Below are 55,519 nucleotides of genomic sequence, written 5' to 3' on the forward strand. Positions count from 1 at the left end.
CGGGGTCGGCTGTGGCGTCCTTTTGGCGGTCGATGCGCAAGGCGCATTGGAGGTGCGGGGCGATCCCGATCACCCGGCCAATTTCGGACGGCTCTGTTCCAAAGGCTCGGCTTTGGGCGAAACCGTCTCACTCGACGACCGCCTTTTGGCCCCACGCGTCCATGGCCAAGACACGGATTGGGACAGCGCGCTGGATTTGGTCGCAACGACTTTCAAAGACACCATCGCCAAACACGGGCCAGATTCGGTTGCCTTTTACGTCTCAGGCCAATTGTTGACCGAGGATTACTATGTCGCCAACAAGCTGATGAAAGGCTTTATCGGCTCCGCCAATATCGACACCAATTCGCGGCTCTGCATGGCCTCGACCGTGGCCGGGCACAAACGTGCCTTTGGCACCGACACGGTGCCGGGCACCTATGAGGATTTGGACGAGGCTGATGTGATCGTGCTCACCGGGTCGAACCTCGCGTGGTGCCATCCGGTGCTCTATCAACGCATCCTCGCCGCCCGCAAAGCGCGCCCGGACCAAAAACTCGTGGTCATCGACCCACGCCGCACCGCGTCCTGTGATCTGGCGGATTTGCATCTGCCGCTGGCGCTTGGCTCTGACGTGGCGCTGTTCAACGGGCTTTTGGCGGAGATCGAAAACCGTGGTTTGGTGGATCATGATTTTGCCAAACATGTCTCCGGGCTGGACGCGGCTTTGGTGAGCGCGCGCGCCGATGATCTCTCGGCCACCGGGCTTTCCGATGACGTTCTGGCCGAGTTCTTCGATCTCTGGTGCGGCACGAAAAAGGTCGTCACGATCTTTTCCCAAGGCGTCAATCAATCCTCCTCGGGCACCGATAAAGTCAATGCCATCACCAATTGTCACCTCGCCACCGGGCGAATTGGGCGCGCGGGGATGGGGCCGTTTTCCGTCACGGGCCAACCCAATGCCATGGGCGGGCGCGAGGTCGGCGGATTGGCCAATATGTTGGCCTGTCACCTTGATCTCGAGAACGCCGATCATCGCAATGCCGTCAAAGACTTTTGGTCCGCCCCCGCCATGCCTGAGGCTGCGGGGCTGAAAGCCGTTGAGATGTTCAAAGCGGTGGGCGAGGGCAAGATCAAGGCGCTCTGGATCATTCACACCAACCCCGCCGTCTCCATGCCCGATGCCGATAAAGTGCGCGATGCCATTGCCGGATGCGATTTCGTCGTCGTGTCCGACATCACCGCCGCCACCGACACCGCCCGTTTGGCGCATGTGCTTTTGCCCGCCACCGGATGGGGCGAAAAGGACGGCACGGTGACCAATTCCGACCGGATGATGTCGCGTCAACGCGCGGTCTTGCCCGCGCCGGGATTGGCCCGCCCCGATTGGGATCAACTGGCCGAGGTCGGGCGGCGCATGGGCTTCAACGCCGCGTTTGAATATGAAACCCCGGCGGAGATTTTCCGCGAATATGCGGCCCTTTCGGGCATAGCGGGCGGCTTTGGCCGCGATTTTGACATCTCCGGCCTCTCGGACCTCTCGAACACCGCTTATGCCGATCTCGCGCCGACCCGTTGGCCGGTTTCAAGTGACAAAAAGGGCGGTCGCTTTTTTGCCGATGGCGGGTTTTTCACCGCCGATGGCAAGGGGCGGATGCTGCCCGTGGCGTGGAAACCACCCGTTGCCAAAACGGAGAAACGCTATCCTTTCCGCCTGAACACCGGGCGCATTCGCGATCAGTGGCACACCATGACCCGCACCGCGCGTTCGCCGCGTTTGTCGGCGCATATGGCCGAACCTTTCGTGGAAATTCACCCAGAGGATGCGAGCGTAAATGGCATTGGTCCGACCGCATTGGTTGCGCTCAAAACCCCGAATGGCCGCGCCATTGTGCGCGCGATGATCACGGATCGGACTCCCAAAGGCGAGGTCTTTGTGCCGATGCACTGGAGCGGGGAAAATGCGCCCTCGGCGCGGATTGATGCTTTGGTGCCCTCCGTCACGGACCCGATTTCCGGCCAACCCGAAAGCAAAGCTGCGGTGGTCTCGGTCACGCCCTTTGCCGCCAAATGGTACGGCTTTGCCATCTCGCAAATGCCGATCAAACCGACGTGCGACTATTGGGCCTTGGCCAAAACCTATGCGGGCTACCGGGTCGAATTGGCCGGGACGACCCTCCCAAAAGACTGGGTCGAAGAGGCGCGCACGCTGTTTGGCCTGCCCGATGCCGATGTCCAGACCATGTTGGACCCGGCCAAAGGCACGGCGCGGGTGGCGTTTCATGTCAACGGTGCCTTGGTCGCAGCCCTGTTCATCTCGCGCACACCCGTTGCCGTCATGCGCGACTATTTGGCGGCACTGCCGGGCCAAGAGGTGCCGGGCGTGTTGGCGGGCAAGTCGCCTGCCAATCAACCGGACCCCGGCCCCGTGCTCTGCTCTTGTTTTAATGTCGGGATCAACACTATCTTGGCGGCAATCGAAACGCGCGGGTTGATGAGCGTGGAGGCGATTGGCGCGGCATTGGATGCGGGCACGAACTGTGGCTCTTGTCGCCCGGAAATCGCAGCGCTCATCGCCAAGGCCCAAACCAAAGAAGCCGCTGAGTGAACCCCGATGAGCATTTCTGAATTTGTCCGCATTCTGGGGCGTGGCCCTGGTCGGTCCCGATCCTTGACCTTTGACGAGGCGCAAGAGGCGCTTTTGCGGGTGTTGCGTGGCGAGGCCGCGCCTGAAAGCGTGGGTGCGATGCTGATGCTTATGCGGATGAAAGGCGAGGTGCCGGGCGAGATTGCGGGGTTCACCGCCGCCTTGCGCGCCGGGTTGACCGCCGTGCCGAGGCCGGATTTGGACTGGCCGTCCTATGCCGCCGGGCGTACGCGCGGCCTGCCGTGGTTTTTGCTTTCGGCGCGATTGGTGGCCTTGGGCGGGCATCAGGTTTTGATGCATGGTTGGAACGGGCTGGGCGAAAACGGCCATTTGATCCGCGAGGGCCTACCCTTTGCCGGGATCGAGAGTTGCGACAGTCCGCGTGCTGCGCGCGACACGATGGCGCGCGCAGGCATCGCCTATCTGCCGTTGGAAAATTTCTCGCCTGAGCTGTTGCGTCTGTTGCAATTGCGCGCCGATTTTGGCCTGCGGTCTTGCCTCAACACCGTGGCGCGGATGCTCAACCCCGGCGGTGCGCGCGCCTCGGTCCAAGGCGTGTTTCATCCGCCCTACCGCGAACTTCAGGCCGATGCCTCCGCCCTTTTGGGCCTGCCCGCGATGACGGTGATCAAAGGCGGCGGCGGCGAATTTGAACGCAACCCGTCAAAGGATATTCAGGCCTTTGGGTTGCGCAATGGTCAAAGCTGGGAGGCGCTTTTCCCGCCCGCCGGGGAAGAGGCGCGCCGGTTGAATGACGGCGAAACGGAGCTGTCGCGCCTGTCTGATCTGTGGCACGGGCGTCTGGATGATCCGTTTGCCGAGGCGATTGTCCTGTCCACCGCAGCGCTGGCGCTTGACACGCTGGGCGAGGCTGCGCCGGAGGAGACAGCGCAGAGGCTTTGGGCCAATCGCTTGGCGTAAACGCGGCGTGGGGCGGGACGCCCTGTCTTTACCTTAAATTCCCTCCGCTTTCACCATCTCCTTGCCTGATTTTCGCCGTTTTACGCCAGCACTGTGAGGGCATGACAGGCGATGGAGGCCCGGAACATGGACTATGCACTCGACTATGCACATAAGGCAAAAGAGGCGCTGACACAGTGGATGGCGAGATTGGATGCCGCTGATCAGGTGACGATGATGGCGATCGGTTTTGGCCTGATGATCTTTGCGGTCGCAGCCCTGATGATTCAACGTCACCGCGAGGCCAAAGCACAGCACCCGACCCGCAGCGCGCTGGTCGAGGAGAGCGCGCGCTATGTGATCCCCGGCGAACGCCACATCGCACCGGCGGGCAAGCAAAAGGGCGATGCGTTCCTGCGTCGGCTCGATCACATGGCCTAACAATACTATGGCCTAACATTCGAATTTTATTCAGATATTTTACACGAGCACGTTATGTATAAATTGGTTCTTCAGGCATTTTTATTTTCTGCCATGGCGATTGGATTCATTGTCTTTAAATCGGACGGGTTGCGCCACGCGGCGCAGACCGGGGACATGTCGCACCTGTCCTCAACCAGCGTGGCCGCCGCGTCTTATATGTCGTTGACCGACCAGCTTTCGGGCAAATCGGGCCATGCCACCGCAGGCCACGGTACATATGATGCCTATGGCAGCCCGAGCCAACCTTGGTACGCCAAATATGACCCGCGTCACCTGTGGCGCGAGCGCCCGAAACAGATCAAATTGAACCCCAAAACCATCCGCGCGCCACAAAGCGATGGGAAGACCCCCGACAGCCTTGCCGCGCAGCTTGCCAAAAAGGGATTGCGCGTTGAGGATGTGAGCGTGGTCAAATTGAACTGAACGCCCCCGTTCAAACCTGATTAAAAATCGACGTCAACATTGGGCAATTTCAGCTCTTTCATCAAGTCGCGAAGCTCCTGACGGGCGGCAACGTTGGAAATATTGAGCGCCGATTTCACGCCGATGTCTTTCAAATCCAAAAGCGTCAGACCGCGTGGGAACAGCTCGCGGTAAATCACCCGTTCGGAAAACCCCGGCGCGACACGGAACCCGATCCGCTTGGCCAGTTCTTCCATCGCGTCGCCGATCTTTTTCTTGTTGTGCATCTGTTGCGCACCCAAACGGTTGCGCAAGACCACCCATTCGATCGGTTTCAACCCGGCCTGCGCCCGCAATTGTCGCGCGTTCCACACCATTTCGGAATAGACCGAAGGGCCGAGAATTTTATTGGTGTCGGGATCGACCCGCGCCAAAAGGTCAAAGTCGATGAAACTGTCGTTCATCGGCGTGATCAACGTGTCGGCCAGCGAATGCGCCACCTGAGACAGGCGGGTATGCGAGCCGGGGCAGTCGATCAGGATGAAATCACAGGATTCCTCAAGCCCGGTCACCGCCATTGACAGGCGACGATCATAAATATTCTCGCCCTCGGCCAAATCCGTGGCCTCCACTTGAGGCAGGTCGCGATATTCGGGGGTCGGAAGATCAATCCCCTCGCGCACGCAATAGGACAGGCGGTTTTCCAAATAGCGGGCGAATGTTTTTTGGCGCAAATCCAGATCCAGCGCGCCCACGCGCAGGCCCAGACGGGACAAAGCCGTTGCCACATGCATGGACACGGTTGACTTCCCGGCCCCGCCCTTTTCGTTCCCGACGATGATAATATGCGCCACGTCCCGTATTCCCACTTCTCTCGGCGCGCTTGTTGGTCTGCGCGCTCATGTCGTTTGAATTCTTGTATGCCGTTGTTCGGGGCTTTTGTTCAAGTGCGATCAACACGCGGGCCGGGGCAACGTCAGGGCCGTTGCCGAAATGTGGCATTGCTGCGCGGGGGGCTCGATCCGGTTTGGCCGAAGCCCAGAGATGCACACAGGAGATGCACACAGGAGATGCACGCTGGACTGGAAGAGGTGGACTGGAAAAGGTTGACAGCGTGCTCTCAACGAAAAACGCCGCCCCATGGGACGGCGTTGATCATCATAAAGGGGGATTGGCTTAAAAGCCGAGGCCCGCATATTTGTTTTTGAACTTCGACACGCGACCGCCAGCATCCATAAGGCGCGAGCTGCCGCCGGTCCATGCCGGGTGCACGGTCGGGTCGATGTCGAGGGCAAGCTGGTCGCCTTCGTTGCCCCAGGTGGAGCGCATCTGAAGGATCGTGCCGTCGGTCATTTTGACGTCGATGAAGTGGTATTCGGGGTGTGTATCTTTTTTCATCGGTCAGGTCCTTACGCGTCTGCGCCGGAAAGCGGCTTGTAATTGGTGACTTCGGCGATACGTGCGGATTTACCACGACGATCACGGAGGTAGTACAGTTTGGCGCGACGCACACGGCCACGACGCACAACTTCGATCGACTCGATGTTGGTCGAGAACAGCGGGAACACACGTTCCACGCCTTCGCCAAAGGAGATTTTACGCACGGTGAAAGAGCCAGCGATGCCCTTGCCGTTTTTGCGGGAGATGCAGACACCTTCGTAGTTCTGCACGCGGGTGCGTGTGCCTTCGGTCACTTTGTAACCGACGCGGATGGTGTCACCGGCTTTAAAATCCGGGATGGTCTTGCCGAGGGCAGCAATCTGCTCGGCTTCCAGTTGGGCGATAAGGTTCATCGCTTTACTCCAATGATGCTCACGGTTTTGGCCCGTGAAGGTTTACGCGTCCTCAGAGCTCTGTGTCTTCTATCGGGTCCGCAGATGCGCCCGCCAGAGGTTCAGGTCGTCTTTGCTTTGGTCTTTTTCCGGGTCTCAGGCGATGTCGAAGAAAACATCAGACCAAAGAAAAAAGATCCGCGAACCGATTCCGGTCCCGGATGGGCGGTGTATAGGGCCACCCACCCATTCGATCAAGAGGGTTTGCCCCTTTATTTGTTGGATTTTTCGGCCTCATAGGCCGCCCACATGTCCGGCCGGCGTTCGCGGGTGATTTTTTCGGACATTTTCTGACGCCATTCGCTGATTTTGCCGTGGTGGCCGGACATCAAGACCTCGGGGATCGGCATCCCGCGCCACTCAGCGGGTTTGGTGAATTGCGGATGTTCCAAAAGCCCGTTGGAATGGCTTTCTTCCTCAATGCTCTCGGCATTGCCCAAAACGCCGGGCAAAAGCCGCACCGTGGCGTCGATCATCGCCTGCGCCGCAATCTCGCCGCCGGTGAGGACGAAATCGCCCAAAGATACCTCTTCGATGCCATAGTGGAACAGCACCCGATCATCAACGCCTTCAAAGCGGCCACAGATCATCGTGATCCCGCGCGCTTTGGACCAACGTTTCGCCGTCGCCTGATCAAAGCGTTTGCCGCGTGGCGACAGGTACACCAGCGGCCAGTCTTCGCGGTTGGGCGGTGTGCCGTTCATGGCAAAGTCAATCGCCCGGCCCATCACGTCAGGACGCAGCACCATCCCCGCACCGCCCCCCGCAGGGGTGTCATCGACATTGCGGTGCTTGCCCTCGCCAAACTCGCGCAGGTGGATTTGCTCCAATTGCCATGTGCCCTCTTGCAACGCTTTGCCGGTCAGGCTCTCGCCCAAGACACCCGGAAAGGCTTCGGGGAACAGCGTGATGATCTTTGCTTTCCACACGCCCATCAGGTCCGGCGTGTTGGTCATCAACTCGCGCGGCGCCACGGTGGGGCGCACGGCGAGGCGGCCATGGGATTTCATCGGCTTTGGGGCGGTGGGGTTGGATTCGTCGGACATACCGCCATATAGACGCGCCCAAGAGATGCGCCAAGGGCGAAAGGAAAAGTTAAAGCTGATCCGCTTTAGGTGCCGTTGGGTTTACAATCGCCTCGCGCACCATTTGATAGGCGGGGTTCTTTGATGTCCAACAGCGAAAAGAAATCAATGGCGCGGGCTGTGACCTTGGTCTTGGCGGCTTTAGGCGTTACCGCGATGGCCCGACAAACCGAGAACCGCGCACCATAGCGGTGTCAAAATCACGCGGTCTTGTAGGTCGGCTTCAACAGGCGGCGCAAGATGGCCGCATGTTGGAACGCGGCAGCAAGGTAGCCGCATGGCGAAACAAGGTGTTTTGGAGCGTCGTCGTGCCGGCTTTGTGAAACCCGGCGTGGATGAGAATCCGTCAGCTCACTCAAACAGCCCCTCCGGTGGGTCCGCGATGATCCGGCCAGACGCCAAATCCACCGTCGGCACAACCGCCATCGTAAACGGCATCAACACCGAGGCTTTCAACGCGGGGCCTGAGACTTCCAACAGATCGCCCGCACCGTGGTTGAGCACATTGCTCACCGTGCCCAACACCGCGCCGCCCGTATCCAGTACAGTCAGCCCGATCAAATCGGCGTGGTAATATTCGTCGTCGGGCAATGAGGGCAAAACGTCCCGCTCGGCATAAAGCACAACGCCTTTGAGCGCGTCGGCCTCTTCCTTGGTGGTCACACCTTCCAGATCGGCGGCAAAGCCGTTTTTGATCGCGCGGGTGAGGGTGAGGTTATAGGTGGTTTTGCCGTCTTCTGAGGTGAGGGGCGAGTAGTCGCCAATCGCCTCGGGGTCCGCGCAGAAACTTTTGATCCGCACTTCGCCATAAACGCCAAACGCGCCCGCAATGGCGCCAACGATGATTCTTGTATCCGTCATATCCAACTCTCGACTGGCCTTTCCGGCGCTTTAGATTAACGGTCCAGAATGTCCGGGCAAGGGTGACGTTTTTCCCACCCAAGGCGTTCCAGTTCCGGTTGTTCCGTGTCTTCTTCGGGATGCCCGATGCAAAGATAACCGATCAGGCTCCACGTGTCTGCCACCTCAAGGTCGCGGCAGAGCGCCTTGGGATCAAGGATCGACACCCAGCCCAATCCAATGCCCTCGGCACGCAGCATCAGCCAAAATTGCATGATCGCGGAGACCACGGAATAGCGCAGCATTTCGGGCATGGTCGCCACGCCCAAGCCTTTGCCCTCCGCCGTGGCCTCGTCACAAAATACTGCGATTTGCACGGGGGCTTCGCGCATCCCGGTCAGTTTCAACCCGGCATATTGTTTGGCGGTCTCGCCGCTATAGCCCGCCAAAGCCTCGGCATTGGCGGTCTCGAAATTCTCAAGCGCGGCTTTGCGCGCGGCCTCTGATGTCAGGCGCACAATCCGCCAAGGTTGCGACAACCCAACCGAGGGCGCCAAGGTGAACGCATCAAGGCATTTGGTCAAAGTCGCTTCGTCCACCGGATCGGTGCGAAACCGACGCACGTCCCGCCGCCACCGCAAGAGCGCATGCAGATCGTTTCGAAACGCCTGTGAAAACTGGCCGATATGAGATGTCGTCATCTGTCTGATCCTGTGTTGCAACCGGCCGCCTCATGCCGCGTGGGTCAGCATCAAAGGCAGGTTTTTCGTGTCAGAAAACCACCCAAAAGGGGAAACGCCGGGCCCACCAAACGGCAGGCCCGGCGCAGAACAGCAGAGGTCAGGTCAAAGGCCTGACCCCCCCCTATACCGATGCGGACAGGCCGCAGCGGTTCAGGGCTTATTCCTCAGCAGCAGCTTCGGCCGGAGCGGCAGCAGCTTCAGCGGCAGCAGCCACTTTTGCGGCTTTCTCTTCAGCGCGCTCAACGGCTTTTTTGCCCGGCTTGGCTTTGTTCGGGTTGGCGCGGACTTTTTTCTCAAGAACGCCAGCAGCTTCGAGCATACGTGCCAAACGGTCGGTCGGCTGTGCGCCTTGACCGAGCCAATATTTCACGCGATCGAGGTCCATTTTGACGCGATCTTCGGAGTCTTTCGGCAAGAGCGGGTTGTAGGTGCCCAGCTTTTCGATAAAGCGGCCATCACGCGGCATACGCGCGTCGGATGCAACGATGGAATAGTGCGGGCGTTTTTTGGAACCGCCGCGGGCGAGACGAATTTTCATAGCCATGGTGTAATCTCCTGATTGAGCTATTGAGCTGAGACGTGTTTGAAAACGCTCAGCAATCCTGGTGTTTTTCGTGGTGGTGAATGACTTCCTGAATGATGAATTTCAGGAATTCCTTTGCGAATTCCGGGTCAAGATCGGCACGTTTGGCCAAATCTTCGAGCCGGGCAATTTGTTTGGCCTCCCGATCGGGGTCAGAAGGCGGCAGGTCGTGTGCGGCTTTGAGTTTGCCGACAGCCTGTGTGTGTTTGAACCGCTCGCCCAGCGTATAGACGAGGATCGCGTCCAGCCGGTCGATGCTTTCGCGATGCTCTTTGAGGATTTCCTGAGCGAGGATCTCCTGAGCGCGGCTGATGTCATTGCTCATGCGTAGGCCTCCATACCGCCGTCTTGCAGGGCGTCCGGGGTGGGGTGACGATAGACAAGGCAGTCCTCGTCATCGGGTGTTTTGGCCGTGGTGTCCAAGGTTGCGCCCAGCCGTTCGGCCAGCGCAATCGAACGGACATTGCCCGCGTCGATATAGGACACCAACGTGTCGTGACCCAGTTCGACATAGGCATAGGCACGAGCCATTTCGGCGGCTTCAAAGGCGTAACCGTGGCCCTCAAACCCCTCCATCATGAACCAGCCCAGTTCGAGTTCCGGGAAATGCGGCGGTTTGTTGAGTGCAACCTGACCAACAAATGCCCCGTCTTTGAGCCGCTCAATGCCCCATGCGCCGTGCCCAAACAGGTCCCATTGCGCGATGTCACCACAGAACGCGAACCAAGCCTGACGGCGGGTCAGCGGCCCGTGCATAAACGTCGAGCGCTCGGACGCGAACATGTTGGCAAAGTGATCGAAATCATTTGCAACATGGCCGCGCAACCGCAGGCGCTGGGTGTCTATGGTGGGGGCGAGGGTCATGGTTATTTCTTTTTGCCGAGACCAGAGAGATTGGAGGGCAGGCCCATGCCGCCGCCCAGACCCGGAAGGCCGCCGGGAAGGCCGGACATGCCTTTGGGCAATGCGCCAGAGAGCGCCTTGGTGGCTTCGGCCATTTTGGCCGGGTCCATATCCTCAAGACCTTCGGGGCCGCCTTTGCCAAACATGCCTTTGACCGCTTGTTTGAGCATCCCGCCTTTGCCCATTTTGCCCATCTTTTTCATCATGTCCGCCATTTGGCGGTGCATTTTCAAAAGCTTGTTGAGCTCGGACACTTCAAGACCCGCGCCCTTGGCGATCCGCTTTTTGCGCGAGGCCTGAAGCAGCGCCGGGTTGGCGCGTTCTTTTTTGGTCATGGATTGCACGAGCGCGATTTGGCGGGTGATGACCTTGTCGTCAAAGCCCGCATCGCTGACCTGCTTGGCCATTTTGCCCATGCCCGGCATCATCCCCATGATGCCTTCCATGCCGCCCATTTTTTGCATCTGTTCAAGCTGCATCTTCAGGTCGTTCATGTTGAACTGACCCTTTTGAAAGCGCTTCATCATCCGCTGCGCTTGGTCGGCCTCAATGGTTTCCTGCGCCTTTTCGACCAGCGCAACAATGTCGCCCATGCCCAGGATGCGACCGGCCACGCGGTCCGGGTGGAATTCTTCGAGCGCGTCCATCTTTTCGCCCAAGCCGACGAATTTGATCGGCTTGCCGGTGACCGCGCGCATGGAGAGCGCCGCACCACCGCGCCCGTCGCCATCCATCCGGGTCAATACAACGCCGGTGATGCCGATGCGGCCATCAAAGTTTTCGGCGGTGTGGACCGCATCTTGACCGGTCAGGCCGTCAACCACCAAAAGCGTCTCACGCGGCGCGGTGATGGCTTTGACCTCTTCGACCTCAGTCATCAACGCATCGTCGATGGACAGACGGCCCGCCGTGTCGAGCATATAGACGTCATAGCCGCCCATCAGCGCCTGTTGTTTGGCGCGTTTGGCGATGTCGGCGGGCTTTTGTCCGGGCACGATGGGCAGCGTGTCGACGCCGATCTGATCGCCCAAGACCTTGAGCTGATCCATCGCCGCCGGGCGGTAGACGTCAAGCGAGGCCATCAACACGCGCTTGCCTTGTTTGTCTTTCAGGCGCTTGGCCAGTTTCGCGGTGGTTGTGGTTTTACCACCGCCTTGCAGACCGACCATCAAGATCGCGGCAGGCGGGTTGTCGACCTTCAACTGACCGATTTCTGCGCCGTCCCCGGCCAGAACGGCGATCAATTCGTCATGGACGATTTTGACCACTTGCTGACCCGGAGTCACAGATTTGGTCACCGCATGGCCGGTGGCCTTGGCTTCGACCGCTTTGACGAAATCACGCGCCACGGGAAGCGAGACATCGGCCTCAAGCAGCGCCACACGTACTTCGCGCAGCGCGGTTTTTACATCGTCTTCAGACAACGCACCCTGTTTGGTGAGCTTGTCGAAGACGCCAGAGAGGCGTTCGGACAGATTTTCAAACATGGGCCGTTCTCCTTTTTCGATCCGTTTTGGGATCAGGGGCCGTTAACGATATGCTCTATTTGGGGACAGAGCGGCGAATTGCAAAGCCCAAATGCGGTTCCGCCCCCGTGGGCGTATAACGCTGACGGGGGGCGATCCTGGCACTCGGCCTGAGGACCGGAAGATGCGACTTCCGGGGAATTTGATCCGGGCATTACGCGCCTGCGTATGGAGAGTCAAGACAATGAGGCGTCAGACCCGCGCAAAACGCGCTGGTCGATGGGCCAGATCACTCTAATATTTAATCTACGGCTCAGGGGAGAGACCAGATGAAGGACGCACAGATGACAGTCCGCGCACAAGAGGCCTGTGAAACCGGCGTGCTTTATGTGGCGGGCGGGGCGGATTATGTGGATTTGGCGATCCAATCGGCGCGCTCCTTACGGGCACAGGACCCCGATATTGCCATTGATCTGGTCACCGACCTGCCGGAAAACCTGCCGCGGGATCTGTTTGATCGGGTCACCGCCTGTTCCGACATGCACCCGCGTGAGAAACTGCGTGCCATGTCCGCCACCCGGTTTCAACGCACGCTCTATGTCGATTGCGATACGCTTTTTCTCGCCCCGCTGGGCGATCTCTTTGCGGTGCTGGATCGGTTTGAATGCGCGCTCACCCATGATGTGCGCCGGGATTGGGCCTTGATCCAACAGGGCCGAGACCACCACACCCCCTATGCTTTTCCGCAACACAATTCCGGGGTGTTTCTCTATCGCCGCTCCGAACCGATGTGGGCCTTTCTGGCCGAATGGGCGGATCGGTTTTTCGCCGATGATGCGATTGAGCGCGATCAGATCATTCTTAAGGACCTGTTATGGGAAAGCGATTTGCGCTTTTACGTTTTGCCGCCCGAATTCAACCTGCGCCGGGTGACGGTCTTGGATGCGTGGGAGCCGCTGGATGCCCGCCCGACCATTCTCCATTCGCATCGGTTTCAGGATCACATGCGTGCCAAGGACGGTCAGGCCGCAGAGCGCATTTCTACCCTGGAGACGCTTTTGGCGGTCGAACGGGTGGCCTTGGCGCAGGAATGGGATGCGGCGCTGCCTGAGCAGGCGCAGCGTTGGGCGCATTTGCGAAAATAAAGGAATGCCCTTGCAATTTTGAACGGACGGCGTGAGTGTGGCGGGAAGCGTTCCTTGCTGCACATGAGGTTGTTGATGTCTGTTGAAAACTGGGATGAATTTCGCACCGCCTTTCAGGTCGCCAAGATGGGCACCGTTTCAGGCGCAGCCCAGGCCCTTGGCGTGCACCATGCCACCGTGATCCGCCATATCGACTCTTTGGAATCGCGCCTTGGGGTCAAACTGTTCCAACGTCATGCGCGCGGGTACACCTCGACCGAGGCCGGGCTTGATCTGTTGAAAATTGCCCAGACCACCGACGATCAGTTTTCACAGCTCGTCTCACGCATCAAAGGCCGTGGTGAAAAGGTCGAGGGCGAATTGGTGATCACCTCCTTGCCCGGTGTCGCGCGGCTTATGGCGCCCGCGATTGCCGAGTTTCAGTACCAACACCAGGATCTCTATGTGCGCTATGTGATGGACGAACGTGTGCTGCGGCTGGAATATGGCGAGGCGCATGTTGCCATTCGTGCGGGCCTGCCGCCGCAGGAACCCGACAATGTGGTCCAGAAATTTTACAGCCAAGCCTTTGGCCTCTACACGCATGAGACCTACCTTGAACGCTATGGCCGGCCAGATGACGCCGATCTCACAACCAAGCTGCGCTTCGTCGCCTTGGACAACAAGACCTCGCGCGCGCCTTTCATGATCTGGATGAATGAGAATGTCGCCGATGATCGGGTGGTGTTTCGCACCTCTGATGGCGAAGCTCTGGCCGAGGCTGTCATAGCGGGGGCAGGGGCAGGGTTCATGCCAACATGGCGGGGCGAGCGGACGTCCGGGTTGGTACAACTGATGCCTCCCACGCCGGAGCTGGAGAGTCAGGGGTGGCTGGTGACCCATGTCGATCTGCATCGCACCGCCAAAGTGCAGGCTTTTCTAAAGTTTTTGAAAGCCTATGCGAAGGACATGGAAGATTTGCCCGAAAGATGCTCGGCGTGATGACAGCGCACGTCACGTCCCCTGTGCGCGTGCGGGCAATGGACGCGCACGCGCCGTTTCGGTAAGGGGCATGGGGCCAGTTGATCGCAACTGGTTTCACAGGGAGCCTCTCGTGCCAAACAAAGCCTCTGCCAATGACCGGCGCAACGGGCATCTTGCGATGCTCACCTTTTCTTTCCTCGTTGCCGGGTCCTTTTCGCTTGGGTCCATGGCCGCCAATGAAATCACCCCTCTTGCAATCAACGGGCTGCGTTTTGTGCTGGCGGCGCTGATCGTGGGTGTTTTGGCACTTGCGACTGGCGGCATCCCGCGTGCGTCTTTCAAACAGCCATGGCGCTACGCCATCCTCGGCGGGATTTTCGCGCTGTATTTCGTGATGATGTTTGTCGGATTGAAAACGGCCACGCCTGTCTCCGCCTCGGCCGTCTTTACCCTGACCCCGGTTTTGGCCGCGTTCTTCGGCTATCTCATCATGCGCCAAATCACCACGCGCCGCATCGCCATGGCATTGGCCATTGGGGCGGCGGGCGCGCTTTGGGTGATTTTTCGGGCGGATCTCAGCGCGCTTTTGGCGTTTCAGATTGGCAAAGGCGAGGCGCTATATCTTATCGGCGTTGTCGCCCATGCGATCTATACGCCCTTGGTGCCGCGTTTGCACCGGGGTGAGCGCACCTTTGTCTTTACCTTCTTTGTCCTTTCCGCCGCCTCCATCGTGATCCTCGCGTTCGGCTGGCGCGACATTCTGGCCACCGATTGGGCCGCGCTGCCTCCAATCGTCTGGATCACCATGGCTTATCTCGCCGTTGTGGCCACCACCATCACCGCCTCGCTTTTGGCCTTTGCCTCCGTGCGTTTGGCGGCGGCGAAAGTCATGGCTTATACCTATCTTGTGCCCTCATGGGTGATCATTTGGGAAATCCTGTTGGGCCATGGCGTGCCGCCGATCTTGGTGTTCGGTGGGATTGGCTTGACGATGTTGGCGCTCTATTTGTTGCTCAAACACGAGGCGTAAACCTTTGCCGTAGCGTGTCACTGTGGCGTTGAACGGCTGTGGCGGGAAGCGGGCCGCCGTGACCCAGAAAAAACAGGCCACAGTCGAGAGACAAGAGATGCTGCAAGGATGCGACGACGCGCATGGGCTCCTCTTCGAATGGCGGTGATTTCGGGTGGGCGCGGCAGGCGATGCCGCCAAGCAAAATCCCGGATGCTGCCAAATCCCCGGCGATGACGCGGCCGTCGTCCAAAAGGACCGACACGGACCCCGGCGTATGGCCGGGCGTGTGGAGCACCTGCGCCGCAATCCCAAACTCTGAGAGATCGAACACGTCCGTGGTCATGATCACATCGGGCGTCACGGTGTCAAAGGGCCGTTGGATCGCACCCGTCCTGTAAAACACCCGACCAAAGGGGCCGCTGGGTGTGAGCAGCGGCGGCTGGCCCTGACAATAGGGCAGCTCATCGTGATGCGCGAGCAGGGGCGCGGCGCTGCGCGTCTGCACACGGGCGGCGGAGCCGGCGTGATCAATGTGGGCATGGGTGAGAATGGTGAGGGTGAGATTTGACCAATCCAAGCCCCTTGCGTTCAAAGCCTTTTCGATCTTGCGTTCCGAATTGGGCAGGCCTGTGTCCACCAAAACGGCGCGATCTCCCCGGCTGATCAGAAAGGCATTGAGCATGCCAAAGGGCAGCATGGGGATGGTATCGACAAATGTTTGGGTCATGGCGCGTATCTCGGATAGGATCAGGATGCGATTGGTGATGACATCACCGTCAAAGGGTCGCAATTGGGCACTTTTTTGTAACCGGAGGACCGAGATGCAGCATGTGAGGCCGCCCCAAAACCGCCCGTGGACCGTCCCGGAGACAGGTGCCTGTCCTGTGGGGCAGACGCTGCGGCTGCTGGGCGGCAAGCACGGCCCAAGCGTGCTTCATTGTTTGCTGGGGGGAGAGATGCATTTCCTCGAACTCACCCGTGCCCTCGATGGCATCAGCCGAAAGGTTTTAAAGGCACAGTTGCGAGAGTTTGAAGACAATGGATTGGTTTTGCGGGTCGCTAAACAAGACGCCCGCCGACGGGTCGGCTATTCTTTGACCGACAAGGGCCGCGCGTTGGGCGAGATCGTGGGACAGCTTTACGACTGGAGCCAAGAATGGGCATAGTGGGCCTAGTCTTGCACCAGTTCCTGCGCCAAAAACCGTTCCAACCCATCCAGGTCCAGTTCCACAAACTGGCCAAACCCCTGCATCCACACAGAGGAGGCGCGGATGGCGCTCGGGTCGAGTTTGCACCATTTCACCCGCCCGCGCTTTTCTTGCACGATCAATCCGGCGCGGGTGAGAATGCCGAGATGTTTGGAAATCGCCGCCAGTGACATCTCGAACGGTTCGGCCACATCGGTCACCGCCATGTCATCCTCAAGCAACATCTCAAGGATCGCCCGACGGGTCGGATCAGACAGGGCGGCAAAAATGAGATCAAGATCATGCGACATGTGAAATGCGTTAGGGCCGCGCGACGCTTTGGTCAACCATTTGGTTGAATAACGAAAACGCGAGCGGCGAGCGCTAACAGCGGCAAAGGCATGGGGTGTCCCGTCTTTACCGTGATCTAAATACTTAATAAAAACAGTATCTTAATCCATTTCAAAATGGGGTATTCCCGTGTTGACTCTGAATGTCCCCCCGCATAGCTTGCCGCCAAGCAACCAAAGGGGCTTTTTGCCATGACCGACCCGCATGATCCCGAGCGCCTGCGCGCTTTGGAAGAGCGGATTGAAAAGGTGAAAGGGGCACTTGCTCCCAAAACCTCCCGCGGTGAAGAACACTTTTCTCAGGCCAATATGGCCTGGCGGATGGTGGTGGAATTGGTGGCCGGTCTCTTGATCGGCTTTGGTATAGGGTGGGGCTTGGATAAGCTCTTGGGCACAATGCCCTTGTTCCTCGTACTGTTCATAGGCTTCGGTCTTGCTGCGGGCGTCAAAACGATGATGCGAACCGCCAAGGAAATCGAAGCTGGGCAGGTGGCAGATGCCGCCAAGAATGATAACGCGGGTGATCCCGCACGTGATGAGAGGGATTGAACGTGGCAACTGAAGCGCATGGTTCCGAGAGCAGCTTGGCCTTCCACCCGATGGATCAGTTCAAGCCGGTGTCTCTGTTTGGCGACGGCACGATCCATTGGTACACCGTGACCAACGTCACGCTTTGGATGGCGATCACCGTTCTGGCGATCGTGCTCCTTTTGGTCGTCGGCTCGCGTGGCCGCGCCATGGTGCCCTCGAAAGGTCAGTCCATTGCCGAGCTGATGTACGGTTTCGTCTATAAGATGGTCGAAGATGTCGCCGGCAAAGACGCCATCCGCTACTTCCCTTACATCATGACGCTGTTCTCGTTCATCGTCTTCGCCAACATCCTCGGCCTTCTGCCGCTCTCCTTCACCACCACTTCGCATATTGCTGTGACCGGTGTTCTGGCCCTTCTGGTGTTCACCTTTGTCACTGTCTTGGGCTTCGTGAAAAACGGCTCCAAATTCCTCGCTTTGTTCTGGATCTCCTCCGCGCCGCTCGCTGTGCGCCCGCTTCTTGCGGTGATTGAGTTGATCTCCTACTTCGTGCGCCCCGTCAGCCACTCCATTCGTTTGGCGGGCAACATGATGGCTGGCCACGCCGTGATCAAAGTGTTCGCGGGCTTCGCCGCCATCGCCGCTATCTCGCCGGTTTCGATCCTTGCGATCACCGCGATGTACGGTCTCGAAATTCTCGTGGCCTTCATTCAGGCCTACGTGTTCACCATTCTGACCTGTGTCTATCTCAAGGACGCGCTTCACCCGGCTCACTAAGTCCGGTCAGGTTTAGAACTCGCTTTTTCAGCCAATTCCAACGTAAGGAGATACCCCCATGGAAGGCAATATCGCAGAACTCGGCAAATACATCGGTGTAGGCCTCACAGCAATCGGCATGGGTGGCGCAGCCATCGGTGTGGGTAACGTGGCTGGCAACTACCTGTCCGGCGCTCTTCGTAACCCGTCCGCCGCTGCGTCGCAGACGGCGACCCTCTTCATCGGCATGGCCTTTGCAGAAGCTCTGGGGATCTTCTCGTTCCTCGTCGCTCTTCTGCTGATGTTCGCCGTCTGATCGAACACTCTATCCTTACGGCAGGGTGGGTCGGTTTTCCGATCCACCCTCGCGTAAACTAGGGGTCTCTCCGGCATGGGTTCGGAGAATTAGGTCAGAGCCAGGAGGATAAGATGGCAACAGAGACGCACGGGGCAGAGTTGGCGACCGCTGAGGCAGGCATGCCGCAGCTCGACTTCGCGACATTCCCCAACCAAATTTTCTGGCTTCTGGTCACGCTTGTCGTGATCTATTTCGTGCTCTCGAAAATCGCCCTGCCGCGCATCTCTACGGTGCTTGCGGAACGGTCCGGCACGATCATGAATGATATTTCTGCCGCCGAAGAGCTCAAACTCAAGGCCAAAGAGGCAGAAGCAGCCTATAACGCGGCTCTCGCTGAGGCGAAGTCTGAAGCGCAACGGATCTCAAACGAGACTCGCGCTGCGATTCAGGCCGATCTCGACACAGCGCTGGCCAAAGCCGATGCACAGATTGCGGCCAAAGCGGCCGAATCTGAGAAAGCCATCAACGAAATCCGCGATGGTGCGATGGACAGTGTCAAAGCTGTGGCCAAAGACACCGCCAAAGAAATCGTCGCCGCCCTCGGCTCAACTGCGGATGCACGCACCATCACCGCCGCGGTCACCGCGCGTATGAAAGGGTAAGGATATGAAAAAACTTTCTCTTCTCATCGCTCTCGTCACCGCGACTCCGGCCTTGGCCGCATCCCAAAACCCGTTTTCGGGTGATTTCTGGACACTGACCAACACCAACCTGATCGTCCTTTTGGGCTTTTTGGTGTTTGTTGGCATTCTGATCTGGAAAAAGGTTCCGGCTCTGTTGGGCAAAATGCTTGACGACCGTGCGGCTGGTATCAAATCTGACCTCGACGAAGCCCGTGCGCTGCGCGACGAAGCGCAGTCGATCTTGGCCTCCTACGAGCGCAAGCAGCGCGAAGTGCAGAACCAAGCCGATGCCATCGTCGCTCAGGCGAAAAAAGACGCGGAAGCTGCCGCCGAGAAAGCGAAAGAGGACATCAAGACCTCGATCCAACGTCGTCTCGCCGCCGCTGAAGACCAGATTGCGGCAGCCGAAGCCGCGGCCATCCGCGACGTGCGCAACGCGGCCATCACGGTGGCCATTGGCGCGGCCTCTGACATCATCACCAAACAGATGACGGCAGCGGATGCCAACGCGTTGATCGAAACCTCGATCACCGAAGTGGGTGAAAAACTGCACTGATCTTTTCCTGACCTGACCCATCAGACCCCGATCAAAAAACCCCCGCCTTTGCGGGGGTTTTGTTTTGAGTATTTGGCTGCAATGAAACGGTTCAGCCCCGCGACTGTTCATGCTCAAACCTGAGCCGGGCAATGTCTTCGTTGCGCTCAAATTTTTGCTGATCGCTGAGCGCCGCTTCGACATAATCCAGATGCCGGATCACGGCGGCGCGGGCGGCGTCCGGGTCGCGCGCTTGCAACGCGTCATTGATGGCGCGGTGTTGATCCAACAGCAGGGCGCGGTTGGTGCGTTGTTTGAAGATCACCGAGCGGTTGTAAAACACGCCCTCACGCAGCAGATCAAACATTGACCGCATCATATGCAGCATGATGACATTGTGGCTGGCCTCAATGATCGAGAGGTGAAACTCCGCATCAAGCCGCGCCTCATCGGTTGGATTGCGCTTTGGATGCGCCGCTTCCATTTTTTTAAAGATCGCGTTGATGACGTTCAAATCGGTGTCTGAGGCAAAGCGGGTGGCGCGTTCGGCGGCCAAGCCCTCCATGTCACGGCGAAACGCGATATAGTCAAACACCGCCTCGTCATGGCTGCCAAAGAGTTTGACCAAGGCGGGGGAAAAGGCCGACCCCAAGACATCTGCGACAAACACGCCCGCGCCGGCTTTTGTGGTCAAAAGCCCCTTGGACGAGAGCTCTGCGAGGGCTTCGCGCACGGAGGGCCGCGACACGCCCAGACGCTCCGCCAAATCGCGTTCCGAGGGCAGGCGTTCGCCGGGGCGCAAAATGCCACGCAGGATCAACAATTCGATTTGCTTCATCACCGAATGCGCCAGTTTTTCGGCATTGATTTTTTGAAATGGCATGGGCCCCTCCATAAGAGTGATCAAATCATATGACCAGACGCGCAGAGGTGCCACGAAAACACGCATCTGTTGGCCGTGAAAAAGGCCGGGACTGAGCCCGGCCTTTCAAATCGTCCCCTTATGGCAAGGTCAGGTCATCGGCGTGATGACGATTTCGACGCGGCGGTTTTGCGCGCGGCCTTCCGGGGTGAGGTTGGTGGTCACAGGCGCATCTTCGCCGCGGCCATAGGCCTGAACCCGGCCCGGAGCCACACCATTGGCGGTCAGGATCGTCGCCACAGCAGAGGCGCGGCGGGTCGACAAGGCTTGGTTGTAGGTCGCAGAGCCGGTGTTGTCCGTGTGACCGATCACCTGAACCGTGGTGTTCGGATAATCCTGAAGGTTATAGGCCAGTTTGCTCAGGTCGCTTTGCAGCGAGGGCATCACAACGGAGCTATCGGTGGCAAACAGAATGTCCTGTGGCATGGTGACGATCAACTGCGAGCCGGTGTTGACGATTTTCACGTCATCATTGCCGAGGTCCTGACGCAAATCTGCGGCTTGTTTGTCCAATTGTTGACCGATGGCACCACCGATGGCCCCACCAATCACCGCACCGACGGCGGCTTTTGCCAATTTGTCGTCATTGGAGCTTGCGCCCAAAATGCCGCCAAGGGTCGCGCCGATAACGGCACCTTGGGTGGTTTTTTGATTGGAATCAGTGGCATAGGTGTCCATGCACGCAGTCAGGCCAAAACTGGCGATCAGCGGGATGGCAACGAAAAGAGGGGATTTCATATCGTATCCTCGTGTTAAAACTGCTCTGGCGCTGGTTTTACCGCTCTATTGCGCCAGAAACACGGTGGATTTTCGCGGAGCACGCAAGTGCGGCGGGTTTCTGCTCAGTCGGGAGGTGGAGTTGACTGTCGGCTTGCAGGCTTTCATAGGCCAAAAGCGCGCGTTTGACGGGTAAACCCCAGTGATAGCCGCCCAAAGCGCCGGTTTTGCGCAAAACGCGGTGGCAGGGGATCAGCCAGCTCACCGGGTTGCGCCCGACGGCGGTGCCGACCGCACGCACGGCTTTGGGCGCACCAATGGCCGCAGCAATGTCGGAATAGGTGGTGACCTGACCCGAAGGGATCGACAAAAGCGCCTCCCAGACTTTGATCTGAAACGGCGCGCCGATGAGGTGCAGTTTCAGATCGCCGCCGCCGATGGCTGCGGTGATGTAGGGGCGCACGGCTTCGGTGTCCTCGATGTAGGTGGCGGCGGGCCAACGCCCGGAGAGGTCGGCAAAGGCCGCCTCTCGCGTGGTCTCAGACGTAAATGCGAGGGCGCAGAGGCCACGTTCGGTGGACATGGCCAAGGCTTCGCCAAAGGGTGTGGCGAACCAGCCGTAAGCAAGGGTCAGCCCCGCACCTTTGCGGGCAAAATCCCCCGGCGTCATCGCATCCCAGCGCATAAACAGGTCGTGCAGGCGGCCCGTGCCGGACAGCCCGGCACCATCGGCGGCCTCAACCATTGTATGATTGCGTGCAATCATCGCCTTGGCGTGGCCCAAGGTTAGATATTGCTGAAACCGTTTAGGCGACACTCCGGCCCATTGCGAAAAGATTTTTTGCGCGTGATGCGGGCTCATGCCCAGATCCTGTGCCAGCGCGTCAAGCGGCAAGGGCAGGGGGGCCTGATCCAGCAGGTCGATGGCGCGACGGATCACGTTGTAATGGTATTGGTCCTCAAGTGGCGATGGTGCGTTGGTCACAGTCTGTATCCGGGATCTGATGGAATCTCCCAAAGCCTAATCGCTTTGTTGCCCTCTGCCGACCCGAAACTTGTCGAAACGTCGGCGCATTCTGGCATCAGGCGGCCATGCGCCGCGCCGCGATTACGGAGCGGGGGTGCAACACCAAAGCCTCGCCCCGGTGGAGCATCAGGCGGGCAGATTGCGTGCTTAGGTGATGTGGCCCGAGTTTTGCGATGATTTTTCCCGCAGTTTTGGACGACAGCATGGATAGGGTGTTTGCATCGGCAAACAGGCTTTCGATCCAAACCCCTTCGGCCAAAAGCACCTCATGCTCCGCCATGAGCAGGTGGCAATAGGCATATTCCGGATGGGGGATATTGAAGTTGGCCTCTGCTTCGGTGGCGATGTCGAAGGCGGGCACGAAAACTTCAGATTCGGCGAAATAGAGTTCAATCTGCGGTGCGCTCAATAGAATATGGTGGTCCGGCGACAGGATCAGATCGCGTTCAGGGGTGCGTTCGCCCAAAGCGCCTGCGACGATGCGCATCGGTTTGGCGACATTGGCCTCATCCAAGGCACTTCTCCCGACCCAAAGGAGCGGTTGATATCCGTGATCGCGCGTCAACAACAGATCGCCGGGGCGCAGCCATTCGACGGGTTGCGGGCCCTCGGCGGTTTCAATCATCACACCGGGACCGAACCCCGAAAGAGATTTGGGACCGCTTTGAAGTGTGTGATCTGGCATCAAAGCCTCATCGGACAAACGCTCCGCCCCCGTCATCCCCATTCCCACAAAAGGGCTCATATCCGCAACAGCGTTCATATGTGTGATCCTGCGATAGTGTGTGATCCTGGGATAGCCAAGTTAGGGCGAGTTTTTCAGGAAACCTTGAAGGCCGGATTAATCACCCCCCGTCTCAAAGGCTCTAAATTGCGCGTATTTTCATCTGATTTTAGGAAAACCGCACGCATGTCACCTACGACTTGCTCAAAACGGCGGGACAAGGCATTAGAACGCCCATGAAACAGCTTGAGTATCACACGATCAAAGAGATCTTCACCCGGTTCCAAGCCGCCGAGGCCGAGCCGAAAGGCGAGCTTGATCACGTCAACGCCTATACTTTGGTGGTGGCCGTCGCGCTTTCGGCGCAGGCGACCGATAAGGGCGTGAACAAGGCCACGAATGCCCTGTTCAAAATCGCCGATACGCCGCAAAAGATGCTCGATTTGGGCGAAGAGGGCTTGATAGAGCATATCAAAACCATCGGCCTCTATCGCAATAAGGCCAAGAATGTCATCAAACTGAGCCAGATTTTGGTCGATGACTATGATGGTGAGGTGCCCTCGTCCCGTGCGGCTCTTGAAAGTCTGCCGGGCGTGGGGCGCAAAACCGCCAATGTGGTGTTGAACATGTGGTGGCATGTGCCGACCCAAGCTGTCGACACCCATATTTTCCGGTTCGGCAATCGTTCGGGCGTGGCCGTGGGCAAAGATGTCGTCGCGGTCGAACGCGCGATTGAGGATCACATCCCCGCCGAATTCCAACAACACGCGCATCACTGGATGATCCTGCACGGACGCTACACCTGCAAAGCGCGTAAACCTTTGTGCAGCACATGTTTGATACGAGACCTCTGCGCCTTCGAGGAGAAGAATTTTGACTAAAACCTATCAGGTTGTCGGTATCGGCAACGCCATCGTCGATGTGATCAGCCAGGCCGATGACAGTTTCCTCGACCTTATGGGGATCGACAAAGGCATCATGCAGCTTGTCGAAAGAGAGCGCGGTGAGATGCTTTATGGCGCGATGGAAAACCGGGTTCAAACGCCGGGTGGGTCCGTGGCCAACACTCTGGCGGGGCTGGGTATGCTGGGGCTGAAAACCGGCTTTATCGGGCGGGTGCATGACGACGCTCTGGGACGGTTTTATGCCGCCGAGATGGTGGCCGATGGCACCGCCTTTGTGAATGCGCCTGTGCCGGGTGGCGAATTGCCAACCTCGCGGTCGATGATTTTCGTTTCCCCCGATGGCGAGCGGTCGATGAACACTTACTTAGGGATTTCTTCGGAAATTTCCGAAGCTGATGTGACCGAGGCGGCCGCAGGCGACACGGACATCATGTTCCTTGAGGGCTATCTTTACGACAAACCCAAGGGCAAACACGCCTTTGACCAAGCCGCGAAACTGACCAAAGCGGCAGGCGGCAAGGTTGGGATTTCGCTGTCCGATCCGTTCTGTGTGGACCGTCACCGCGCCGATTTCCGTACCTTTGTCAAAGAGATGGATTTCGTCATCGGCAACGAACACGAATGGGAAAGCCTCTATCAGGCCGACCTGTCGACGGCCTTGGAATTGGCGGCCTTCGAATGCGGCCTCGTGGTCTGTTCGCGCGGCGGCTCTGACGTGGTGTTGGTGCGTGGCGATGAAGAGGCGGTGGTGCCGGTCAAACGCGTGCAACCCGTGGATACCACGGGGGCGGGCGATCAATTTGCGGCGGGCTTTCTTTATGGCTACGCCACCGGGCAAAGCCTTGCCACCTGTGGTCGGATGGGCTGTGTGGCCGCCGCCGAGGTGATTTCCCACATCGGCCCGCGCCCGGAGGCGGACCTCAAGGTCTTGTTCCAAAAAGAGGGGCTGATCTAAGGCCTGACCTCGGATCAAAAACGGCGCGCGGGAGGCTCCCCGCGCGCCGTTTTTATGAGTATTTGAGCTGCCATGAAGATCAGTGCGCTTCGGCCCAATTGTTGCCAATACCGGCATCCACCTCAATCGGGACATCGAGTTTGACGGCGGGTCCGGCGGCGTTTTCCATCACGTCTTTGACCACGTCGATCACCTGATCACAGGCGTCTTCATCGACCTCGAAAATCAATTCATCGTGGACCTGCAACAACATGGTGGCGGGCAGATCACGGATCGCATCGGGCATCCGCACCATGGCGCGGCGGATGATGTCGGCGGCGGCACCTTGGATCGGGGCGTTGATCGCGGCGCGTTTGGCAAAGCCGGCCTGTGGCCCTTTGGTAGCAATTTCCGGCGTGTGGATTTTGCGGCCAAACAGGGTTTGGACATAAAGGTGCTCTTTGGCGAAAGCCACGGTGTCGTCCATATAGGCGCGGATACCGGGGAAACGTTCGAAATAGCGGTCGATAAAGCCCTGTGCCTCGCCGCGCGGAATACGCAGGTTTCGTGCAAGTCCAAAGCCCGAAATGCCGTAAATCACACCAAAATTGATCGCTTTGGCTTGGCGGCGGACCATTGGGTCCATGCCTTCAATCGGCACGCCGAACATCTCGCTTGCGGTCATGGCGTGAATATCCAACCCGTCGCGAAACGCCTGTTTGAGACTGTCGATCCCGGCGACATGGGCCAGGATGCGCAGTTCGATTTGCGAGTAATCGAGCGAGATCAGCTTGCGCCCTTTGGGGGCAATAAAGGCCTCACGAATGCGGCGGCCTTCGTCCGAGCGAACCGGGATGTTTTGCAGGTTCGGATCGGTCGAGGACAAACGACCGGTGACTGCGCCGGTTTGTACATAAGAGGTGTGAACGCGACCCGTTTCGGGGTTGATGAACCGTTGCAGCGCGTCGGTGTAGGTTGATTTCAGCTTGGAGAGTTGACGCCAATCCAGCACACGGGCGGGCAGGTCATGCCCCTCGGAGGCGAGGTCTTCGAGGATGTCCACACCCGTGGCATAGGCCCCGGTTTTGCCTTTTTTGCCGCCGGGCAACGACATTTTATCAAACAGGATTTCGCCCAATTGCTTGGGGGAGCCGACGTTGAAATTTTCGCCCGCCAGATCGTGAATTTCGGCCTCAAGCCCGGCCATTTTTTGCGCGAAAGCGTTGGACATGCGCGACAACACATCGCGATCGACCATGACGCCCGCCATTTCCATCTGTGCCAAAACCGGCGAGAGCGGACGCTCCAGAGTTTCGTAGACGGTGGTGACCTGTTCGGTGTGGAGTTTTGGTTTGAACACCTGCCACAGGCGCAGGGTGACATCGGCATCTTCGGCGGCATAGGCGACCGCTTTGCTGATCTCGACCTTGTCAAAGGTAATCATGGATTTGCCACTGCCCAAAAGCTCTTTTGTCGGGATCGGAACATGGTCCAGATAGCGCTCGGACAGGGCGTCCATGCCGTGATTGTGCAGACCGGCGTGCAGCGCGTAGGACATCAACATGGTGTCATCATAGGGCGCGACGCGCACGCCGTTGCGGGCGAACATCTTGGCATCATATTTCATATTCTGGCCGATTTTGAGGATGCTGTCGTCCTCCAAAACCGGCCTGAGGGCGTCCAGAACCATGGGCTTGGCCAATTGCCCGTCGACAAGGTTTGCGCCACCAAACAGGTCATCTTCGCCAATCGTGTGGCTCAAGGGGATGTAACAGGCGGCGCCCGGTTCGACGCAGAGCGAAATGCCGACAAGCTCGGCCTGCATCTCATCCAAACTGGTGGTTTCCGTGTCCACGGCGACATAGCCGCGGGCATAGATTGCGTCGATCCAACGCTCAAGCGCGCCCATGGTCGAGACTTTTTCATAGGCTTCGGTGTCAAACGGCAGCACTTTTGGCGTGGCCGGGGCCTCCGACGTGGTCGTGGGGGCCGGAACGTCCGGGACCGCAGGGGCCTCGACGCCAAAGCGTTCGGAGACGCGTTTGACGATGGTGCGGAACTCCATTTTGGCGAGAAAGGCGAGGAGATCATCGAGCTTGGGGGTTTGTACCTCAAGACTGTCGAGGGAGAAATCCAGGACCATGTCACAATCAAGTTTCACCAAGTCGCGCGACACGCGGATTTGGTCGATATTGTCGATCAGGGCCTGACGGCGTTTGGGTTGTTTGATCTCTTCGGCGCGGGCCAAAAGTGTCTCAAGATCGCCATATTCATTGATCAAAAGCGCCGCCGTTTTGATCCCGATCCCCGGCGCGCCGGGCACATTATCCACCGAATCTCCCGCCAGCGCCTGCACATCGACAACCCGTTCGGGACCGACGCCGAATTTCTCTTCGACGCCTTCGCGGTCAATGCGTTTGTTTTTCATTGGATCGAGCATTTCAACCCCGCCGCCGATCAATTGCATCAGATCCTTGTCCGATGAAATGATGGTGACTCGCCCTCCCGCTTCGCGTGCCTGACAGGACAGCGTGCCAATGATGTCGTCGGCTTCAAACCCTTCGATTTCGATGCAAGACACATTGAACGCGCGGGTGGCTTCGCGGGTCAGTGGGAATTGTGGCACCAGTTCTTCGGGGGCAGGGGGGCGGTTGGCCTTATAGGCGGGATAGAGGTCGTTGCGAAAGGTTTTCCCGGAATAATCAAAGATAACAGCGGCGTGGGTGGGCGCATCATTGCCAGTGTTGGCCTCGATATAGCGGTAGAGCATGTTGCAAAACCCGGCGACGGCCCCGACGGGAAGCCCATCGGATTTGCGCGTCAGAGGAGGGAGCGCGTGGTAGGCCCTGAATATGAAGGCAGAGCCGTCAATGAGGTGAAGATGGCTGCCTTTACCGAATGTCATGACGCGTGTCCTCTGATCGCAAATCCCGCGCCTTGATAGCACGGAAAGCGTGAGGGGCTGCAACCCGGATACGCGTCTTTCTGTGATTAAAGCGTGCCGCCATAAACCTGTTTCACGGGTTTATGGCGGAACGCCCACACCCTTGATATGTCTGGCAGCGTCACACCTTTCCCCTGTCTCAGGTGAAAGGCGTGACGCTTTAGGAGGGCCGTTCAAAGGACGATCGGGCACCGCGAAGCTAAAATCAGGCGATTGCCCCTTTGGCCACAACCCCTTCTTTCATCCCTTGGGCGATAAAGATCAGCACGCTATGCCACGCCTTTTCAAGCTCCGATCCCCAGTCTTCGCCGCCGAATTCAGCAAACACTTCAACGAGCAAGTCGACGACCAAGTGCAATTTCGTTTCCCAAATGCCAAAACCGGAAAAATCGCGCCCCAAGGTGTGCAGTGTGGCAAACATGGCCTGAGGATGATCGAGGGAGAGAAAAGCGATTTCGAGAAGACCATTCACGCGACTGGATTCTTCCGTCAGGCTTTCCGAATAGAGATCGCGCGTGTGAGGCGCGATTTCAAACAGTCGGTCATAAAACCATTTGAACATCTCCGGTCGCGCCGGCGCGAGGCGCCGGAAGTCGTTTCGGACCAAAGAGATTTGTTTCACAGCCAGCACCAAGAACGCCTTTCACATCAATACAATGATGAGGCTAGGTGCAAGACTTTAAGATATTGCAAACATTCAGAAAGAGACGCCGATCAAGCGTCTTTGAGTTTTGCGCTTTCATGGATGAATTTTTTGTCGCAATAGCCGCATTCGACATAGCCCGTGTCGTGGGGGATTGCGAGCCAGACACGTGGATGACCCAAAGCGCCTTCGCTGCCATCACAGGCCACTTTCCAGGTAGAGACCACTTCGGTTTCTGGGGCTTGGATCGCCATGTTTGTCTGTCCCTTTATGACTGTTTTGCTGTCCATCATGCGACCTGAGCGGGGATGTGCGGCGCCAATCATGGGGTCTGCACCACCGCGCTGTTGCCGAAGCGCGTCCAACCGCCTAAGTCAGGTCAGCATGATAACGATCCGTGCGGCACGGACAAGAGGCATCCGCTTTATCTGACATGCCAAAGAGGGAGAGAGACCATGACCGATGCGATTGAGATCGAGGCTCTGCGCAAGACCTATAAGGGCAGCAAGGGTCAGCCGCCAAAAGAGGCGCTCAAGGGCATTGATTTGACCATCCCGCGCGGGTCGATTTTTGGCCTTTTGGGGCCGAATGGCGCGGGCAAATCGACGATGATCAATATCCTCGCCGGGCTGGTGATCAAATCCTCGGGCAAGGTCAAAATCTGGGGCTTTGATCAGGATGTGAATCCGCGACAATCGCGCGCCGCCATTGGCGTGATGCCGCAGGAGTTGAACCTTGATCCGTTCTTTACCCCACGCGGCGCTTTGGAGGTTCAGGCCGGATTATATGGCGTGCCAAAAAAGGACCGTCGTTCGGATGAAATCCTTGATTTGATTGGGTTAACCGACAAGGCGGACGCCTATGCGCGCACGCTCTCGGGGGGCATGCGTCGTCGGCTTTTGCTGGGCAAGGCGCTGGTGCACAATCCGCAAATTCTCGTGTTGGACGAACCGACGGCGGGCGTTGACATTGAGCTGCGTCAGATGCTTTGGACCAATGTGCGCCGCCTCAATGAGGAACGCGGCATGACCATCATTTTAACCACCCATTACCTCGAAGAAGCGCAGGAAATGTGTGACGAAATCGCCATCATCAACCACGGCGCATTGATCAAACGGGACACGACCAAAAATCTGTTGGGCTTGATGGACGCCAAGACGCTTTTGATCGAACCCAAAGGCGAGGCACCGGCGCAGTTTGATTTGCCGGAAGGCGTGCGGATGGAGCGCAAGAAAGACGGCACGTTTGTGTTTGATTATTCGCGCGGTAAAACCTCGGCCAATGCGATTTTGGATGCGGTGAAGGCCGCGGGAATCGTGATTGAAGATGTGCGCACGATGGAGCCCGATCTTGAGGATGTGTTTGTGGAACTGACCTCTGGAAAATAAGTGAGATCACGTAAACACGAAAGCCCCGCAATCGCGGGGCTTTGTCGTTTTTGGATCATATGGGATCAGCGGCTGGTCAGCGGGCCGATGGGTTCGCCACCCAAAAGATGGATGTGGAAATGCGGCACTTCCTGATGCGAATCTGGGCCGGAATTGGTGATCAACCGATAGCCATTGCCACCCGAGGCCTCTGACACGCCAAGCTGTTTGGCAATTTGCGCCACCGATTTGAAAAAATCGAGCTGCTCGGCATCTGAGGCGGCCTGTACAAAATGATCAAAGCACCGGTACGCCCCTTTGGGGATCACCAAAACATGGGTCGCTTTTTGCGGCGAAATGTCGGGGAACGCCAATGTATGGTCGCTTTCAAAAATCGGGCTGACCGGAATCTCTTTGCGCAGGATTTTGGCGAAAACATTCTGGGCGTCATAAGCATAGGGCATGGGGGTCTTCCTCAGTCGGAAAATAGATAATGCATCGAGACGATCTCGCGCGCGTCATCTTCGGAGATGTCGAGGAAACGTGCAAGCGGGCGGGCGTTTTCCTCGGGGGGTTTGGATTGGGAAATCCGGTCGTAATTCTCAAATTCCGCGTCGCGAATGCGGTCACCTTCGTGGTTGATGTCGGCGCGGATCGTCGGCAACAGCCGTTCCAACGCGTCCTCAGGCGTCTGATCACCGGCAAGCCCGGTGCGTTTGGCATGGCCGGTCAGATACTCATCGCTAAACTCGCATTCGATTTCCAAAAGCCGCGTGCCGGAGCGGTCGTTGTAAAAATCGCGAATAAGGTCGAGCCCCGCGGGATCAATGCAGACGACCATACGGTTGGTTTCGAAATAATCCAAAAGCATCCGCACCCAAGCGCGCCTGTGCCGGGTGCGTTTTTCCAAACTCTTCTCAATCCCGCCCAAATCCGGCAGCGGCGTATTTTCTTCGCTGAACAGATATTCGAGGCAGGGAATGTCGGTTTTCGCCTTGATCTGCGAGACGAGTCGCTTGGCAACGTGCCATTTTTTGCAAACAATCATCAAAAGTTCGCGGTCACGGCCCAGCGAGCTTTCGGTTTCCCAAAACCGCTGAGAAAAACGCCGACCATCGCGACCGCGCCCGGTCAGGAATTCAAACAGGGACCGTCCCTCGTTTGAAATTTTAAACTGAACCCCCTTGGCCGCGAACAAATCGCCCAATCGTTTCTTCAACTCTTTCGCCTCGGGCGAAATTTTGCGGGCGAACAGATAGTCCTGCGAGATCAGCAAATCATAGTGGTCATTATAAAACACCACGGGCATACCGTAGTCGGTGAACATCAAAAAGGTCAGGGTGCGGGTTTGGATTTCGTGTTCCGGCACAAGATGCGGCACGAGGGTTTGAAAAAAGGTTTCATCCGGAATCCATGTCGTGCGGAAAAACTGCATGACATCTTTGCGCTTTTTGATGAAATCCAAAATCCACTCGACGGTGCGCCGGCGCAAACACCACCATTGTGACCCGATCATAACCTGTAGATCATCGGGGATTTTGCGTTCAAGGCCAAACCGGCGTTGCCACCAAAAACTTTGATAAAACAACCACTTCTGTGTGCGCTCATTGAAAAAATGGCGATAAATCAGCCGCTCTTCCTTGATCCCGGTCTTGATCCAGTCGGAGGCGAAAAAATCGAAGCTTTCGATATAGTCCATGTCATTGCGGTCAAGGAAATCATGCATGTATTCGGCCGTTTTGACCGACATGCAATCGCCCGACAGCATGTAAAAATGGGTCGCGCGCGGGAAGGCCGCTTCCGCCGCTTCAAGCGCGTAAATCGTGGCTTGCACAAGGCTCCATTCACCCCAGCCACATTTGATCCGCTTGGTCGCAAAGGCGACATTCGGATTGTCTTTCAGGCCGTCTTTGATCGCCTCAAAGGTCTCTTTGCCGCCGCGCGCATCAAAGTGAATGGAGATGTAATCCCCGGTCCGCGTCAGGCGACGCGCCTGGTCAATGATGGCCTCAGGATCCTTGTGGCACAGGAGAATGAATGCAATTCGTGCCATTTTGGAAACCGTAACCTCATTTTTGCCGCATTGTTCGCATATAAGCGTAACCAATCATTGAATAATCAAGGTAAGTTTGCTTTTAAAGCGAAAAGGGTCACGGACGCGTGGCATATTAGGAGTTGTAGTAAAATATGGGCTTCCCTGGAACTTGGATGACAGAAAGCGAAAGTGTCGTATATCGCGTCGTCCCCAAATGCGCGTGTTCGACCATCGGACAGATCATGTTCTATTCTGATCATGGCGAGTTTTTCGATGGCGACATCCATGACAGCAAAGATCGGATGCACAAATGGGCCCAAGAGGGCAGCCAGCAGTTGATCGAAGCCAATGTGCAGGGTCACAAATCCTACGCCTTCACCTGTGTGCGCAATCCGTATACCCGTGTGCTGTCGTCGTTTTTTGACAAGGTCTGCGGCATTCAGCGCAATGGCAAACGCTATCGTGGCAATCTTGTCCCGCAGCTGATCCAAAAATACGGCATCGAAGTTGGCGGCGAGGACGGCAAGGACGAGTTCGACCAAATCGCCTCTTTCCGCCGGTTCCTGTTGTTCGTGCGTGATACCATCCGCTGGCGTCGCCCGATGGACCCGGACATTCACTGGTCCGCGATGGCCGGGCATGTCTCGACGTTCATCGTCAATGGCGGCACCTACGATAAGATTTTCTTTACCGAGAAGTTCAACGAAGGCATGCAGGACGTGCTCGATCACATCGAGACGCCGCATAACATCGACCTGGCCACGATCCCGCGGTTCAACGAATCCGAAGGCCACGGCCCAAAACGGCTTCACCCGGTTGAGGATTATTTCGACGATCTGTCGATGCATTTGATGTGGGAAATCTACAAAAAGGATTTCCAATTGTTCCAATACGACTTTGAAAACCCCGGCAATAAAATGCCCAAAGGCGACGTCGATCTGGACGAGGTTCACGCCAAACTTGGCGATTAAGCCCACTTAAGTGCGACATATAAGTGAGACATAAAACCCCCGCCGACTCGCATCGGCGGGGGTTTGTTTTGTCCGGGCCCTGATGTGGGCGCGAGATTATTGAACGTTGTTCACATCGCGAACGGCCAGCGTGTTGACGCCGTCGTTGGAGAGAACGGCAATCGCATCAGACGTTGCCGGACGGGACAATTGCACTTTCACGTTGGTGTTTGCACCAGCGTGCACAGCTTCGGAACCCAAAAGCGCACCGCGCTCACCGTTGTGGAAGTCGTAGATGTAAACCGTGCTGTTGGTGTCAGCGCGCACCAGATCAAGATTGACGGTCGAGGTCAGCGACTGAGCTTGGCCGGGGATGATGTAGTTCGGGCCAGCGAAAGCGGCAGAACCAGCAACGGCAACAACAGCAGCGGCAGCGAGAGTTTTGAAAGAGTTGGTCATGATAGAAGTCCTTTATCAGCGTTTCATTTAGGGCGACGCGCTGTCTGTGTGTTTTTGCGCGCCTCGATGAAATGGATATAGGGCTTGGCCTAGAATGTTTAAATGCGAACAAGCATTCAGATTTTATCGAATGCATTGTGCAAAAATGCGGATCACAATTTAGCGACCTTATCGTTATTTCGTGTGAAGATTGGGTGGTTTGGCGGAAAACCTACTGAAAACCGCATATATCCGGCAATTTTTGCAAAATCGCACACATCTGGTGGGATTGGCTCAAGAAACTGTCACATTCGCCCCTAAATACCCCAAAACCGCCGGATCAATCCGCCGCGCCAAGGAGTCAAAATCCGTCTCCCCGTCATGAAGTGCCGGATGGGCCATGCCAATGATGAGGTTCAAAACATCCTCCGCCGCTTGCTCTGGCTGCGGCACATCATGCTGGGTCAGGCACAGCGCCAAACGGGCGCGGGTTTGGGACATCATGGCCAAACTGTCCGGGTCGGGCGGCAATTGCGCTTCTAAATGTTCAAGGGCGTCTGCCCGATGCGCGCGATGCACATGGTGGTGGATCACCGCCCGAACCAGCCGCGCCATGGCAAAGGACAGGCTCTTTCCAACCACAAAATCCATCGCCCGAAAAATATCGTCACGCATCTGGGCGCGCATCTGCCGGATCAGTTCGGCAAAAATCGCCTCTTTCGAGGGGAAATATTGATAGAGCGACCCAACAGACACGCCCGCGCGATCTGCCACTGCATTTGTGGTCACCGCGTCTGCGCCTTGGGTTTCCAAAATGCGAGCCGCCGCCTCAAGGATCGCGTGAACCGTGGCCTTGGAGCGCGCTTGTCGCGGTGTTTTACGGGGCGATAGCGGGGGCGGGGCATTGGCCATGGGATGCGAGTTTCCAAAATGTGAGCAATGGCTCATGTTCAACTCAAAGCCCGCCGTTGACAAGTGCGCCCCTGCGGTGTCCGCTTGACCCAAACAAACAGGACAGATCATGCCCCACGATCATCACAGCCACGCCGCCCACGGACACCATCACCCCCACATCGACCCGGATGCGGGTGACGCGCGGATGGCGGCGGCCATCGGGGTCAACCTGCTTCTGACCGTGGCCCAAATCATCGGCGGGGTGATTTCTGGCTCCATGGCGCTGATTGCCGATGCGATTCACAACCTCTCGGATGCGGTGTCTTTGGTGATTGCCTTTGGCGCGCGCAAACTGGCGCGGCGTCCGCGCGATGAGGCCATGACCTTTGGCTATGGTCGCGCCGAAGTGGTCGCCGCGATGATCAATTACATCACGCTCATGGTCATCTCGATTTACCTGTTTGCCGAAGGCGTGGCGCGGTTTTGGAACCCGCCGGAGATCGAGGGCTGGATCGTCATCATCATCGCCGGGATCGCCCTTGCTGTTGATCTGGTCACCGCAGCACTCACCTATTCCATGTCGAAAAACAGCCTCAATATTCGCGCCGCGTTTCTGCACAACCTCGCGGATGCGGGCACCTCGGTGGCGGTGATTTTTGGTGGGGCGGTGATCCTGATCTATGATTGGCGCTTGATTGACCCGATCCTGACCGTGGCCATTTCACTCTATATTCTCTGGCACGCCTTTGTGGAAATCCGCCCGGTCATTCGCATCCTCATGCTCGGGGCGCCGGATGGCACGCGGGCGGGCGAGGTCGCCGCCGCGATGGGCGAAGTTGAGGGCGTCGAGGATGTGCATCATGTGCATTTGTGGCAGATCGACGAACACCGCAGTTCGGTTGAGGCGCATGTGGTTGTTACGGGCGAGGCCCGTGTGGTGCTGGCACAGGTCAAGGGCCTGTTGAAAGAGCGGTTCTCCATCACCCATTCCACGCTTGAAGTCGAGGCACCGGGGCAGGGCTGCGTCCCCGGATCAGAGGCCTCGTGAGCCGCGTCACTTGGCCTGACGAAACCAATCCAACCCGTCTTCGGTGCGCTTTTTCGGGATATATTCGGCGGAGACCCAGCCCCGATAGCCGCTCTCATCCACAGCGCGGAAAAACGCCGGGTAATCGACCAGACCTTTGATTGGCTCGTTCCGATCCGGCGGTCCGGCGATTTGGATGTGACGCACATAGGGGGCATATTTTTCCCAGGCGATCATGGCATCCCCGGTGATGATCTGGGCGTGATAGGCATCAAATTGCAGCCCAAGGTTCAATTCCGCCACGCTGTCCAACACCTCGATCGCCAGATCAAAATCGTCCAAAAAATACCCCGGCATGTCGACCGGATTGATCGGCTCAATCGTCAGGCTCATACTGGGGGCCTCAGAGGCGGCCCAGGCGAGATTCCTTTTAAAGGTTTCAAGTGCGACCAGCCCCTTGGCCTTTCCGGCCATGATATGCATGTGCTCGGCACCTAAGAATTGCGCATATCTGAGGGCGCGTTTGAAATCCTTGCGGAACCGGTCCTCAAGCCCCGGTACAGCGGCAAACCCGCGCTCGCCGCCGGTGTAATTCGGCGGTGGCGTGTTGATCAGCACCATTTTCAGGTTCAGATCGGCCATCCGCTTGGCCACCTCGGACGCCGGTTCCTCATAGGGAAACAACACTTCAACCGCCTGAAAGCCACAGGCTTTCGCCTCGGCAAACCGTTCCAAAAACGGATATTCCTTGAACAGAAAGGACAGGTTGGCGGCAAATTTTGGCATCAGCTCAGATCATCCAGTGGCGCGAGCGGGAAAAACACGCCCTTGGACCAGACCCCAAACATCGGCGTGCCGTCAATCTCTTGCGTGACAGCATGGTCAACGAGGCGAAAGAAGCTCTTGCGATCTATCAATGCCTCCAATCCCGCCCTGATCTCCACATAGGGCGCGGGCGCGCCGTCCCGGTCAGCAAAGCGCATCGGGTGATCGGGACCCGCCTCGGCTTCATCGCCCACGGAGGTTTGAAAGGTCAAAACCTGATCCTGCCCTTGGCCCGAAACGGTGAAATCCACCGCCAAAAACGGTGCATCCTCAACGGTGATCCCGACCTTTTCCGCCGGAGTGACCAAAAAATAGGCGTCCCCTTCGCGTTTCAACACGGTCGAGAACAACCGCACCAAACCGATCCGCCCAATCGGCGTTCCCAGATAGAACCACGTCCCATCCCGCGCGATCCGCATATCCAGATCGCCACAAAACGGTGGGTCCCATTTCTCCACAGGCGGCAAACCGCGGGTTTTCGCGGCCTTGACGGCGGCGGCAATGCTTTCGGCTGAGACAGTCACGCGAAAATCCCCCTTCTGACCTCTTTGTCATTTGTGCTTTGCAGCATAGATCGCTCTAATAGCGAGAGTGATAGTGACACGGAACGTCCCAAGAGGTGAAGCCCATGACCGAGACCGCCACCAACGCAGGCCTTATGCCCGAAAATCTTGTCACAGAAGATCTTGTCACCGACATCGAAGCGCTGGGCGCGAAACTGTCGGAGGCGAAATCCTCGATCACGCGCCGCTTTATCGGTCAGGAAACGGTGGTCGATCTGGTCTTGTCCGCCATGCTTTGCGGTGGCCACGCGCTTTTGTTGGGCCTGCCGGGGCTTGGCAAAACCCGCCTTGTCGACACGCTTTCGACCGTCATGGGCCTCAAAGGCGCGCGGGTGCAATTCACCCCGGACCTGATGCCCGCTGACATTCTTGGCTCCGAGGTCTTGGAAACCGCCACGGACGGCAGCCGCGCGTTTCGGTTCATCGAAGGTCCGGTGTTTTGTCAGCTCCTTTTGGCCGACGAAATCAACCGCGCCAGCCCCCGCACCCAATCCGCGCTGTTGCAAGCGATGCAGGAAAAATCCGTGACCATCGCCGGGCAGCCGCATGATTTGGAGGCCCCGTTTCACGTCCTCGCCACGCAAAACCCGTTGGAACAAGAGGGCACCTATCCGTTGCCGGAGGCGCAGTTGGACCGGTTCTTGGTGCAAGTCGACGTGGCCTACCCGGACCGCGACACCGAGCGTGACATCCTGATCGCCACCACGGGCGCGATGGAGGAAGAGGCCCACGCCGTTTTCACCGCCGAGGAGTTGATCAAAGCTCAGGCGTTGCTGCGCAAAATGCCGGTGGGCGAACAGGTGGTCGAGATGATCCTTGATCTGGTGCGCGCCTGTCGTCCGCATGAACCCGAAGCCACGCCCGCGATCAACGCGTCTGTGGCGTGGGGGCCGGGACCGCGCGCCGCTCAGGCCTTGATGTTGACCATTCGCGCCCGCGCTTTGCTTGATGGTCGCCTTGCGCCCAGCCCCGAGGATGTGATCGCCATGGCCAAACCTGTGCTTATTCACCGCATGGCGATGACCTTTGCCGCCCGTGCGCGCGGCGAAGACCTGGCCTCGATCATCGACACGGTCGCCGCCACCCTGTCGGAAAATCGGTCCGCGGCGTGAGCCTTTCGCCCCCATCCTCCTTGCGCGCCCGTGCCGAAGCCTTGGCCGGACCCTTGCCGCCGCTTCAGGCGCAGGCCGAACAGCTTGCGCGTACGCTTTTGTTGGGCGGGCATGGGCGGCGTCAGGCCGGGATGGGCGATGAGTTTTGGCAATACCGCCCGGCGGAACCCGGCGATGCGGGGCGGTCGATTGATTGGCGTCGCTCTGGTCGCTCTGACGGGCATTTCGTGCGCGAAAAGGAATGGCAATCGGCACAGTCGGTGCATCTTTGGGCCGATCTGTCGGCGTCGATGGGGTTTTCCTCCGACAAAAACCACCCAACCAAACAGGAGCGCGCCGGGCTTTTGACCATGGCTCTGGCGATTTTGTTGATGAGGGGCGGCGAGCGGGTGGCTTTGGCCTCTTTGGGCACCCCGCCGCGCATTGGCGCGCTGCAATTGCGGCGCATCGCCGAAGGCTTGCGGTTTGACCCAAACGCAGAAGCCGCAGACGTCGAGGCCGCAGATTACGGCGCGCCGGATGCCACATCGTTTTTGCCCAAATCGCGGGCGGTGTTTCTGTCGGATTTCCTTGGCCCGATTGAGCCGCTGGAACACGCCATCGGGGCGGCGGCAGATCGCGGCATCACCGGGCTGTTGTACCAAATTCTCGACCCCGCCGAAGAGGCCTTTCCCTTTCAGGGTCGCACGGTGTTTACCTCGATGGCGGGCGGGTTGCGCCACGAAACCCTGCGCGCGTCCGACCTGCGCGACCGCTATTTGGACCGTCTGTCCGAGCGCAAGACACAGCTTGCGCATCTGGCGCATCAGGCCGGGTGGCGTTTTGCCACCCATCACACCAACACCCCGGCACAGCCCGCGCTTTTGTGGCTCTATGAGGGTCTCGAGGGGGCGCGCTGATGTGGATTTTAGGCCCCGTAGGTTTCACCGCCCCTTGGGTTTTGCTTGGGCTTTTGGCCCTGCCGATCCTGTGGTTCGTGTTGCGCGCCGTCCCACCCGCACCGATCCGCCGCCGCTTTCCCGGTGTCGCGCTTTTGCTGGGCCTCACCGATGATGAGACTGAGGCGGATCGCACCCCGTGGTGGCTTTTGCTGCTGCGCATGTTGGCGGTGGCGGCGTTGATTTTGGCCTTTGCCGGGCCGGTGCTGAACCCGCGTGTGGACCGCGGCGGCAGTGGGCCTTTGGTGATTTTACTGGATGCAAGCTGGGCCTCCGCGCCCGATTGGGCCCTGCGGATGGGGCGTGTCGAGCAGGCGCTTGAAGAGGCCGGGGCGGACAATCGCACCGTCTGCATCTTGTCCGCCACGGATATCTCCGCCCAGCCTTGCGACTTTCTGTCCGCCTCCGATTGGCGCGCTCGTTTGCCGGGGCTTGCGCCCGCGCCCTACGCCCCGGATATGGCCGATCTTTTGGCGGCACTTGGCACGATCCAAGGCGGCTATGAGACGCTGTGGCTCTCGGACGGGTTGGACCGTTTGGGCCGCGACGATGTGCTTGATGTCTTGGAGGCAAAAGGCGCTGTTTCGGTGTTTGAAACCCCGCGCGCGCTCTATGGGTTGGGGCCGACCACGGTGGATGAAACCGGTGTGGACCTATTGGTGCAACGGCGCGGAACGGTGGGCGAAGCGTCGGTCGCGGTGTTGGCGCATGGGCCGGACCCGGCGGGTGTGCCGCGGGTTTTGGCGCGCCAAGAGGTGACCTTTGGCAGTGGCGAGGACGCGGTTTCTGCCCTGTTCGATTTGCCGCCTGAACTGCGCAATCGCATCACCCGGTTTGAAATCGAAAGCCAGCGGTCCGCAGGCGCAATCCGTTTGGCCGATGACAGCCTCAAGCGCCGCGAAGTCGGCCTTGTGACCGTGCGCGACAGCCGCGAGGGGCTTCAACTTTTGTCGCAACTGCATTATCTGCGCGCGGCGTTGAATGGCAAAGCCGATGTGATCGAAGGCGCCTTGGCCGATCTGATCCAAGCCAACCCGGATGTGATCATTCTGGCCGACATCGCCCATCTGTCCGGCGGCGAGGCCGCGCCCTTGTTGGATTGGGTCGATGCGGGCGGCTTATTGTTACGCTTTGCCGGGCCAAATCTGGCCGCCTCTGATGTGGCGCGCGACGCGGAAGACCCGCTTTTGCCGGTGCGTTTGCGCGCGGGCGGGCGCACGATTGGCGGCGCAATGTCATGGGGTGAGCCGAAAACCCTGCGCCCCTTTGCCGAGACCTCGCCGTTTTACGGCCTGCCCGTGCCCGAAGATGTCACCGTCTCCGCCCAAGTCATGGCGCAACCCGACCCCGATCTGGCGGCGCGGGTGATTGCGACCTTGGGCGATGGCACACCGATGGTGACGCGCAAGCCGGTGGGGCAGGGGCAGGTGGTGTTGTTTCACGTCACCGCCAATGCCGAATGGTCCACCTTGCCCCTTTCGGGTCTGTTTGTGTCGATGCTGGATCGGCTGGCCGTGACCTCGCGGGCGGCAAAGGCGCAGGTCGATGATCTGGCGGGGCAAACGGTACAACCGCTGAAGCGGCTGGATGGGTTTGGAACATTGAGTGACGCGGCGGCGATGGTGCCCGTTGAAGGGGCGGTCTTTGCCACGGCTAAGGCGTCTGCGGCCACCCCGCCGGGGCTGTATCAAACCCGCGACAGCGTCCTCGCGCTCAATATTCTGGGGCCTGAGGACCACCTGATTGCGACGCAATGGCCCGCCGATGTTCCTGTTACAGGCAGTCAGACCCGCAGCGAGCGGCCCCTCACGCCCGCCCTGCTTTTGGCGGCTCTGTTGCTTTTGGGGGCCGATGTGATTGCCTCGCTCTGGCTCTCGGGCCGCCTGTTTGGCGCGCGGGTGGTGCCGATTTTGCTTCTCGCTCTCTCGATACCGCTCTCGTCCACACGCGCCCAAGATGCGCCGGACACCCTGTCTGATGCCTTCGCACTGGCCGCGAGTTCTGAGGTGGCGCTGGCTTATGTGCGCACCGGGGATGCCCGCATCGACAGCCTGTCTGAGGCGGGACTTGCGGGGCTGTCCGCCGTGCTCAATGCCCGCACCTCGGTGGAGCCGTCGCCGCCGATGGGGGTGAGTCTCGACACCGATCCGCTTGGGGTCTTTCCGATCCTCTATTGGCCCGTGACCGCCGACCAACCGATCCCCTCCGCCGACGCCTATATCAAACTCAACGCCTATCTGCGCACCGGGGGCATGATCTTGTTTGACACCCGTGACGCCGATGTCGCGAGCTTTGGTGCGGCCACACCGACAGGTCTGAAACTGCAAGCGCTGGCGCGTCCGCTCGACATTCCCGCGCTTGAACAAATCCCCGAGGATCACGTCCTCACCCGCACCTTTTATCTGTTGCGCGAATTCCCCGGACGCCATGCCGAGGGCACAGTTTGGGTCGAAGCCTCGGCCAATGCCGAACAGGCCGAGGGCATGCCGTTTCGCAATCTCAATGACAATGTCACGCCGGTGGTGATTGGCGGTGGCGATTGGGCGGCGGCGTGGGCCGTGGATGACACTGGCGTGCCGTTGGTCCCGGTGGGACGCGGGTTCAATGGCGAGCGGCAGCGTGAGTTGGCCTACCGCTTTGGCGTCAATCTGGTGATGTATGTGCTGACCGGCAATTATAAATCCGATCAGGTCCATGTCCCCGCCTTGTTAGACAGGTTGAGCCAATGATCCGCGATCTGATCTTTTCCCCACACTTGCCGTTGCCTGTGTTGGCGATCCTCGCCGGGATTGCGCTGGTGCTCGTGGGGTTCTCTGCCCTGCGCGGGCTGCGCGGCTGGCCCTTGCGGGCAGGGGCCGCGGCGTTGATCCTGATCTATCTCGCCGGGCCGTCACTGCAACAAGAAGAGCGTGATCCGCTGTCTGATATTGTGCTTTTGTTGGTCGATGAAAGTGCGTCGCAAGACCTCGCGGATCGCAGCACCCAAGTGGCCGAAGCGGTCGCGGGTCTCACTGCGCGCATCAACGCTTTGCCCAACACTGAGCTGCGGATCGTGCCTTTGGGCGATGCCCCCGACAATCGCGGCACCTTGTTGATGACCGCCCTCGCAGAAGCCATGGCCGACGAGCCACGCGGGCGTTTGGCCGGGGCGATTATGGTGTCGGACGGGCAGTTGCATGATGTGGAACTGGCCCCGGATTTCCCCGCGCCTCTGCACCTGTTGCTCACCGGCGCGCCGACCGATTGGGACCGTCGCCTGATCGTGGAAAACGCGCCCAGCTTTGCCATTTTGGACGAAGAGGTCACTCTGACCCTTAAAGTCGAGGACCAAGGCACCGTGCCCGCCTCCATTGGCGTCACCACACCGCTGATCGTGTCGATTGATGGCGGTGAAGCGCAGGAATTCACCATCCCCATCGGGCGCGCCATCGACGTGCCGCTGACGCTGGCGCATGGCGGGATGAACGTGATCCAATTCACCCTGCCCGAGGCCCTTGGCGAGCTGACCACGCGCAACAATGCCGCGATGGTGCAAATCAATGGCGTGCGGGATCGTTTGCGCGTGCTTTTGGTGTCGGGTGAGCCGCATAATGGCGAACGCACATGGCGCAACCTGTTGAAATCAGACCCTTCTGTCGATCTCGTGCATTTTACCATTCTGCGCCCGCCCTCAAAACAAGACGGTGTTCCGGTTACCGAACTGTCGCTCATCGCTTTTCCAACCCGCGAATTGTTCATGGAAAAGGTCGATGATTTCGACCTGATCATCTTTGATCGCTACAAATTGCGCGGCATCCTTCCACCCTCCTATCTGGACAACATTGCCCGCTATGTTGAAGAGGGAGGGGCGGTGCTTTTTGCCGCTGGCCCCGATTTTGCCAGTGCCGACAGCCTTTATCGCTCGCCCTTGGCGCGGATCATTCCACTGGCGCCCTCGGGGCGGATTTATGAACAGGGCTATCAACCGCGCCTCACCGATATGGGCGCGCGCCATCCGGTCACTGAAGGTCTGGGCGGGCTGCGTTTTGCCACTGACACGCCAAAATGGGGCCGCTGGTTCCGGCAAATCGACCTTGATCCCGGCACGGAGAGCGGAGCAGACGCGCCCGAGGTGGTGATGTCCGGCGTCGATGATCGCCCGCTTTTGGTCTTGGACCGGGTCGGTGAGGGCCGGGTGGCTGTGCTGGCCTCCGATCACGCATGGCTTTGGACCCGTGGGATCGAGGGCGGCGGGCCGCAGCTCGAATTGCTGCGGCGTTTGGCGCATTGGATGATGAAAGAACCGGAGCTTGAGGAAGAGGCGCTCACGGCCACCTCGGACGGCGCGAGTTTGACCATCACCCGGCGCAGCCTGTCTGATCGCGACCATGAGGTCACCATTGAGGCCCCCGATGGCACCACCGTGACCGTGCCGATGGAAGAGGTCAGTCCCGGGCGATTTATGGCCCAGCATCAAGGCGCTGAGATGGGGCTCTACCGTCTCTCGGAAGGTGATCAGGAGGCGGTGATGGTCTTGGGGCCCGCCGCACCACGTGAGTTTGAGGAAACCATCGCAACGGGGGCTAAACTGGCCCCTGTCATTGCCGCGACCAAAGGCGGCGTCATGGCGCTGTCCGAAGGTCTCCCGATGATCCGCACCGTGTCCGAGGGCCGTGTGGCGGCGGGACGTGGCTGGATCGGCGTGACCCCGCGCGCGGCCTTTGTCACCCAATCCACCCGGCTGATGCCTTTGTTCCCCGGCTGGCTTTGGCTGGTGATCTTGGCCGGGCTGACCGTTTGGGCGTGGCTGCGCGAAGGGCGGCGCTGAGGCGAATATCGCAGGTCGCCCCCCTGTGGCACAACGCGGCGATTTGCGGGCGGCAATTGGGGGGACTTTGTGATCCAAAGCCACCACCATTCGCCGCGCAGGGTGTGAAGGTCTGCTATGCAGGACATTGCTGCCATTCGTAGCTGTCGCGCCAAAGGCCGCTATAGCGTTTCGATGAATCTCCAGATATCTTGGTTTACAAAAAATGGCAGAGTAAAACGACATGAAATTTCTCGATTGGATTAAGTCTCTATTCTCCCGACCAACTCGTCGAGGCGAGCTTATGCAAACTGAGGGTACCATTTTGATCGGAGATAAGGTTAAGAAGTTCATCGACTCACGATTGGATGGGCAGGATTTGCCAAAAGACCTAAGTACTCTATTAGCAGTAGTCGCTGGCGACCCTGAATTTGAAGAGGATGGGAACAATCCACTCAATATTATTTGGGCTGAGCTCCTCTGGACCGATAGGAAATACCCACTTTTGGATCACGACTACATAAATGATGTGGATCGTGCGAATCCAGACATCATGGCAAATGTTAGGGCCATGCAAGATACAGATAAAAAACTAAAATTTGTCATACAGTGTGAAGATACGTCACTGATAGGATACTGGCAGCCCGACCCAGAAACTCCACTAGAGCAATGTGCGTTATTTTGGCTGAATACCGAAGGGCAATACTATTTGACTGAAGGCAAAACCCTATCAGAAACATTAGCCTACCGGGCGCTTGTCGATGGCGACGAGGACGCATTTCGCTCGCTGCTAGACGCATTTGAACGGCTGGGAATACCTGTTCCTGAAGCCGATGAGACGAGCATCTTTGCAGATATGGAATTCAGAGCGACGAAGGTCGGTGAAACACCAGAGAATTTTCGAAATCAAAGATATGAGTACTACCGGTCTCTTCAGAAAATTTAGGGCACTTATTTTGAGATATTTAGACGATTTCTGAGAGGCTAAGCTAATAATTTATTTGGCATAGCCGACTTTCATACAGACCACAGCATCAGTCAAAGTGGCCTCAAAGCAGCCATTTGCCGCGTAAGTCACGAACGACTGCTCTTTCTTACTCGCATTGGGATTTGCTGTGTTCTGTGCGCCCATTCGGCTTGCCCTAAGGTGAACACGTCTCAGAAAAGGCATCAACCTTCGTCGCGCAGTAAAATTTCGCGTGAGGTGGAGGCGAATTCGCGCCGTAACAGGATGAACAGGGTGAGCGTTGTGCTCACCAGCAAGCCGACCGGGCCAAGCAGCCATCCAAGCGAGCCAAGCGCGAAATAAATGCCGCGCAAGCCGCCGTTAAAGGCGCGGGCCGCTGTGATGTTCAAATCCCCGGCCTTTTGCGCGCGGGGCAGGGCCAGGGGGTCGTTTTTGTCATTTGGCACAGAGGCCATGACCACGCCGCAATAGCCAAACAGCCGGTTGGACCAGATGAATTTTAAAAAGGCGCTGGTGATGAACAGCAGAGCCAAAAGAATTTTGACTTCCCAAATGATTTCAGGCGCATCAAGGGCCAGGTTCTGGGCCACGTCACTCAGTTTCTTGGCATTTGAAATCGCCGCCAAGCCACCGCCGATGGCGATCAGACAGGCGGAGGCGAAAAACGATGTGCCCTCGCGCAGGGTGCCTAAAATCGTTGCGTCAAAAATCCGTGGCTGGCGGGTGATCATTTGGATCATCCATTGTTTTCGGTAATTGGCCACCAAAACAGAGGTCGAAATGCGCGATCCCAAAGGGCGTTCGATGACATAGCCGATCCCGAACCACGCCAACAGCAAATAGCCGACGGCGAGGGCATCGAGGGACGTGAAAAATTTGAGATGATCCAAGAGTTCCATATCATAGCAATACGCAAACCATGTAGACTTGTCATTCTGGTAAATTGGTTATAAAAAGTTACCAATGAAAGCGAGGAGATCACAATGGACATGCCGACCCCCAACCCCGACCTCCTTGCGCAAAAGCCAAAACTCGTGGCCCGGCTGCGCGCGGTACTGCCGAAAGACGCGGTGATCGACGCGCCCGAGGAGGTGCGGGCCTATGAATGTGATGCGCTGACGGCCTATCGTTGCGCGCCTTTGGTGGCCGTGTTGCCGAGCACGACCGAAGAGGTGGCCGCCGTCCTGCGCATCTGTCACGAGATGGGCGTGCCGGTGGTGCCGCGTGGATCGGGGACCTCGCTTGCGGGGGGCGCTTTGCCAACGGCGGATTGCGTGATCCTTGGGGTGGCGCGGCTGCGTGAGGTGATTGAGATCAACACCAGCGACCGCTACATCCGGGTGCAAACCGGGATGACCAATCTCTCGGTGACGGCTGCGGTCGAAAGCGACGGGTTTTTCTATGCCCCCGATCCCTCAAGCCAATTGGCCTGTGCCATAGCCGGCAATATCGCAATGAATTCCGGCGGCGCGCATTGCCTCAAATATGGCGTGACGACAAACAATCTTTTGGGCGTCACCATGGTTTTGGCCGATGGCGAGGTGGTCGAGATCGGCGGCGCGCATATGGACGCGGGCGGGCTTGATCTTTTGGGGGTGATTTGTGGCTCTGAAGGGCAGCTTGGGATTGTCACCGAGGCGACCCTGCGCATTTTGCCAAAGCCCGAAGGCGCGCGACCGGTGTTGATCGGATTTGACAGCAATGAGGTCGCGGGGGCCTGTGTGGCCGATATCATCAAATCGGGTCTGATCCCGGTGGCGATTGAATTCATGGACCGGCCGATTATCCGCGCCACCGAATCCTTTGCCGGGGCGGGTTACCCCGATTGCGAGGCGCTTTTGATCGTCGAGGTCGAAGGATCGCCGCAAGAGATCGCGGACCAACTGGCTCGTATCACCACCATCGCCAGACGCCATAATCCGGTTGAAATTCGTGAAAGCCAAGGCCCGGAAGAAAGCGCGCGCATTTGGTTGGGCCGCAAATCCGCCTTTGGCGCGATGGGGCAGATGGGCGACTATATTTGCCTTGATGGCACGATCCCGGTGGGCGCGCTGCCTTTGGTGCTCAAACGCATCGGGGAGCTGTCTGAGGCCGCAGGGCATATGGTCGGCAATGTGTTTCACGCGGGCGATGGCAATATGCACCCGCTGATCCTGTTCAACGCGAATGAGCCCGGCCAATTGGAAAGCGCTGAGGCGTTGGGCGCGGATATTTTGAGGCTCTGCGTCGATGTGGGCGGCTGTTTGACCGGCGAACATGGCGTGGGGGTTGAGAAACGCGATCTGATGACCCATCAATTTTCTCCCGCCGATCTTGAGGCACAAATGGCGGTGAAGGACGTGTTTGATCCGAACTGGGTTTTGAACCCGGCGAAGGTTTTCCCGCTTACTGTGAGCGCGGGTCGGAGGGGTGCGCAATGAGTATTTTGGCCACGGTAAAAGACATATCCTGCAACACGGAAGCACAGCTTGCCGATATGATCCGCGCGGGTGGGCCGTTTGTGGTCACGGGCGGCGGCACCAGCCGGATTGGGCTGGCGGAGGGGGATCGGTTGCTTTGGACCGGCGCGCAGTTCGACTATGATCCGGGGGCTCTGACGCTTGTGGTGTCGGCTGGGATGGCTGTGGATGCGGTGAGCGCGCAGCTTGCGGTGGAGCATCAGAGATTGGCGTTTGAGCCGCCTGATTTGGCACCGCTGTTAGAGCGCGCCGGGGTGCGTAGCATGGGCGGGATGGTGGCGTCGAATGCCTCTGGTCCGCGCCGGGTGGCGGTTGGGGCCTGTCGGGATGCGTGTTTGGGCGTGCGTTTTGTCAATGGTCGTGGCGAGATCGTCAAGAATGGCGGGCGGGTGATGAAGAATGTCACCGGGCTTGATCTGGTGAAACTGATGGCGGGAAGCCAAGGCACGCTTGGGATTTTGACAGAGGTCAGCCTCAAGACCCAGCCGATCCCGGAAACCACCGCGACGCTGATCTTTGAGGGTCAAACGGAGGTGGAGGCGGTCAACACGATGTCGCGCGCTTTGGGCACGCCTTTTGACATTACGGGTGCGGCGCATCTCCGCCAAGGCGCGGATGGGACGCCTGCGCGCACGTTGCTGCGGCTTGAGGGGATGGAGAGCGCGGTACGATACCGGGTGGAGGCGTTGCACCAGCGGTTGTCCGATCTGGGTGCCGCGGATGTGGAGTGGGACCAAGCGCACAATGGTGAGATATGGCGCGCCATCCGGGATGTGACGCGGTTTGTGGGCGTGCCCGGCGATGTGTGGCGGGTGTCGGTGACGCCGTCTGAGGCGCCGGGTTTGGTGGCTGCGCTCCAACCAGAAGATGTGATCTATGATTGGGGCGGCGGGCGGCTTTGGCTGTTGACGACGGCGGGCACGGATGTGCGGGCCAAGATGGGCAAAGGCCATGCCACTTTGGTGCGCGCCAGCGACGAGACCAAGCGCACGCTTGGCGTGTTCCCGCCGGAAAACAGAATCGTTGCGCAGTTGTCCAAAGGGCTGCGTCAAAAATTCGATCCAGAACAGAAGTTTAACCCCGGGATGATGGGCTGATGCAGACGAATTTTACCCCCGAACAGCTCACCGATCCCGGTATTGCGCGCGCCAATGAGATCCTGCGCTCTTGTGTGCATTGTGGGTTTTGCACCGCCACATGTCCGACCTATGCGGTCCTGGGCGATGAGTTGGACAGCCCGCGCGGGCGGATTTATCTGATCAAGGATATGTTGGAAAACGACCGGCCCGCCGACGCGCGCACGGTCAAACATTTGGATCGTTGCCTGTCCTGTCTGGCTTGTATGACCACCTGCCCATCGGGTGTGCATTACATGCATTTGATTGATCACGCGCGGGTGCATGTTGAAAAAACCTATAAACGTCCGCTGATGGATCGGCTGCTGCGCTGGACCTTGGCGCGGATCATTCCGTATCCGAACCGGTTCCGCGTAGCACTTTTGGGGGCAAAAATTGCCAAACCTTTGCGGCATCTTCTGCCCGATCCACGCCTGAAAGCGATGTTGGAGATGGCCCCGAAGGTCATTCCGCCGGTGTCGCGCAATGACGATGCACAGGTGTTCCCGGCGAAAGGCCCGCGCAAAATGCGGGTGGCTTTGATGACGGGCTGTGCGCAAAAGGCGCTTGATACCGATATCAACGACGCCACGATCCGGCTGTTGACCCGGTTCGGTTGTGAGGTGGTCGTGGCCAAAGGTGCGGGCTGTTGTGGCGCGCTGACCCATCACATGGGCAAAGAGGCGGAGAGCCACAGAGCGGCGGCCAAAAACATCCGCGCTTGGATGGCGGAAATCGCGGGCGAGGGGTTGGACGCGATTGTGATCAACACTTCGGGCTGTGGCACCACGGTGAAAGACTACGGCCATATGTTCCGCAGCTCTGAGATGGCGGAAGACGCGGCTCAGATCGCCGTTTTGGCCAAAGATGTGTCTGAGGTCTTGATGCAACTCGACCTGCCAGCGGGCAAACAAGACCTGAAAGTCGCCTATCATGCCGCCTGTTCCCTGCAACATGGACAACAAATCAAAACCTACCCCAAGGACCTTTTGAAACGGGTGGGATTCGAGGTGGTCGAGCCGCGCGATGGCCATTTGTGTTGCGGATCTGCGGGCACCTACAACCTTTTGCAGCCCGAAATTTCAAAAAATTTGAAAGCCCGGAAAATAAAAACTTTGTCGGAGAAGACACCAGATGTCGTGGCTGCGGGCAATATCGGCTGCATGATACAGTTGGGATCGGGCATGGATGTGCCTGTGGTTCACACGGTTGAATTGCTTGATTGGGCAACAGGCGGCCAAAAACCGCCCAAATTGTTCTCGAATCGGCCATAATCCCGCCCTGAAGTCCCATTATCGCTAAGGGGCGAACAGGGAATGGGGCCGAAATGAAATATTTACTGACCGTCGTCTTTCTGCTCATCTCGTTGGGGCAGGCACAGGCCGATAGTGCGCTCAAGGCCTTTCGGACCGGGGACGACAGTCGCGGTTGGGAAGCCGTCGGGCGTCTCGATTTCGCCGGGCGCAGCTTTTGCACCGGCTCTTTGATCACCGAAACTTTGGTGCTGACGGCGGCGCATTGCATGTTTGACATCTATTCGCACAAACCTCATGCGCCCGGTGACGTGACCTTTAAGGCCGGGTGGCGCAATGGCTCCGCCGAGGCGTATCGCACCGCCCGTGCCATTTATGTCCACCCCAGCTTTTCGATTTCCACCGGAGATCGTCATGACCGCTTGGTCAATGACATCGCCCTGATCGAATTGGACCGCCCGGTGCGTAACGGCTTGGTGCAGCCCTTTCCAACCGCTGCGCGTCCTGAAAAAGGCCAGGCCGTGGGCGTGGTTTCCTATGCCCATGACCGTGCCGAAACCCCGTCTTTGCAGGCAAGCTGTCATGTGATGGCGCGTCAGGGAGGTGTTTTGGTGACCTCTTGTGACGTTGATTTCGGCTCCTCCGGTGCGCCGATTTTCGACATGACCGGTCCGCGCCCGCGCATCGTTTCGGTGATCTCCGCCAAGGCGCAATATCACGGCCAAAAGGTTTCGGTCGGCACCTCGCTTGACGGCTCCTTGGGCGATCTTTTGAAACTGGCCTCCACCGGGCGTACCAACTTTAAAAAGGTTGAGGCCGGCCCACTCCCCGAGTTGACCGAGACCGAATTTGTGGTCGGTGTGGCCGGATATTGAGTGGGCATTGAGCGAGCAGTGCGCCGCCTCTTGAAACCGCTTTCCCCCATCCCCAAATTTACAGGGTCGGACGCCTAGATAGGGTCCGGCCCTTCGCCTGTCCTGCCCATATGGGCGTGTGGAAGGCTTAACATTTGGATTCGCTCAATGGAGGAAACCCATGCGTAACTTTGATCTTGCCCCGCTGTACCGGGCCACTGTCGGCTTTGACCAAATCGCGGATATGATGGACCGCGTTCTGACCCAAGAGGTCACTCAGCCGAGCTACCCCCCTTATAACATTGAAAAAACCGCCGATGATGCGTGGCGTATTTCGCTGGCCGTTGCCGGGTTTTCAACCGAAGACATCACCATCGAGCAGCGCCAGAATGCGCTGATCATCGCTGCGCGCAAAGCCGAGGGCGAGGATGAAAAATCCAAAACCTATCTGCACCGTGGCATCGCCACCCGCGCCTTTGAGCGCCGGTTCCAGCTTGCCGATCACGTCAAGGTGACGGGCGCGTCGCATGTGAATGGCATGTTGCACATCGAGCTTCAGCGCGAAGTGCCAGAGGCGCTGAAACCGCGTCAGATCGAGATCACCGGACCCAAGACCGTGACGACCCAGGTGATTGAAAACGCGCCGGAGACGGTCGAGGCCTGATCGTTTTCGTGGTCTGAATATTCAAACAAAAACGCCCGCCATTTGGCGGGCGTTTCCGTGTTTTTCAGGGCGGATTACATCTTGCCGATGGACCAGAAGAAGGTCTCACCCGAGCTGTCATCCACACCGTCATTGTCTGTGGAGACAAAGATTTCACCGTCTTTGGTGATGGCAAGGCCTTCGACTTTATCAACCACATAGCCGCCGAAGGATTTCAGATCCGGGATCAGGTCACGAACCTCTTCTTTCGACACGACGGGCAGTTCAGAGCCAAGCGGCGCAGGCACCATTTCAGAGGCCGGGATGCGGTAGATCTTTTTGATCTTGGCATTGGCACCGATTTGGTTATCGCGCTCGATGACATAGAAGTAATCGCCATGGGCCGCGAGATCAGACAGACCCACCCAACCTGTGTCCGGGGTTGCCAGCGGATAGGACACAGCGCCCCATTCCTCGGTCTCAAGGTTATAGGCGACCAGTTTGACGCTGTGCTTCGCGTCATCTTTCCATTCGCGCTGAACCGGCATCCAAAGCGTGTCACCGACCTTGGTGATGCCTTCAAAACCAAAACGGGTCTCAACGTTCAGCAACTCTGCCGGAAGGCCGATCTCTTTTTTGATCTCGCCTTTTGCGTTCACATTGTAAATCGCATGGGGCGTGACGCGGTCGGTGCGGCCTTCGGAAGCGACCCAAAAGCCGCCTTTGCCATCCAGAGTGATGCCTTCCATGTCGAGTTTCTGTGCCGCATCGCCATTGGCACGGGTCACGCGGATTGCATCAACGATTTTCGCCGGTTTGGACGTGGGGTCGATTTTAAAGATGGTCGGCTGATAGCCATAAAAGCTGTCGTTGACGGCGTAGATCATACCGTCCTCGTCGGCCACCATGCCAGAGATCGCGCCCCAGCCGGTCAATTCGTCCATGCCTTCGGATGTCAGTGTCGGGTACTGGGCCGGTGCGTCTTGCAATTCATAGAGCATGACGTGGGCGCGCACGCCGCCGTCCTCGATGAGGTCAGCTTCGTTGGCGGTTGCAAACAGATTGCGCTCGGGGATGGCGATCGCACCTTCGGGGGCGATGCCCGAGGGAAGAAGCTGTTTGAACACAGGGTTTGCGGCATCGGTCACGTCATAGACGGACACGGTCGACGCACGTTCGCCCAGGATAAAGGCATAGGTTGTGTCGCCAAAGGTGGCAACTTCCATGCCCTCGGGTTCCACGCCTTTGGCGTCGGAACGTTTGTCCGGGTAGTGACCGGCCTGAATGATCGGATGCTCAAAATCAGCGCCGGATTCAAACACCATGGTCCCGTCTTTGTGGAACACGGTGACAGAACGCGAGCCGCCATCCATGTCGCCTTCGTTGGCGATCATAAGATGAGTGTCGTCGAGCCACTGAAGACCATCGGGTTCGCGCAAACGACCCGGCTGGCTTTGATCAAAGGTCAAAGCGGCGCGCTCGTCCTTGGTGTCAATGTTGGTCAGATCCACACTGCCCGCAGAAAAATCACCAATCACCTCGCCATCGGCATTGATGATCACGATATGGTTGTTTTCCTGCATCGTCACGGCAATCTCGCCGAGGCTGTTGATGTCCACGAATTCGGGTTCGGGATCTTCCGGTGCAATCTCGGCCAGACCTGTGACGTCGATGTTTTTCAGGCTGTCGCAGACCAGAGCTTCGTCGTTAACGCCAACGGTGACCATGAAACCAGCGGGCATTTGACCAACGCGGCCGTCGCCCAGGTCTTCGTCGCGCTCGTTCTCAATGGCGATGACAACCAGATCGCCTGCATCGCTGTGCGCGGTCGAATCCGGCTGACCGCCGAGATCACAGGTGCCGGTGATGGAGCCGTCTGCGAGGTTGACGGACACGAGTTTGCCTGACGGTTTGACGTAGCTCTCAGACGTGTTGACGCTCACGAAAGCGGTGTTGCCGATCACGGTCACGGAGGTCGGTTCGCCGCCCATGTCGATGTTGCCTTTGGCAACCGGGTTTTTCGGATCGGTGATGTCGATCAGACCGATCACGCCCAGCGGGCTGTCGGAATAAACAAGCGTCATGCCATCCTCAGAGGCGCCGATGATTTCGGCAGAGGTGGGGCGGGCGTGATCTTCGCCCTCGGCCATATTGCCCGGTGTGGCAAAAGACGCGATGCGGTTGAAATTCATCTCGGCATTGGCCGCGCTTGCGCAGAGCGCAAGGCCGGAGGCTGCCAGCAGCAGGTGCTTTTTCATCATGTGGTCCCTCGGGGGTTGGTGTTCCCACGCGGTGTGGCGCGCCTTGGTATCGTGTTCGTGACGTTTGTGTTTCAGTTTTGTGAAACGCGACTCTGGCCCTGCGCTGTGCATGCATGCGCCCCTGTGCTGTGCACGAATGCGGATCACTATTCATGTCAGCGGTGTTGACTTAAATGCGGCGGAGAGCGAGATACAAAGCAATGGAGGTCCCTCATGAGTCTGTCATCGCTTTTCGCCAATCGCACATCCCGGATGAAAGCCTCGGAAATCCGTGAGCTTTTGAAGCTTTTGGATCAACCCGATATCATTTCTTTTGCCGGGGGCATCCCGGACCCGGCCTATTTTCCGCGCGAAGCCTTTGCGGCGGCGATGGCCAAGGCCACGGATGTGCAGGCGGCGGGGATTTCGCTGCAATATGCCACCTCCGAGGGCTACACACCGCTGCGCGATTGGATCGTGGGCTATATGGCGCGGCTAGGGGTGGCATGCGAGCGTGACAACATCCTGATCACCGCCGGATCGCAACAGGCGTTGGATTATCTCGGCAAAGTCTTCATCGACAAGGATGACACAGTGATGGTTGGCTGGCCGACCTATCTGGGCGCGCTTGGGGCGTTTAATGCCTATGAGCCGGTCTATGATCGGCTTGACCCGGCCGACAACCGCACGCCGCAAGACATCCTTGAAAATGCCAATAAAAATGGCGGAAAAGTCAAATTTTCATATCTGTCCCCGGATTTCGCCAACCCCACCGGGGTGACACTTTCGGTCACTGAGCGCCGGGCAATTTTGGCGCAGGCGCAGGCTTTGGACTGTGCGATTGTCGAAGACGCCGCCTACCAATCGCTGCGCTACTCAGGGGCCGAAGTGCCGCCGATCCTAGCGCTTGAGATGCAAGAGACCGACGACATCAACGCGTGCCGCACGATCTATCTTGGCTCCTTTTCCAAAACCCTCGCCCCCGGTTTGCGGGTCGGCTGGGCCGTGGCGGCCAAGCCCGTCATTTCGCAATTGGTGCTGACCAAACAGGCGGCGGACCTCCAAACCGCGACGATCAACCAGATCGCTGTGGCCGAAGTGGCGCGGGCGGTGTTTGACACCCATGTCGAAACCCTGCGCAGCGTTTACGGCGCGCGGCTTCAGGCGATGTTGACGTCGCTTTCGGCGCATATGCCCGAGGGCGTGTCCTGGACCGAGCCTGCGGGTGGGATGTTTATCTGGGTCACCTTGCCGAAGGGTATGGACGGGGCCGAGCTGTTGAAACAGGCGTTGCAGTCCAATGTGGCCTTCGTGCCGGGGGCTGCGTTTTTCGCCGATGGATCGAACACCAACACGCTGCGGCTGAATTTTTCGATGTTGCCTGCGGCCACAATCGAACAGGGCATCGCGCGCCTCGCGCAGGTCATTCGGGCGCAGATGTAAGGGGGCGCGGCGGATGTAAGGGAGAGTGAGGCGGTGCAATCCCGCCTCAACTCTAAGTCTCATTGGCCCAAATCTCAGTAGCCGAACCGACCCAGATCGCGAAAGTTGATCTGTTCAAGAAGCGGAACGATCACATCCTGTTCGCCGCCTTCCACCTGAACCAAAACGCGCCCTTCGATCAGCGCCGACACTGTACCGTCCTGATCGACGAATTTTTCACGGCCCACGCGGATGGTTTTTAGACCCATCGCCCCAGCGTTTTGAAGCATGCCGCCCATCATCCCAATCATTGGGCTGTCAACGACAATGGTCATGGTAAATTCTTCGCCCGCATCATTGAAATAACGTTTCGCCGCCGCCGTGCCGCCGCCCATCATGGCAAAGCCCGCCACGGTATCTGCGTCATCCTCGGCGGTCCAACCGGCGGGCGGGGCGGGGAAAAAGTCGGACAAGGCGCCCGTTTGCATCTCTTTGAGCAATTGTTTGGCATAGTCGAGTTCTTCGATCGCATAGGAAACATCGCCCTCGCCATAGGCCTTGAGTGCGCTTTCAAGCGTGTCTGTGACCTCGTCCGCAAAGGTGCCGGTGGCGAGCGTGGTGAGCAAGGCAGAGGTTGCGAGCATGGTCTTAAGAGTGTTCATAACGGGGCTCCTGGATAAAGTTTCTTGAATCTATGCGTCTTCGTTGCCGCCGGACAAGGGGGAGAATGGGACGTTGGCATCACGCGCTGTCCACACAGAAACCCATTGTGTCCATTTTTTGTTTGGAACTGTCGGGTTAAGCTGTGGCACAGGATCATGACAAGATGAGCAAGAGGAGTGGCAGATGGGGCATTTTGGTGAGAGCGGCGGGTTTTTTGTCGCTGTTGCGCTGCCTGTGGTGCTGATCGGTGCTGCGGCGCTGGCGATTCCTTTTGTGGTGACGCCGAAAGGGACGCGCTCGCAGCGACGCTTGTTCGTTTCGGTTCTGATGAGCGCTCTTCTCCTGTTTGGTCTGAGTGGCGTGCTGTTTGCGGTGCTCTATCAGGCGGAGGGCAAACCGCTTTGGCAGGTTTTCCCACAGCAACCGCTACAGGTGTGCGCCTTTTTGGCCCGCCGCGCCGCACTCGCCACCCTTGTTTGGGGTCCGCTGATGCTTTTGGCCTGGCTGAGCCTCGCGCGCCGGATTGAACGGATCAAGGCCGAGGAGGGGATGCGTTTTCCCCCCATGGATGACGCATCGTAACGGCACGGGCCTGACCGGCAGAGGATCAAAGCCCCTCGCGCTTTTGTCCGAAGCCCGCTAAACAGAACCTTGAACATGAGCTACGCGGCTCTGTGTCGGATTGGCACAGCTTCGGACAGGAGAGACAAACATGCTTGGTTTCCTGCGCTTCTTGGTGATCGGTTTCGTGCTTTTGAGCGTGCTTTACGGTCTTTTGATCGTCTATGTCCGCTCGCTGACCCGCGAAAGATTGGAGGACGAATGGGCCC

Annotated in this window: 59 protein-coding genes (2 of these 59 running past the window's edge); 31 read left to right on the plus strand and 28 right to left on the minus strand. The window is 58.3% G+C overall.

Annotated elements, in window-relative coordinates:
- From BLT54_RS07890 to BLT54_RS07905, 4 genes are all read left to right on the plus strand, one after another.
- Positions 1-2,587, plus strand: the 3' portion of a protein-coding gene (locus tag BLT54_RS07890; RefSeq protein ID WP_074643201.1) for a nitrate reductase. Its footprint begins 50 nt before the window's first position; only the last 2,587 of its 2,637 coding nucleotides appear in the window; its start codon lies beyond the left edge, outside the window; its stop codon occupies positions 2,585-2,587.
- A gap of 6 nt (positions 2,588-2,593) precedes the next feature.
- The gene (locus tag BLT54_RS07895; protein WP_074643202.1) at positions 2,594-3,547 is read left to right on the plus strand and encodes a glycosyl transferase family protein; all 954 of its coding nucleotides are present in this window, start codon (positions 2,594-2,596) and stop codon (positions 3,545-3,547) included.
- 126 nt (positions 3,548-3,673) lie between these two features.
- On the plus strand, positions 3,674-3,967 hold the full coding sequence (locus BLT54_RS07900; protein ID WP_143026776.1) for a hypothetical protein: 294 nt from the start codon (positions 3,674-3,676) through the stop codon (positions 3,965-3,967).
- Positions 3,968-4,021: 54 nt separating this feature from the next.
- Entirely contained in the window at positions 4,022-4,432 is a 411-nt protein-coding gene (locus tag BLT54_RS07905; RefSeq protein WP_074643207.1) for a hypothetical protein, read from the plus strand.
- A 20-nt stretch (positions 4,433-4,452) separates the two neighbouring features.
- Here BLT54_RS07905 and BLT54_RS07910 read toward each other — a convergent pair whose 3' ends face one another.
- From BLT54_RS07910 to ffh, 10 genes are all read right to left on the minus strand, one after another.
- Positions 4,453-5,265, minus strand: coding sequence for a division plane positioning ATPase MipZ (locus BLT54_RS07910; protein ID WP_074643210.1), 813 nt, complete (start codon positions 5,263-5,265; stop codon positions 4,453-4,455).
- Positions 5,266-5,587: 322 nt separating this feature from the next.
- A complete protein-coding gene (gene rpmE / locus BLT54_RS07915; protein ID WP_009572174.1) occupies positions 5,588-5,809 on the minus strand; it encodes a 50S ribosomal protein L31 in 222 nt (73 codons plus the stop codon).
- A gap of 11 nt (positions 5,810-5,820) precedes the next feature.
- A complete protein-coding gene (gene rplS / locus BLT54_RS07920; protein WP_009572175.1) occupies positions 5,821-6,204 on the minus strand; it encodes a 50S ribosomal protein L19 in 384 nt (127 codons plus the stop codon).
- A gap of 251 nt (positions 6,205-6,455) precedes the next feature.
- A complete protein-coding gene (gene trmD, locus BLT54_RS07930; protein ID WP_083351749.1) occupies positions 6,456-7,289 on the minus strand; it encodes a tRNA (guanosine(37)-N1)-methyltransferase TrmD in 834 nt (277 codons plus the stop codon).
- 390 nt (positions 7,290-7,679) lie between these two features.
- A complete protein-coding gene (gene rimM, locus BLT54_RS07935) occupies positions 7,680-8,189 on the minus strand; it encodes a ribosome maturation factor RimM (protein ID WP_074643217.1) in 510 nt (169 codons plus the stop codon).
- 35 nt (positions 8,190-8,224) lie between these two features.
- Entirely contained in the window at positions 8,225-8,869 is a 645-nt protein-coding gene (gene bluB, locus BLT54_RS07940; RefSeq protein ID WP_074643221.1) for a 5,6-dimethylbenzimidazole synthase, read from the minus strand.
- 199 nt (positions 8,870-9,068) lie between these two features.
- Positions 9,069-9,455 carry a 30S ribosomal protein S16 gene (gene rpsP / locus BLT54_RS07945; protein WP_009572180.1) on the minus strand — a complete coding sequence of 129 codons (387 nt, stop codon included), beginning with the start codon at positions 9,453-9,455 and terminating at the stop codon, positions 9,069-9,071.
- Between the two features lie 49 nt (positions 9,456-9,504).
- On the minus strand, positions 9,505-9,819 hold the full coding sequence (locus BLT54_RS07950; RefSeq protein ID WP_074643224.1) for a chorismate mutase: 315 nt from the start codon (positions 9,817-9,819) through the stop codon (positions 9,505-9,507).
- A complete protein-coding gene (locus BLT54_RS07955; RefSeq protein ID WP_074643227.1) occupies positions 9,816-10,358 on the minus strand; it encodes a GNAT family N-acetyltransferase in 543 nt (180 codons plus the stop codon). Before BLT54_RS07955 ends, BLT54_RS07950 begins: the two co-directional genes overlap by 4 nt.
- 2 nt (positions 10,359-10,360) lie before the next feature.
- The gene (gene ffh / locus BLT54_RS07960) at positions 10,361-11,884 is read right to left on the minus strand and encodes a signal recognition particle protein (RefSeq protein WP_074643230.1); all 1,524 of its coding nucleotides are present in this window, start codon (positions 11,882-11,884) and stop codon (positions 10,361-10,363) included.
- Between the two features lie 323 nt (positions 11,885-12,207).
- Between ffh and BLT54_RS07965 the strand changes: the two genes are divergently transcribed.
- The 3 genes from BLT54_RS07965 to BLT54_RS07975 all read left to right on the plus strand — a co-directional run bounded on the left by BLT54_RS07965 (position 12,208) and on the right by BLT54_RS07975 (position 15,001).
- A complete protein-coding gene (locus BLT54_RS07965; RefSeq protein WP_074643233.1) occupies positions 12,208-13,008 on the plus strand; it encodes a glycosyltransferase family protein in 801 nt (266 codons plus the stop codon).
- A 75-nt stretch (positions 13,009-13,083) separates the two neighbouring features.
- The gene (locus BLT54_RS07970) at positions 13,084-13,989 is read left to right on the plus strand and encodes a LysR family transcriptional regulator (protein WP_074643238.1); all 906 of its coding nucleotides are present in this window, start codon (positions 13,084-13,086) and stop codon (positions 13,987-13,989) included.
- A 112-nt stretch (positions 13,990-14,101) separates the two neighbouring features.
- On the plus strand, positions 14,102-15,001 hold the full coding sequence (locus BLT54_RS07975; RefSeq protein WP_245707979.1) for a DMT family transporter: 900 nt from the start codon (positions 14,102-14,104) through the stop codon (positions 14,999-15,001).
- On the opposite strand, the gene BLT54_RS07980 is transcribed toward BLT54_RS07975, so the two are convergent.
- Positions 14,985-15,710: an MBL fold metallo-hydrolase gene (locus BLT54_RS07980; protein ID WP_074643565.1), complete on the minus strand. Its 726-nt coding sequence runs from the start codon at positions 15,708-15,710 to the stop codon at positions 14,985-14,987. The two genes, BLT54_RS07975 and BLT54_RS07980, sit on opposite strands and share 17 nt — an antisense overlap.
- Positions 15,711-15,804: 94 nt before the next feature.
- Between BLT54_RS07980 and BLT54_RS22525 the strand changes: the two genes are divergently transcribed.
- Positions 15,805-16,149 (plus strand): winged helix-turn-helix transcriptional regulator, encoded by a 345-nt coding sequence (locus BLT54_RS22525; protein ID WP_074643241.1) that lies wholly within the window; start codon positions 15,805-15,807, stop codon positions 16,147-16,149.
- 5 nt (positions 16,150-16,154) lie between these two features.
- On the opposite strand, the gene BLT54_RS07990 is transcribed toward BLT54_RS22525, so the two are convergent.
- A complete protein-coding gene (locus tag BLT54_RS07990; RefSeq protein WP_074643244.1) occupies positions 16,155-16,481 on the minus strand; it encodes an ArsR/SmtB family transcription factor in 327 nt (108 codons plus the stop codon).
- Between the two features lie 231 nt (positions 16,482-16,712).
- Between BLT54_RS07990 and BLT54_RS07995 the strand changes: the two genes are divergently transcribed.
- From BLT54_RS07995 to BLT54_RS08015, 5 genes are all read left to right on the plus strand, one after another.
- Positions 16,713-17,069, plus strand: coding sequence for an AtpZ/AtpI family protein (locus BLT54_RS07995; protein WP_074643246.1), 357 nt, complete (start codon positions 16,713-16,715; stop codon positions 17,067-17,069).
- Positions 17,070-17,071: 2 nt separating this feature from the next.
- Positions 17,072-17,827 (plus strand): F0F1 ATP synthase subunit A, encoded by a 756-nt coding sequence (locus tag BLT54_RS08000; RefSeq protein ID WP_074643248.1) that lies wholly within the window; start codon positions 17,072-17,074, stop codon positions 17,825-17,827.
- A 58-nt stretch (positions 17,828-17,885) separates the two neighbouring features.
- Positions 17,886-18,122 carry a F0F1 ATP synthase subunit C gene (locus tag BLT54_RS08005; RefSeq protein WP_009572193.1) on the plus strand — a complete coding sequence of 79 codons (237 nt, stop codon included), beginning with the start codon at positions 17,886-17,888 and terminating at the stop codon, positions 18,120-18,122.
- A gap of 113 nt (positions 18,123-18,235) precedes the next feature.
- Positions 18,236-18,766: a F0F1 ATP synthase subunit B' gene (locus tag BLT54_RS08010; protein ID WP_074643250.1), complete on the plus strand. Its 531-nt coding sequence runs from the start codon at positions 18,236-18,238 to the stop codon at positions 18,764-18,766.
- Positions 18,767-18,770: 4 nt separating this feature from the next.
- A complete protein-coding gene (locus BLT54_RS08015) occupies positions 18,771-19,343 on the plus strand; it encodes a F0F1 ATP synthase subunit B (protein WP_074643252.1) in 573 nt (190 codons plus the stop codon).
- Between the two features lie 91 nt (positions 19,344-19,434).
- Here BLT54_RS08015 and BLT54_RS08020 read toward each other — a convergent pair whose 3' ends face one another.
- The 4 genes from BLT54_RS08020 to BLT54_RS08035 all read right to left on the minus strand — a co-directional run bounded on the left by BLT54_RS08020 (position 19,435) and on the right by BLT54_RS08035 (position 22,751).
- Entirely contained in the window at positions 19,435-20,205 is a 771-nt protein-coding gene (locus BLT54_RS08020) for a FadR/GntR family transcriptional regulator (RefSeq protein WP_074643567.1), read from the minus strand.
- Between the two features lie 129 nt (positions 20,206-20,334).
- Positions 20,335-20,982 carry a YiaD family glycine zipper/OmpA-like lipoprotein gene (locus BLT54_RS08025; RefSeq protein ID WP_074643268.1) on the minus strand — a complete coding sequence of 216 codons (648 nt, stop codon included), beginning with the start codon at positions 20,980-20,982 and terminating at the stop codon, positions 20,335-20,337.
- A 37-nt stretch (positions 20,983-21,019) separates the two neighbouring features.
- A complete protein-coding gene (locus BLT54_RS08030) occupies positions 21,020-21,946 on the minus strand; it encodes a methylated-DNA--[protein]-cysteine S-methyltransferase (protein WP_176832845.1) in 927 nt (308 codons plus the stop codon).
- 97 nt (positions 21,947-22,043) lie between these two features.
- The gene (locus tag BLT54_RS08035; protein WP_074643270.1) at positions 22,044-22,751 is read right to left on the minus strand and encodes a Hint domain-containing protein; all 708 of its coding nucleotides are present in this window, start codon (positions 22,749-22,751) and stop codon (positions 22,044-22,046) included.
- Between the two features lie 197 nt (positions 22,752-22,948).
- Between BLT54_RS08035 and nth the strand changes: the two genes are divergently transcribed.
- Together nth and BLT54_RS08045 are read left to right on the plus strand one after the other, a co-directional pair.
- Positions 22,949-23,593 carry an endonuclease III gene (gene nth, locus BLT54_RS08040; protein WP_074643273.1) on the plus strand — a complete coding sequence of 215 codons (645 nt, stop codon included), beginning with the start codon at positions 22,949-22,951 and terminating at the stop codon, positions 23,591-23,593.
- Positions 23,586-24,572, plus strand: coding sequence for an adenosine kinase (locus BLT54_RS08045; RefSeq protein ID WP_074643276.1), 987 nt, complete (start codon positions 23,586-23,588; stop codon positions 24,570-24,572). Before nth ends, BLT54_RS08045 begins: the two co-directional genes overlap by 8 nt.
- 79 nt (positions 24,573-24,651) lie before the next feature.
- Here BLT54_RS08045 and polA read toward each other — a convergent pair whose 3' ends face one another.
- From polA to BLT54_RS08060, 3 genes are all read right to left on the minus strand, one after another.
- Positions 24,652-27,456, minus strand: a complete 2,805-nt coding sequence (gene polA, locus BLT54_RS08050; protein ID WP_074643279.1) for a DNA polymerase I — start codon at positions 27,454-27,456, stop codon at positions 24,652-24,654.
- Between the two features lie 244 nt (positions 27,457-27,700).
- On the minus strand, positions 27,701-28,126 hold the full coding sequence (locus BLT54_RS08055) for a globin family protein (protein WP_074643281.1): 426 nt from the start codon (positions 28,124-28,126) through the stop codon (positions 27,701-27,703).
- A gap of 83 nt (positions 28,127-28,209) precedes the next feature.
- Complete coding sequence (locus tag BLT54_RS08060) at positions 28,210-28,392, minus strand: zinc-finger domain-containing protein (protein ID WP_074643284.1); 183 nt, start codon at positions 28,390-28,392, stop codon at positions 28,210-28,212.
- A gap of 201 nt (positions 28,393-28,593) precedes the next feature.
- On the opposite strand from BLT54_RS08060, the gene BLT54_RS08065 reads away from it, so the two are divergent.
- Positions 28,594-29,526, plus strand: a complete 933-nt coding sequence (locus tag BLT54_RS08065) for an ABC transporter ATP-binding protein (RefSeq protein ID WP_074643286.1) — start codon at positions 28,594-28,596, stop codon at positions 29,524-29,526.
- Between the two features lie 65 nt (positions 29,527-29,591).
- On the opposite strand, the gene BLT54_RS08070 is transcribed toward BLT54_RS08065, so the two are convergent.
- Positions 29,592-29,969 (minus strand): HIT domain-containing protein, encoded by a 378-nt coding sequence (locus BLT54_RS08070; protein WP_074643289.1) that lies wholly within the window; start codon positions 29,967-29,969, stop codon positions 29,592-29,594.
- An 11-nt stretch (positions 29,970-29,980) separates the two neighbouring features.
- The gene (locus BLT54_RS08075) at positions 29,981-31,558 is read right to left on the minus strand and encodes a DUF5928 domain-containing protein (protein WP_074643292.1); all 1,578 of its coding nucleotides are present in this window, start codon (positions 31,556-31,558) and stop codon (positions 29,981-29,983) included.
- A 134-nt stretch (positions 31,559-31,692) separates the two neighbouring features.
- Here BLT54_RS08075 and BLT54_RS08080 point away from each other — a divergent pair, with 134 nt between their 5' ends.
- Positions 31,693-32,511: a sulfotransferase family protein gene (locus BLT54_RS08080; RefSeq protein WP_074643296.1), complete on the plus strand. Its 819-nt coding sequence runs from the start codon at positions 31,693-31,695 to the stop codon at positions 32,509-32,511.
- Positions 32,512-32,607: 96 nt separating this feature from the next.
- On the opposite strand, the gene BLT54_RS08085 is transcribed toward BLT54_RS08080, so the two are convergent.
- Both BLT54_RS08085 and BLT54_RS08090 read right to left on the minus strand, forming a co-directional pair.
- On the minus strand, positions 32,608-32,949 hold the full coding sequence (locus BLT54_RS08085; protein ID WP_074643298.1) for a hypothetical protein: 342 nt from the start codon (positions 32,947-32,949) through the stop codon (positions 32,608-32,610).
- Positions 32,950-33,222: 273 nt separating this feature from the next.
- On the minus strand, positions 33,223-33,876 hold the full coding sequence (locus BLT54_RS08090; protein WP_176832846.1) for a TetR/AcrR family transcriptional regulator: 654 nt from the start codon (positions 33,874-33,876) through the stop codon (positions 33,223-33,225).
- A gap of 73 nt (positions 33,877-33,949) precedes the next feature.
- Here BLT54_RS08090 and BLT54_RS08095 point away from each other — a divergent pair, with 73 nt between their 5' ends.
- Entirely contained in the window at positions 33,950-34,870 is a 921-nt protein-coding gene (locus BLT54_RS08095) for a cation diffusion facilitator family transporter (protein WP_074643300.1), read from the plus strand.
- A 6-nt stretch (positions 34,871-34,876) separates the two neighbouring features.
- On the opposite strand, the gene BLT54_RS08100 is transcribed toward BLT54_RS08095, so the two are convergent.
- Positions 34,877-35,635 carry a hydroxypyruvate isomerase family protein gene (locus BLT54_RS08100; RefSeq protein ID WP_074643303.1) on the minus strand — a complete coding sequence of 253 codons (759 nt, stop codon included), beginning with the start codon at positions 35,633-35,635 and terminating at the stop codon, positions 34,877-34,879.
- Positions 35,635-36,198: a DUF1285 domain-containing protein gene (locus BLT54_RS08105; RefSeq protein WP_074643306.1), complete on the minus strand. Its 564-nt coding sequence runs from the start codon at positions 36,196-36,198 to the stop codon at positions 35,635-35,637. Before BLT54_RS08105 ends, BLT54_RS08100 begins: the two co-directional genes overlap by 1 nt.
- A gap of 104 nt (positions 36,199-36,302) precedes the next feature.
- Between BLT54_RS08105 and BLT54_RS08110 the strand changes: the two genes are divergently transcribed.
- From BLT54_RS08110 to BLT54_RS08130, 5 genes are all read left to right on the plus strand, one after another.
- On the plus strand, positions 36,303-37,349 hold the full coding sequence (locus BLT54_RS08110) for an AAA family ATPase (RefSeq protein ID WP_176832847.1): 1,047 nt from the start codon (positions 36,303-36,305) through the stop codon (positions 37,347-37,349).
- Positions 37,346-38,248 (plus strand): DUF58 domain-containing protein, encoded by a 903-nt coding sequence (locus BLT54_RS08115; RefSeq protein WP_074643308.1) that lies wholly within the window; start codon positions 37,346-37,348, stop codon positions 38,246-38,248. The genes BLT54_RS08110 and BLT54_RS08115 overlap by 4 nt, the downstream gene beginning before the upstream one ends.
- A complete protein-coding gene (locus tag BLT54_RS08120) occupies positions 38,248-41,016 on the plus strand; it encodes a DUF4159 domain-containing protein (RefSeq protein ID WP_074643310.1) in 2,769 nt (922 codons plus the stop codon). Before BLT54_RS08115 ends, BLT54_RS08120 begins: the two co-directional genes overlap by 1 nt.
- Positions 41,013-43,094: a hypothetical protein gene (locus tag BLT54_RS08125; RefSeq protein ID WP_074643313.1), complete on the plus strand. Its 2,082-nt coding sequence runs from the start codon at positions 41,013-41,015 to the stop codon at positions 43,092-43,094. Before BLT54_RS08120 ends, BLT54_RS08125 begins: the two co-directional genes overlap by 4 nt.
- A gap of 223 nt (positions 43,095-43,317) precedes the next feature.
- A complete protein-coding gene (locus tag BLT54_RS08130) occupies positions 43,318-44,019 on the plus strand; it encodes a hypothetical protein (RefSeq protein ID WP_143026777.1) in 702 nt (233 codons plus the stop codon).
- 224 nt (positions 44,020-44,243) lie between these two features.
- Here the strand turns inward: BLT54_RS08130 and BLT54_RS08135 are convergent, their stop codons facing one another.
- Complete coding sequence (locus BLT54_RS08135) at positions 44,244-44,930, minus strand: DUF599 domain-containing protein (protein ID WP_009572219.1); 687 nt, start codon at positions 44,928-44,930, stop codon at positions 44,244-44,246.
- A gap of 93 nt (positions 44,931-45,023) precedes the next feature.
- Here BLT54_RS08135 and BLT54_RS08140 point away from each other — a divergent pair, with 93 nt between their 5' ends.
- The 5 genes from BLT54_RS08140 to BLT54_RS08160 all read left to right on the plus strand — a co-directional run bounded on the left by BLT54_RS08140 (position 45,024) and on the right by BLT54_RS08160 (position 50,385).
- Positions 45,024-46,460, plus strand: coding sequence for an FAD-linked oxidase C-terminal domain-containing protein (locus tag BLT54_RS08140; RefSeq protein ID WP_074643320.1), 1,437 nt, complete (start codon positions 45,024-45,026; stop codon positions 46,458-46,460).
- On the plus strand, positions 46,457-47,596 hold the full coding sequence (locus tag BLT54_RS08145) for an FAD-binding protein (protein ID WP_176832848.1): 1,140 nt from the start codon (positions 46,457-46,459) through the stop codon (positions 47,594-47,596). The genes BLT54_RS08140 and BLT54_RS08145 overlap by 4 nt, the downstream gene beginning before the upstream one ends.
- Entirely contained in the window at positions 47,596-48,888 is a 1,293-nt protein-coding gene (glcF, locus tag BLT54_RS08150; RefSeq protein ID WP_074643323.1) for a glycolate oxidase subunit GlcF, read from the plus strand. The genes BLT54_RS08145 and glcF overlap by 1 nt, the downstream gene beginning before the upstream one ends.
- A gap of 53 nt (positions 48,889-48,941) precedes the next feature.
- A complete protein-coding gene (locus BLT54_RS08155; protein WP_074643326.1) occupies positions 48,942-49,742 on the plus strand; it encodes a trypsin-like serine peptidase in 801 nt (266 codons plus the stop codon).
- A 160-nt stretch (positions 49,743-49,902) separates the two neighbouring features.
- Positions 49,903-50,385 carry an Hsp20 family protein gene (locus BLT54_RS08160; protein WP_074643328.1) on the plus strand — a complete coding sequence of 161 codons (483 nt, stop codon included), beginning with the start codon at positions 49,903-49,905 and terminating at the stop codon, positions 50,383-50,385.
- 74 nt (positions 50,386-50,459) lie between these two features.
- Here the strand turns inward: BLT54_RS08160 and BLT54_RS08165 are convergent, their stop codons facing one another.
- Positions 50,460-52,622 (minus strand): esterase-like activity of phytase family protein, encoded by a 2,163-nt coding sequence (locus BLT54_RS08165; RefSeq protein WP_074643583.1) that lies wholly within the window; start codon positions 52,620-52,622, stop codon positions 50,460-50,462.
- Positions 52,623-52,838: 216 nt separating this feature from the next.
- On the opposite strand from BLT54_RS08165, the gene BLT54_RS08170 reads away from it, so the two are divergent.
- The gene (locus BLT54_RS08170; protein WP_074643331.1) at positions 52,839-54,047 is read left to right on the plus strand and encodes an aminotransferase-like domain-containing protein; all 1,209 of its coding nucleotides are present in this window, start codon (positions 52,839-52,841) and stop codon (positions 54,045-54,047) included.
- Positions 54,048-54,121: 74 nt separating this feature from the next.
- Here the strand turns inward: BLT54_RS08170 and BLT54_RS08175 are convergent, their stop codons facing one another.
- Positions 54,122-54,688 (minus strand): hypothetical protein, encoded by a 567-nt coding sequence (locus tag BLT54_RS08175; RefSeq protein ID WP_083351752.1) that lies wholly within the window; start codon positions 54,686-54,688, stop codon positions 54,122-54,124.
- 184 nt (positions 54,689-54,872) lie between these two features.
- On the opposite strand from BLT54_RS08175, the gene BLT54_RS08180 reads away from it, so the two are divergent.
- Complete coding sequence (locus BLT54_RS08180; RefSeq protein ID WP_074643334.1) at positions 54,873-55,271, plus strand: hypothetical protein; 399 nt, start codon at positions 54,873-54,875, stop codon at positions 55,269-55,271.
- Positions 55,272-55,401: 130 nt separating this feature from the next.
- Positions 55,402-55,519, plus strand: partial view of a hypothetical protein gene (locus BLT54_RS08185; protein WP_074643338.1) — the 5' portion only. The gene runs 149 nt beyond the window's last position; 118 of the gene's 267 nt are visible here — the first part of the coding sequence; it begins with the start codon at positions 55,402-55,404; the stop codon falls past the right edge of the window.

The sequence above is a fragment of the Celeribacter baekdonensis genome, from assembly GCF_900102315.1.
GTDB lineage: Bacteria > Pseudomonadota > Alphaproteobacteria > Rhodobacterales > Rhodobacteraceae > Celeribacter > Celeribacter baekdonensis.

Excerpts from the sequence above, each read along its gene's own strand:
- BLT54_RS08110 (WP_176832847.1), top strand. The coding sequence starts at position 36,303 with ATGACCGAGACCGCCACCAACGCAGGCCTTATGCCCGAAAATCTTGTC.
- BLT54_RS08035 (WP_074643270.1), bottom strand. The coding sequence starts at position 22,751 with ATGAACGCTGTTGCGGATATGAGCCCTTTTGTGGGAATGGGGATGACG.
- BLT54_RS08180 (WP_074643334.1), top strand. The coding sequence starts at position 54,873 with ATGGGGCATTTTGGTGAGAGCGGCGGGTTTTTTGTCGCTGTTGCGCTG.
- bluB (WP_074643221.1), bottom strand. The coding sequence starts at position 8,869 with ATGACGACATCTCATATCGGCCAGTTTTCACAGGCGTTTCGAAACGAT.
- polA (WP_074643279.1), bottom strand. The coding sequence starts at position 27,456 with ATGACATTCGGTAAAGGCAGCCATCTTCACCTCATTGACGGCTCTGCC.
- BLT54_RS07895 (WP_074643202.1), top strand. The coding sequence starts at position 2,594 with ATGAGCATTTCTGAATTTGTCCGCATTCTGGGGCGTGGCCCTGGTCGG.
- BLT54_RS08005 (WP_009572193.1), top strand. The coding sequence starts at position 17,886 with ATGGAAGGCAATATCGCAGAACTCGGCAAATACATCGGTGTAGGCCTC.
- BLT54_RS07950 (WP_074643224.1), bottom strand. The coding sequence starts at position 9,819 with ATGAGCAATGACATCAGCCGCGCTCAGGAGATCCTCGCTCAGGAAATC.
- BLT54_RS08175 (WP_083351752.1), bottom strand. The coding sequence starts at position 54,688 with ATGAACACTCTTAAGACCATGCTCGCAACCTCTGCCTTGCTCACCACG.
- BLT54_RS08080 (WP_074643296.1), top strand. The coding sequence starts at position 31,693 with ATGGGCTTCCCTGGAACTTGGATGACAGAAAGCGAAAGTGTCGTATAT.
- BLT54_RS08065 (WP_074643286.1), top strand. The coding sequence starts at position 28,594 with ATGACCGATGCGATTGAGATCGAGGCTCTGCGCAAGACCTATAAGGGC.
- BLT54_RS08120 (WP_074643310.1), top strand. The coding sequence starts at position 38,248 with ATGTGGATTTTAGGCCCCGTAGGTTTCACCGCCCCTTGGGTTTTGCTT.
- rpmE (WP_009572174.1), bottom strand. The coding sequence starts at position 5,809 with ATGAAAAAAGATACACACCCCGAATACCACTTCATCGACGTCAAAATG.
- rpsP (WP_009572180.1), bottom strand. The coding sequence starts at position 9,455 with ATGGCTATGAAAATTCGTCTCGCCCGCGGCGGTTCCAAAAAACGCCCG.
- ffh (WP_074643230.1), bottom strand. The coding sequence starts at position 11,884 with ATGTTTGAAAATCTGTCCGAACGCCTCTCTGGCGTCTTCGACAAGCTC.
- rimM (WP_074643217.1), bottom strand. The coding sequence starts at position 8,189 with ATGACGGATACAAGAATCATCGTTGGCGCCATTGCGGGCGCGTTTGGC.
- BLT54_RS08155 (WP_074643326.1), top strand. The coding sequence starts at position 48,942 with ATGAAATATTTACTGACCGTCGTCTTTCTGCTCATCTCGTTGGGGCAG.
- BLT54_RS07965 (WP_074643233.1), top strand. The coding sequence starts at position 12,208 with ATGACAGTCCGCGCACAAGAGGCCTGTGAAACCGGCGTGCTTTATGTG.
- BLT54_RS22525 (WP_074643241.1), top strand. The coding sequence starts at position 15,805 with ATGCAGCATGTGAGGCCGCCCCAAAACCGCCCGTGGACCGTCCCGGAG.
- BLT54_RS08125 (WP_074643313.1), top strand. The coding sequence starts at position 41,013 with ATGATCCGCGATCTGATCTTTTCCCCACACTTGCCGTTGCCTGTGTTG.
- nth (WP_074643273.1), top strand. The coding sequence starts at position 22,949 with ATGAAACAGCTTGAGTATCACACGATCAAAGAGATCTTCACCCGGTTC.
- glcF (WP_074643323.1), top strand. The coding sequence starts at position 47,596 with ATGCAGACGAATTTTACCCCCGAACAGCTCACCGATCCCGGTATTGCG.
- BLT54_RS08130 (WP_143026777.1), top strand. The coding sequence starts at position 43,318 with ATGAAATTTCTCGATTGGATTAAGTCTCTATTCTCCCGACCAACTCGT.
- BLT54_RS07905 (WP_074643207.1), top strand. The coding sequence starts at position 4,022 with ATGTATAAATTGGTTCTTCAGGCATTTTTATTTTCTGCCATGGCGATT.
- BLT54_RS08170 (WP_074643331.1), top strand. The coding sequence starts at position 52,839 with ATGAGTCTGTCATCGCTTTTCGCCAATCGCACATCCCGGATGAAAGCC.
- BLT54_RS08020 (WP_074643567.1), bottom strand. The coding sequence starts at position 20,205 with ATGCCATTTCAAAAAATCAATGCCGAAAAACTGGCGCATTCGGTGATG.
- BLT54_RS08100 (WP_074643303.1), bottom strand. The coding sequence starts at position 35,635 with ATGCCAAAATTTGCCGCCAACCTGTCCTTTCTGTTCAAGGAATATCCG.
- BLT54_RS08025 (WP_074643268.1), bottom strand. The coding sequence starts at position 20,982 with ATGAAATCCCCTCTTTTCGTTGCCATCCCGCTGATCGCCAGTTTTGGC.
- BLT54_RS08085 (WP_074643298.1), bottom strand. The coding sequence starts at position 32,949 with ATGACCAACTCTTTCAAAACTCTCGCTGCCGCTGCTGTTGTTGCCGTT.
- BLT54_RS07980 (WP_074643565.1), bottom strand. The coding sequence starts at position 15,710 with ATGACCCAAACATTTGTCGATACCATCCCCATGCTGCCCTTTGGCATG.
- BLT54_RS08090 (WP_176832846.1), bottom strand. The coding sequence starts at position 33,876 with ATGAGCCATTGCTCACATTTTGGAAACTCGCATCCCATGGCCAATGCC.
- BLT54_RS08160 (WP_074643328.1), top strand. The coding sequence starts at position 49,903 with ATGCGTAACTTTGATCTTGCCCCGCTGTACCGGGCCACTGTCGGCTTT.
- BLT54_RS08010 (WP_074643250.1), top strand. The coding sequence starts at position 18,236 with ATGGCAACAGAGACGCACGGGGCAGAGTTGGCGACCGCTGAGGCAGGC.
- rplS (WP_009572175.1), bottom strand. The coding sequence starts at position 6,204 with ATGAACCTTATCGCCCAACTGGAAGCCGAGCAGATTGCTGCCCTCGGC.
- BLT54_RS08015 (WP_074643252.1), top strand. The coding sequence starts at position 18,771 with ATGAAAAAACTTTCTCTTCTCATCGCTCTCGTCACCGCGACTCCGGCC.
- BLT54_RS08165 (WP_074643583.1), bottom strand. The coding sequence starts at position 52,622 with ATGAAAAAGCACCTGCTGCTGGCAGCCTCCGGCCTTGCGCTCTGCGCA.
- BLT54_RS08140 (WP_074643320.1), top strand. The coding sequence starts at position 45,024 with ATGGACATGCCGACCCCCAACCCCGACCTCCTTGCGCAAAAGCCAAAA.
- BLT54_RS07990 (WP_074643244.1), bottom strand. The coding sequence starts at position 16,481 with ATGTCGCATGATCTTGATCTCATTTTTGCCGCCCTGTCTGATCCGACC.
- BLT54_RS08145 (WP_176832848.1), top strand. The coding sequence starts at position 46,457 with ATGAGTATTTTGGCCACGGTAAAAGACATATCCTGCAACACGGAAGCA.
- BLT54_RS07995 (WP_074643246.1), top strand. The coding sequence starts at position 16,713 with ATGACCGACCCGCATGATCCCGAGCGCCTGCGCGCTTTGGAAGAGCGG.
- BLT54_RS08075 (WP_074643292.1), bottom strand. The coding sequence starts at position 31,558 with ATGGCACGAATTGCATTCATTCTCCTGTGCCACAAGGATCCTGAGGCC.
- BLT54_RS08060 (WP_074643284.1), bottom strand. The coding sequence starts at position 28,392 with ATGGCGATCCAAGCCCCAGAAACCGAAGTGGTCTCTACCTGGAAAGTG.
- BLT54_RS07900 (WP_143026776.1), top strand. The coding sequence starts at position 3,674 with ATGGACTATGCACTCGACTATGCACATAAGGCAAAAGAGGCGCTGACA.
- BLT54_RS08095 (WP_074643300.1), top strand. The coding sequence starts at position 33,950 with ATGCCCCACGATCATCACAGCCACGCCGCCCACGGACACCATCACCCC.
- trmD (WP_083351749.1), bottom strand. The coding sequence starts at position 7,289 with ATGTCCGACGAATCCAACCCCACCGCCCCAAAGCCGATGAAATCCCAT.
- BLT54_RS07970 (WP_074643238.1), top strand. The coding sequence starts at position 13,084 with ATGTCTGTTGAAAACTGGGATGAATTTCGCACCGCCTTTCAGGTCGCC.
- BLT54_RS07955 (WP_074643227.1), bottom strand. The coding sequence starts at position 10,358 with ATGACCCTCGCCCCCACCATAGACACCCAGCGCCTGCGGTTGCGCGGC.
- BLT54_RS08070 (WP_074643289.1), bottom strand. The coding sequence starts at position 29,969 with ATGCCCTATGCTTATGACGCCCAGAATGTTTTCGCCAAAATCCTGCGC.